Annotated in this window: 62 protein-coding genes, 2 tRNA genes, 1 other RNA gene and 2 pseudogenes (1 of these 67 cut by a window edge); 36 read left to right on the top strand and 31 right to left on the bottom strand. The window is 71.7% G+C overall.

Annotation, left to right across the window (positions count from 1 at the left end; all coding sequences use genetic code 11):
• Positions 1–146 carry the start of a hypothetical protein gene (locus ACGFI1_RS40595; RefSeq protein WP_392792977.1) on the bottom strand. Its footprint begins 775 nt before the window's first position, so the window shows 146 of its 921 coding nt (coding positions 1–146); the start codon lies at positions 144–146; the stop codon falls past the left edge of the window.
• 212 nt (positions 147–358) lie between these two features.
• Positions 359–922 (bottom strand): helix-turn-helix domain-containing protein, encoded by a 564-nt coding sequence (locus ACGFI1_RS40590; protein ID WP_301173844.1) that lies wholly within the window; start codon positions 920–922, stop codon positions 359–361.
• Between the two features lie 139 nt (positions 923–1,061).
• Here ACGFI1_RS40590 and ACGFI1_RS40585 point away from each other — a divergent pair, with 139 nt between their 5' ends.
• The 3 genes from ACGFI1_RS40585 (at position 1,062) to ACGFI1_RS40575 (ending at position 3,121) form a co-directional block, all read left to right on the top strand.
• A complete protein-coding gene (locus tag ACGFI1_RS40585) occupies positions 1,062–1,469 on the top strand; it encodes an HIT family protein (protein ID WP_386874913.1) in 408 nt (135 codons plus the stop codon).
• 108 nt (positions 1,470–1,577) lie between these two features.
• On the top strand, positions 1,578–2,258 hold the full coding sequence (locus ACGFI1_RS40580) for a B3/B4 domain-containing protein (protein WP_392792976.1): 681 nt from the start codon (positions 1,578–1,580) through the stop codon (positions 2,256–2,258).
• The gene (locus ACGFI1_RS40575) at positions 2,258–3,121 is read left to right on the top strand and encodes an EamA family transporter (RefSeq protein ID WP_392792975.1); all 864 of its coding nucleotides are present in this window, start codon (positions 2,258–2,260) and stop codon (positions 3,119–3,121) included. The genes ACGFI1_RS40580 and ACGFI1_RS40575 overlap by 1 nt, the downstream gene beginning before the upstream one ends.
• Positions 3,122–3,180: 59 nt before the next feature.
• On the opposite strand, the gene ACGFI1_RS40570 is transcribed toward ACGFI1_RS40575, so the two are convergent.
• From ACGFI1_RS40570 to ACGFI1_RS40560, 3 genes are all read right to left on the bottom strand, one after another.
• Positions 3,181–3,265: transfer RNA gene (locus ACGFI1_RS40570), tRNA-Ser, on the bottom strand.
• 10 nt (positions 3,266–3,275) lie between these two features.
• A complete protein-coding gene (tadA, locus tag ACGFI1_RS40565; RefSeq protein WP_392793058.1) occupies positions 3,276–3,713 on the bottom strand; it encodes a tRNA adenosine(34) deaminase TadA in 438 nt (145 codons plus the stop codon).
• A gap of 76 nt (positions 3,714–3,789) precedes the next feature.
• Complete coding sequence (locus ACGFI1_RS40560) at positions 3,790–4,227, bottom strand: tRNA adenosine deaminase-associated protein (RefSeq protein ID WP_392792974.1); 438 nt, start codon at positions 4,225–4,227, stop codon at positions 3,790–3,792.
• Positions 4,228–4,413: 186 nt separating this feature from the next.
• On the opposite strand from ACGFI1_RS40560, the gene ACGFI1_RS40555 reads away from it, so the two are divergent.
• Positions 4,414–5,739 carry an alkaline phosphatase family protein gene (locus ACGFI1_RS40555; RefSeq protein WP_386874917.1) on the top strand — a complete coding sequence of 442 codons (1,326 nt, stop codon included), beginning with the start codon at positions 4,414–4,416 and terminating at the stop codon, positions 5,737–5,739.
• 60 nt (positions 5,740–5,799) lie between these two features.
• Here ACGFI1_RS40555 and ACGFI1_RS40550 read toward each other — a convergent pair whose 3' ends face one another.
• Together ACGFI1_RS40550 and ACGFI1_RS40545 are read right to left on the bottom strand one after the other, a co-directional pair.
• On the bottom strand, positions 5,800–6,285 hold the full coding sequence (locus ACGFI1_RS40550; protein ID WP_138641691.1) for a tRNA adenosine deaminase-associated protein: 486 nt from the start codon (positions 6,283–6,285) through the stop codon (positions 5,800–5,802).
• A 155-nt stretch (positions 6,286–6,440) separates the two neighbouring features.
• A complete protein-coding gene (locus ACGFI1_RS40545) occupies positions 6,441–6,653 on the bottom strand; it encodes a hypothetical protein (RefSeq protein WP_387068688.1) in 213 nt (70 codons plus the stop codon).
• A gap of 309 nt (positions 6,654–6,962) precedes the next feature.
• Here ACGFI1_RS40545 and upp point away from each other — a divergent pair, with 309 nt between their 5' ends.
• From upp to ACGFI1_RS40510, 7 genes and pseudogenes are all read left to right on the top strand, one after another.
• Positions 6,963–7,601, top strand: coding sequence for a uracil phosphoribosyltransferase (gene upp / locus ACGFI1_RS40540; protein ID WP_301173848.1), 639 nt, complete (start codon positions 6,963–6,965; stop codon positions 7,599–7,601).
• Positions 7,602–7,791: 190 nt separating this feature from the next.
• Positions 7,792–8,049 carry a hypothetical protein gene (locus tag ACGFI1_RS40535; protein ID WP_138642380.1) on the top strand — a complete coding sequence of 86 codons (258 nt, stop codon included), beginning with the start codon at positions 7,792–7,794 and terminating at the stop codon, positions 8,047–8,049.
• A 138-nt stretch (positions 8,050–8,187) separates the two neighbouring features.
• Complete coding sequence (locus ACGFI1_RS40530) at positions 8,188–8,346, top strand: hypothetical protein (RefSeq protein WP_171069554.1); 159 nt, start codon at positions 8,188–8,190, stop codon at positions 8,344–8,346.
• A 7-nt stretch (positions 8,347–8,353) separates the two neighbouring features.
• A pseudogene (locus ACGFI1_RS40525) lies at positions 8,354–8,863 on the top strand (PH domain-containing protein); the annotation flags it as partial.
• Positions 8,864–9,370: 507 nt separating this feature from the next.
• Positions 9,371–10,852: a helix-turn-helix transcriptional regulator gene (locus ACGFI1_RS40520; RefSeq protein ID WP_301173849.1), complete on the top strand. Its 1,482-nt coding sequence runs from the start codon at positions 9,371–9,373 to the stop codon at positions 10,850–10,852.
• A 154-nt stretch (positions 10,853–11,006) separates the two neighbouring features.
• The gene (locus ACGFI1_RS40515; RefSeq protein WP_392735746.1) at positions 11,007–11,714 is read left to right on the top strand and encodes a FadR/GntR family transcriptional regulator; all 708 of its coding nucleotides are present in this window, start codon (positions 11,007–11,009) and stop codon (positions 11,712–11,714) included.
• A 321-nt stretch (positions 11,715–12,035) separates the two neighbouring features.
• Positions 12,036–13,295: a CynX/NimT family MFS transporter gene (locus ACGFI1_RS40510; protein WP_392792973.1), complete on the top strand. Its 1,260-nt coding sequence runs from the start codon at positions 12,036–12,038 to the stop codon at positions 13,293–13,295.
• Positions 13,296–13,301: 6 nt separating this feature from the next.
• Here ACGFI1_RS40510 and ACGFI1_RS40505 read toward each other — a convergent pair whose 3' ends face one another.
• From ACGFI1_RS40505 to ACGFI1_RS40495, 3 genes are all read right to left on the bottom strand, one after another.
• Positions 13,302–13,610, bottom strand: coding sequence for a type II toxin-antitoxin system VapB family antitoxin (locus ACGFI1_RS40505; protein WP_392792972.1), 309 nt, complete (start codon positions 13,608–13,610; stop codon positions 13,302–13,304).
• A 216-nt stretch (positions 13,611–13,826) separates the two neighbouring features.
• Positions 13,827–13,911, bottom strand: a tRNA-Ser gene (locus ACGFI1_RS40500).
• Between the two features lie 10 nt (positions 13,912–13,921).
• The gene (locus ACGFI1_RS40495; protein ID WP_387068680.1) at positions 13,922–14,266 is read right to left on the bottom strand and encodes a DUF952 domain-containing protein; all 345 of its coding nucleotides are present in this window, start codon (positions 14,264–14,266) and stop codon (positions 13,922–13,924) included.
• Positions 14,267–14,325: 59 nt separating this feature from the next.
• Between ACGFI1_RS40495 and ffs the strand changes: the two genes are divergently transcribed.
• Positions 14,326–14,421, top strand: an RNA gene (ffs, locus tag ACGFI1_RS40490) — signal recognition particle sRNA small type.
• A 38-nt stretch (positions 14,422–14,459) separates the two neighbouring features.
• A complete protein-coding gene (locus ACGFI1_RS40485) occupies positions 14,460–16,619 on the top strand; it encodes a DNA polymerase III subunit gamma and tau (protein WP_392792971.1) in 2,160 nt (719 codons plus the stop codon).
• Between the two features lie 57 nt (positions 16,620–16,676).
• Here ACGFI1_RS40485 and ACGFI1_RS40480 read toward each other — a convergent pair whose 3' ends face one another.
• Together ACGFI1_RS40480 and ACGFI1_RS40475 are read right to left on the bottom strand one after the other, a co-directional pair.
• On the bottom strand, positions 16,677–17,882 hold the full coding sequence (locus ACGFI1_RS40480; RefSeq protein ID WP_392792970.1) for an NAD(P)/FAD-dependent oxidoreductase: 1,206 nt from the start codon (positions 17,880–17,882) through the stop codon (positions 16,677–16,679).
• Positions 17,883–18,029: 147 nt separating this feature from the next.
• A complete protein-coding gene (locus ACGFI1_RS40475; RefSeq protein WP_364549364.1) occupies positions 18,030–18,608 on the bottom strand; it encodes a sugar O-acetyltransferase in 579 nt (192 codons plus the stop codon).
• A 189-nt stretch (positions 18,609–18,797) separates the two neighbouring features.
• On the opposite strand from ACGFI1_RS40475, the gene ACGFI1_RS40470 reads away from it, so the two are divergent.
• Genes ACGFI1_RS40470 through ACGFI1_RS40460 form a run of 3 tightly spaced genes read left to right on the top strand, consistent with a single transcriptional unit; the run spans position 18,798 to position 20,400 of the window.
• Entirely contained in the window at positions 18,798–19,205 is a 408-nt protein-coding gene (locus ACGFI1_RS40470) for a YbaB/EbfC family nucleoid-associated protein (RefSeq protein ID WP_138635548.1), read from the top strand.
• Between the two features lie 45 nt (positions 19,206–19,250).
• A complete protein-coding gene (gene recR, locus ACGFI1_RS40465) occupies positions 19,251–19,850 on the top strand; it encodes a recombination mediator RecR (RefSeq protein ID WP_131936043.1) in 600 nt (199 codons plus the stop codon).
• The gene (locus ACGFI1_RS40460) at positions 19,843–20,400 is read left to right on the top strand and encodes a DUF5063 domain-containing protein (protein ID WP_138635547.1); all 558 of its coding nucleotides are present in this window, start codon (positions 19,843–19,845) and stop codon (positions 20,398–20,400) included. Before recR ends, ACGFI1_RS40460 begins: the two co-directional genes overlap by 8 nt.
• A 31-nt stretch (positions 20,401–20,431) precedes the next feature.
• Here the strand turns inward: ACGFI1_RS40460 and ACGFI1_RS40455 are convergent, their stop codons facing one another.
• A complete protein-coding gene (locus tag ACGFI1_RS40455; protein WP_386871743.1) occupies positions 20,432–20,728 on the bottom strand; it encodes a hypothetical protein in 297 nt (98 codons plus the stop codon).
• A 269-nt stretch (positions 20,729–20,997) separates the two neighbouring features.
• Between ACGFI1_RS40455 and ACGFI1_RS40450 the strand changes: the two genes are divergently transcribed.
• The 3 genes from ACGFI1_RS40450 to ACGFI1_RS40440 all read left to right on the top strand — a co-directional run bounded on the left by ACGFI1_RS40450 (position 20,998) and on the right by ACGFI1_RS40440 (position 24,247).
• Complete coding sequence (locus ACGFI1_RS40450) at positions 20,998–22,272, top strand: aspartate kinase (protein WP_138635545.1); 1,275 nt, start codon at positions 20,998–21,000, stop codon at positions 22,270–22,272.
• Positions 22,273–22,409: 137 nt separating this feature from the next.
• Positions 22,410–23,486, top strand: a complete 1,077-nt coding sequence (locus tag ACGFI1_RS40445) for an aspartate-semialdehyde dehydrogenase (protein ID WP_392792968.1) — start codon at positions 22,410–22,412, stop codon at positions 23,484–23,486.
• 92 nt (positions 23,487–23,578) lie between these two features.
• A complete protein-coding gene (locus tag ACGFI1_RS40440; protein WP_138635543.1) occupies positions 23,579–24,247 on the top strand; it encodes a TetR/AcrR family transcriptional regulator in 669 nt (222 codons plus the stop codon).
• A gap of 22 nt (positions 24,248–24,269) precedes the next feature.
• Here ACGFI1_RS40440 and ACGFI1_RS40435 read toward each other — a convergent pair whose 3' ends face one another.
• From ACGFI1_RS40435 to ACGFI1_RS40425, 3 genes are all read right to left on the bottom strand, one after another.
• Positions 24,270–25,202, bottom strand: a complete 933-nt coding sequence (locus ACGFI1_RS40435; protein ID WP_392735759.1) for a hypothetical protein — start codon at positions 25,200–25,202, stop codon at positions 24,270–24,272.
• 143 nt (positions 25,203–25,345) lie between these two features.
• Positions 25,346–27,109, bottom strand: a complete 1,764-nt coding sequence (locus tag ACGFI1_RS40430; protein WP_392792967.1) for a S9 family peptidase — start codon at positions 27,107–27,109, stop codon at positions 25,346–25,348.
• A gap of 56 nt (positions 27,110–27,165) precedes the next feature.
• Entirely contained in the window at positions 27,166–27,921 is a 756-nt protein-coding gene (locus tag ACGFI1_RS40425) for a MerR family transcriptional regulator (protein ID WP_392792966.1), read from the bottom strand.
• A 116-nt stretch (positions 27,922–28,037) separates the two neighbouring features.
• Between ACGFI1_RS40425 and ACGFI1_RS40420 the strand changes: the two genes are divergently transcribed.
• Positions 28,038–28,259: a hypothetical protein gene (locus ACGFI1_RS40420; protein ID WP_387078611.1), complete on the top strand. Its 222-nt coding sequence runs from the start codon at positions 28,038–28,040 to the stop codon at positions 28,257–28,259.
• Between the two features lie 64 nt (positions 28,260–28,323).
• On the opposite strand, the gene ACGFI1_RS40415 is transcribed toward ACGFI1_RS40420, so the two are convergent.
• From ACGFI1_RS40415 to ACGFI1_RS40405, 3 genes are all read right to left on the bottom strand, one after another.
• Positions 28,324–28,488 (bottom strand): hypothetical protein, encoded by a 165-nt coding sequence (locus ACGFI1_RS40415; RefSeq protein WP_386871755.1) that lies wholly within the window; start codon positions 28,486–28,488, stop codon positions 28,324–28,326.
• A 34-nt stretch (positions 28,489–28,522) separates the two neighbouring features.
• Positions 28,523–28,798 (bottom strand): hypothetical protein, encoded by a 276-nt coding sequence (locus ACGFI1_RS40410; protein WP_138635539.1) that lies wholly within the window; start codon positions 28,796–28,798, stop codon positions 28,523–28,525.
• A gap of 107 nt (positions 28,799–28,905) precedes the next feature.
• Positions 28,906–29,820 carry a LysR substrate-binding domain-containing protein gene (locus tag ACGFI1_RS40405; protein WP_392792965.1) on the bottom strand — a complete coding sequence of 305 codons (915 nt, stop codon included), beginning with the start codon at positions 29,818–29,820 and terminating at the stop codon, positions 28,906–28,908.
• An 88-nt stretch (positions 29,821–29,908) separates the two neighbouring features.
• Here ACGFI1_RS40405 and ACGFI1_RS40400 point away from each other — a divergent pair, with 88 nt between their 5' ends.
• The gene (locus tag ACGFI1_RS40400) at positions 29,909–31,015 is read left to right on the top strand and encodes a pyridoxal-phosphate dependent enzyme (RefSeq protein ID WP_392792964.1); all 1,107 of its coding nucleotides are present in this window, start codon (positions 29,909–29,911) and stop codon (positions 31,013–31,015) included.
• Positions 31,016–31,038: 23 nt separating this feature from the next.
• On the opposite strand, the gene ACGFI1_RS40395 is transcribed toward ACGFI1_RS40400, so the two are convergent.
• Entirely contained in the window at positions 31,039–31,920 is an 882-nt protein-coding gene (locus ACGFI1_RS40395) for a helix-turn-helix domain-containing protein (protein ID WP_392792962.1), read from the bottom strand.
• Between the two features lie 828 nt (positions 31,921–32,748).
• Between ACGFI1_RS40395 and ACGFI1_RS40390 the strand changes: the two genes are divergently transcribed.
• The gene (locus ACGFI1_RS40390; RefSeq protein WP_138635534.1) at positions 32,749–33,516 is read left to right on the top strand and encodes a MerR family transcriptional regulator; all 768 of its coding nucleotides are present in this window, start codon (positions 32,749–32,751) and stop codon (positions 33,514–33,516) included.
• A gap of 88 nt (positions 33,517–33,604) precedes the next feature.
• Positions 33,605–34,075 (top strand): hypothetical protein, encoded by a 471-nt coding sequence (locus ACGFI1_RS40385; protein ID WP_386871763.1) that lies wholly within the window; start codon positions 33,605–33,607, stop codon positions 34,073–34,075.
• Between the two features lie 75 nt (positions 34,076–34,150).
• Here the strand turns inward: ACGFI1_RS40385 and ACGFI1_RS40380 are convergent, their stop codons facing one another.
• Entirely contained in the window at positions 34,151–35,809 is a 1,659-nt protein-coding gene (locus ACGFI1_RS40380) for a catalase (protein WP_392792961.1), read from the bottom strand.
• 174 nt (positions 35,810–35,983) lie between these two features.
• Between ACGFI1_RS40380 and ACGFI1_RS40375 the strand changes: the two genes are divergently transcribed.
• Positions 35,984–36,241 (top strand): hypothetical protein, encoded by a 258-nt coding sequence (locus ACGFI1_RS40375; protein ID WP_138635531.1) that lies wholly within the window; start codon positions 35,984–35,986, stop codon positions 36,239–36,241.
• 9 nt (positions 36,242–36,250) lie between these two features.
• Here the strand turns inward: ACGFI1_RS40375 and ACGFI1_RS40370 are convergent, their stop codons facing one another.
• The gene (locus tag ACGFI1_RS40370; RefSeq protein ID WP_392792959.1) at positions 36,251–38,260 is read right to left on the bottom strand and encodes an AfsR/SARP family transcriptional regulator; all 2,010 of its coding nucleotides are present in this window, start codon (positions 38,258–38,260) and stop codon (positions 36,251–36,253) included.
• A gap of 58 nt (positions 38,261–38,318) precedes the next feature.
• On the opposite strand from ACGFI1_RS40370, the gene ACGFI1_RS40365 reads away from it, so the two are divergent.
• On the top strand, positions 38,319–39,191 hold the full coding sequence (locus ACGFI1_RS40365; protein WP_392792957.1) for an alpha/beta fold hydrolase: 873 nt from the start codon (positions 38,319–38,321) through the stop codon (positions 39,189–39,191).
• A 395-nt stretch (positions 39,192–39,586) separates the two neighbouring features.
• On the opposite strand, the gene ACGFI1_RS40360 is transcribed toward ACGFI1_RS40365, so the two are convergent.
• From ACGFI1_RS40360 to ACGFI1_RS40350, 3 genes are all read right to left on the bottom strand, one after another.
• Complete coding sequence (locus ACGFI1_RS40360; RefSeq protein WP_392792955.1) at positions 39,587–40,453, bottom strand: N-acetylmuramoyl-L-alanine amidase; 867 nt, start codon at positions 40,451–40,453, stop codon at positions 39,587–39,589.
• A 127-nt stretch (positions 40,454–40,580) separates the two neighbouring features.
• Positions 40,581–41,255, bottom strand: a complete 675-nt coding sequence (locus ACGFI1_RS40355; protein WP_138635528.1) for an esterase/lipase family protein — start codon at positions 41,253–41,255, stop codon at positions 40,581–40,583.
• 146 nt (positions 41,256–41,401) lie between these two features.
• On the bottom strand, positions 41,402–42,313 hold the full coding sequence (locus ACGFI1_RS40350) for an N-acetylmuramoyl-L-alanine amidase (RefSeq protein WP_392792953.1): 912 nt from the start codon (positions 42,311–42,313) through the stop codon (positions 41,402–41,404).
• Between the two features lie 369 nt (positions 42,314–42,682).
• On the opposite strand from ACGFI1_RS40350, the gene ACGFI1_RS40345 reads away from it, so the two are divergent.
• The 7 genes from ACGFI1_RS40345 to ACGFI1_RS40315 are packed head-to-tail and all read left to right on the top strand — an operon-like array spanning position 42,683 to position 46,753.
• Entirely contained in the window at positions 42,683–43,042 is a 360-nt protein-coding gene (locus ACGFI1_RS40345; protein WP_392792952.1) for a hypothetical protein, read from the top strand.
• Positions 43,039–43,302 carry a monovalent cation/H+ antiporter complex subunit F gene (locus ACGFI1_RS40340; RefSeq protein ID WP_171068906.1) on the top strand — a complete coding sequence of 88 codons (264 nt, stop codon included), beginning with the start codon at positions 43,039–43,041 and terminating at the stop codon, positions 43,300–43,302. Before ACGFI1_RS40345 ends, ACGFI1_RS40340 begins: the two co-directional genes overlap by 4 nt.
• Positions 43,299–43,607 carry a monovalent cation/H(+) antiporter subunit G gene (locus tag ACGFI1_RS40335; protein ID WP_364549309.1) on the top strand — a complete coding sequence of 103 codons (309 nt, stop codon included), beginning with the start codon at positions 43,299–43,301 and terminating at the stop codon, positions 43,605–43,607. Before ACGFI1_RS40340 ends, ACGFI1_RS40335 begins: the two co-directional genes overlap by 4 nt.
• On the top strand, positions 43,604–43,864 hold the full coding sequence (locus ACGFI1_RS40330) for a Na(+)/H(+) antiporter subunit B (RefSeq protein WP_387078629.1): 261 nt from the start codon (positions 43,604–43,606) through the stop codon (positions 43,862–43,864). The genes ACGFI1_RS40335 and ACGFI1_RS40330 overlap by 4 nt, the downstream gene beginning before the upstream one ends.
• Positions 43,861–44,607 (top strand): MnhB domain-containing protein, encoded by a 747-nt coding sequence (locus ACGFI1_RS40325; protein WP_392792950.1) that lies wholly within the window; start codon positions 43,861–43,863, stop codon positions 44,605–44,607. The genes ACGFI1_RS40330 and ACGFI1_RS40325 overlap by 4 nt, the downstream gene beginning before the upstream one ends.
• Positions 44,604–44,948: a sodium:proton antiporter gene (locus tag ACGFI1_RS40320; protein ID WP_138635522.1), complete on the top strand. Its 345-nt coding sequence runs from the start codon at positions 44,604–44,606 to the stop codon at positions 44,946–44,948. The genes ACGFI1_RS40325 and ACGFI1_RS40320 overlap by 4 nt, the downstream gene beginning before the upstream one ends.
• The gene (locus tag ACGFI1_RS40315; RefSeq protein ID WP_392792948.1) at positions 44,945–46,753 is read left to right on the top strand and encodes a complex I subunit 5 family protein; all 1,809 of its coding nucleotides are present in this window, start codon (positions 44,945–44,947) and stop codon (positions 46,751–46,753) included. The genes ACGFI1_RS40320 and ACGFI1_RS40315 overlap by 4 nt, the downstream gene beginning before the upstream one ends.
• Positions 46,754–46,826: 73 nt before the next feature.
• Here ACGFI1_RS40315 and ACGFI1_RS40310 read toward each other — a convergent pair whose 3' ends face one another.
• Complete coding sequence (locus ACGFI1_RS40310; RefSeq protein WP_392792946.1) at positions 46,827–47,195, bottom strand: nuclear transport factor 2 family protein; 369 nt, start codon at positions 47,193–47,195, stop codon at positions 46,827–46,829.
• Positions 47,196–47,370: 175 nt separating this feature from the next.
• Positions 47,371–47,943, bottom strand: a complete 573-nt coding sequence (locus ACGFI1_RS40305; protein WP_392792945.1) for a CGNR zinc finger domain-containing protein — start codon at positions 47,941–47,943, stop codon at positions 47,371–47,373.
• Positions 47,944–48,065: 122 nt separating this feature from the next.
• Between ACGFI1_RS40305 and ACGFI1_RS40300 the strand changes: the two genes are divergently transcribed.
• Together ACGFI1_RS40300 and ACGFI1_RS40295 are read left to right on the top strand one after the other, a co-directional pair.
• Positions 48,066–48,527, top strand: a complete 462-nt coding sequence (locus ACGFI1_RS40300; RefSeq protein ID WP_392792944.1) for a VOC family protein — start codon at positions 48,066–48,068, stop codon at positions 48,525–48,527.
• A gap of 25 nt (positions 48,528–48,552) precedes the next feature.
• Positions 48,553–49,476: a pyridoxamine 5'-phosphate oxidase family protein gene (locus tag ACGFI1_RS40295; RefSeq protein ID WP_392792943.1), complete on the top strand. Its 924-nt coding sequence runs from the start codon at positions 48,553–48,555 to the stop codon at positions 49,474–49,476.
• 57 nt (positions 49,477–49,533) lie between these two features.
• Here ACGFI1_RS40295 and ACGFI1_RS40290 read toward each other — a convergent pair whose 3' ends face one another.
• The 3 genes and pseudogenes from ACGFI1_RS40290 to ACGFI1_RS40280 all read right to left on the bottom strand — a co-directional run.
• A complete protein-coding gene (locus tag ACGFI1_RS40290) occupies positions 49,534–51,207 on the bottom strand; it encodes a hypothetical protein (RefSeq protein WP_392792942.1) in 1,674 nt (557 codons plus the stop codon).
• Between the two features lie 67 nt (positions 51,208–51,274).
• Positions 51,275–51,508: a WYL domain-containing protein gene (locus ACGFI1_RS40285; protein WP_392792940.1), complete on the bottom strand. Its 234-nt coding sequence runs from the start codon at positions 51,506–51,508 to the stop codon at positions 51,275–51,277.
• A 278-nt stretch (positions 51,509–51,786) separates the two neighbouring features.
• A pseudogene (locus ACGFI1_RS40280) lies at positions 51,787–52,275 on the bottom strand (helix-turn-helix transcriptional regulator); the annotation flags it as partial.
• Between the two features lie 230 nt (positions 52,276–52,505).
• Here ACGFI1_RS40280 and ACGFI1_RS40275 point away from each other — a divergent pair.
• Positions 52,506–53,207 (top strand): nuclear transport factor 2 family protein, encoded by a 702-nt coding sequence (locus ACGFI1_RS40275; protein WP_392792938.1) that lies wholly within the window; start codon positions 52,506–52,508, stop codon positions 53,205–53,207.
• Between the two features lie 187 nt (positions 53,208–53,394).
• On the opposite strand, the gene ACGFI1_RS40270 is transcribed toward ACGFI1_RS40275, so the two are convergent.
• Positions 53,395–53,664 (bottom strand): hypothetical protein, encoded by a 270-nt coding sequence (locus ACGFI1_RS40270; RefSeq protein WP_392792936.1) that lies wholly within the window; start codon positions 53,662–53,664, stop codon positions 53,395–53,397.
• A 255-nt stretch (positions 53,665–53,919) separates the two neighbouring features.
• On the opposite strand from ACGFI1_RS40270, the gene ACGFI1_RS40265 reads away from it, so the two are divergent.
• A complete protein-coding gene (locus ACGFI1_RS40265; protein WP_392792934.1) occupies positions 53,920–54,054 on the top strand; it encodes a hypothetical protein in 135 nt (44 codons plus the stop codon).
• Positions 54,055–54,130 lie beyond the last annotated feature (76 nt).

Genomic DNA, 54,130 nt, shown 5'->3' with positions numbered 1-54,130 from the left:
GCCAGCCCCAGCGCGACCCCGGTCACCGCCATCATCACGGTGACGGAGTTGAGCGCCACCCAGTCGGCGGTGCCGAAGTCGTCCGGACGGTGCCCGAGTAAGGCCGCCGCGACCCACACGACCTTGACGACGAGATACAGCGCCATGCTGAGTGCTGCGCCATATCCGGCGAACCGACCCACGGCGCTCCGCCGCGCGTCCACTGCTGGAAGCCTTGCCGAACCCTCCACCTCGGACTCTCCCTGCTTGAGACCCGACCGACAACGGTGAGCCTCCCGGAGCCGTCCGTCCCGCAGCACCCGCCACGGAAGGAAATGCGGCAGATCCACTCCCCCGTACGGGGGAAGCAAGACGGGACTTAGAGGTCCAGCACGGCGAGGATGAAGCGGACCTCGTCGTCGCCGGCATTCCCGTACGAGTGAGGACGGTCGCCGACGAACACGGCCGCGGCCCCCTCCTCGACGAGATCCGTCCGGCCGTCCACGCCGAGCGTCAGCGTGCCCTGCTCCACGTAGACGATCTCCTTGGTGCCGGGCACATGCGCGTCGCTCTCCCGCGTCTCCCCGGGTTGCAGCACCCAGTTCCACAGCTCCAGCGACGGCCTCGGGTCGCTCCCGGCCAGCAGCGTCCCCGTCCCGCCGCGCTCGCCCTCCCACAGGACGACGTGCCGCTCCGGCCGGAACATCCGCACCGGCGGCTCCTCCTCCACCTGCACGAGCCGCGTCAGCGGCACGCCGAGCGCGTCCGAGATGCGGATGAGCGTGCCCAGGTTCGGGTTGCCGCGCCCCTGCTCCAGCCCGACCAGCACGCCCTTGCTCACCCCGGCGCGTCCGGCCAGCTCGTCCAGGCTCCATCCGTGACCGGCCCGCAGCGCCCGCACGGTCCGCGCGACGGCCTCCCCGATCGCCTCCTGCCCGCTCAAGCGCCCTCCCGGCCCCATCGTCTCCGCACGACCAGTCTCCCGCAGCACCACCCGGCCCCGAACCGGCGGCACACACTCTCCGCCCCGCCGCCCGTGCGCGTTATGGCGGAAGCGAAGGCGCCGGTGAATCATCAGGCGGATGAGCCCCTGCACCTTCTGCGAGATCATCGCCGGTCGGCTGCCGTCCTACCGCGTGGCCGAGGACGAGCACACGGTCGCATTCCTGGACATCGCACCTGCCAACCCAGGACACACCCTGGTCGTACCGCGCGCGCACGCGGCGAACATCTGGGACATCCCCGCAGCCGCCTACGGTCAGGTGGCGCAGATGGTCCACAAGGTCGCTGCCCTGCTGAGCGCGACCCTCGCACCGGACGGCCTCAACATCGTCCAGGCCAATGGTGAGGCGGCCTGGCAGGAGGTGTTCCACCTCCATGTCCACCTCGTTCCCCGTTGGCACGGTGACGACCTACGCCTGATGTGGCACGCGACGGAGGCGGAACCCGACGAACTGGCTCAAGTCCAGCAGCGCTTGACCGCCACCTGACGGGACCCCGCCTAGGCGAGCGCGCCGCGCCGATCCTCACCGGCCGTTGTTCGGACGAGGCCGCGGTCGGTCGGTATAGTGGTATCGGCGTTTCATTAAAGTGACCGTATGGAGGGTTCGAGGATGTTGGAGCAGGTCGTCGTGGACGAGGCCGTGCGGGAGCTGCGTCCCGACTTCGCCGTGCTCGTGATGACCGCGGAGGGGCTGGCGAACGGGCCCGGGGACGCGGAGTCGGAGGCGTGGCTGGCCGAGGCGGCGGCGAAGGCCGATGCCGAGGACCCACACGTCGAGGCGTGGCGCGAGGCGTACCGGGCGTTCGGCGCCAAGCCGCAGCGGACGCGCCCGTCGGTCGACGCGCTGCTCCGGCGCGCGGACGCGCTGCCGACCATCAACAAGGTCGTGGACGCCTACAACGCGGTGAGCGTCGCTTACGCGCTGCCGATCGGCGGCGAGGACCTCGACGCCTACCGAGGGCCCGCGCGCCTGGTCCGGGCCTCGGGGGACGAGCCGTTCGACGTCATCGCGGGCGGGGAGCCCGCCGTCGAGCACCCGAACGCGGGCGAGGTCGTGTGGCGCGACGACGCCGGCGTGACGTGCCGGCGGTGGAACTGGCGCCAGTGCGTCCGGACGCGGCTGACGGAGGACACGAAGAACGGCCTCTTCCTGCTGGAGAGCCTCGCGCCCTACCCGATGGAGCGGCTGACCGAGGCGGGCGACCGCCTGGCGGAGCTGCTGCGCGCGATCTCGCCGGACGTCCGGATCGGAAGTCGGCTGCTCGGCGGACGGTGATGGTCACCGTCCTTGCGCTGAGCGCCGCGCTCGCCTACGGGGTCGCCGACTTCCTCGGCGGCGCCGTGGCGCTCAAGTCCACGGCGTTGAAGGCACTGACCTGGTGCGTCCCGATCGGGCTCGTGGTGGTGCTGGTGGCCGCACTGCTCGGCGGTGGGAGCGCGAGCCCCGGGCCGCTGGCATGGGGGTTCGCGGCGGGGATGAGCGGCGGCGCCGGCCTGATCGCGTTCTACCGGGCGCTCGCGCGGGGGCCGATGAGCGTGGTGGCGCCGGTGTCCGCGCTGGCGGCGGCGGTGCTCCCGGTAGCCGTGGGGATCGCGAAAGGCGAGCGGCTGGACGCGTCCGTGCTCGTCGGAGTGCTGCTGTGCCTTGTCGCGATCGGGCTGGTCAGCATGGAGGCCGGGGACGGCGGCGCGGCCGCCGCAGGCCGCCGGCTGGACTCCGGCCCGATCATGGCCGCCGTCTCCGGCACCTGCTTCGGCGTCTTCTTCGTCCTGCTGGAGGCGGCGGGGGACGGCAGCGGCCTGTGGCCGATCGTCGGCGCCCGCGTCGGCAACCTGCTCGTCGTGGTCGCGGCGGTGCTGTTCCTGGTCGCGCGCGGCCGCGGCCTCGGCCCGCGGGTGTCCGGACGGACGCTGATCGGGCTCGCGCTGCTGTCCGGGAGCCTGGACGCGGGCGCGAACGTCCTGTACTTCCTCGCGGTGCACGACGGCCTGCTGAGCCTGGCCGCCGTCCTCACCTCGCTCTACCCGGCGATCACGGTGCTGTTAGCGCGGATCGCCTACAGCGAGCGCCTGCGCGCCGTCCAACGCGTGGGCCTCCTCGTGGCCGCCGCCGGTGTGGCCTTGGTCACGGTCGGCTGAGACCCAGAGCAAAGGGCACGAGAAAAGGGCCGCGACTCCGTCGCGGCCCTCGGTATGAGCGGTGGTGGTGGGATTCGAACCCACGGAAGGTTGCCCTTCACACGCTTTCGAGGCGTGCGCCCTCGTCCACTAGGCGACACCACCGCGGGAGAGCCTACCCGACTCTGCGGCGCGCGAAGAACTCGATAAGCGGTGCGGCGCACTCGTCGGCCATCAGTTCGGCGATCACCTCGGGCCGGTGGTTGAGGCGCCGGTCCCGGACGACGTCCCACAGCGACCCGATCGCGCCCGCCTTCGGGTCGACCGCCCCGTACACGATCCGGTCGACGCGCGCCTGGACGGACGCCCCCGCGCACATCGTGCAGGGCTCCAGCGTGACGACCAGCGTGCAGCCGGACAGCCGCCACGTGCCGAGGGACGCCGCCGCCTCCCGCAGCGCGACGATCTCCGCGTGCCCGGTCGGGTCGGCGGACGCCTCGCGGTCGTTGCGGCCGGTGCCGATGACCTCGCGGGACGCGTCCAGCACGACCGCCCCGACGGGGATCTCCCCCGCCTGGGCGGCGGCCCGCGCCTCGTCCAGCGCCCGCAGCATCGCCGGGACGTACCGCGCGAGGACGGGATCGGTCGCACCGCCCGCCGGATCGGACGCGTTCGCGGGGCGGCGGGGCTCAGTCACGGAGGCGGTCGAATTCCTCGCCGAAGCCGGCCTGCTCGGCGACCGCGAGGAGCGCGTCGCCGGGCAGCGCGCGCTCGCCGAGGTCGGCGAGCCGCTTGGCCTCGACGCCGAGGTCTTCCAGCAGGGCCGGGTCGCCGCCGGAGTCGCCGTCCGGGATCTCGCCGACGAGCTGCTGGAACAGCGCGCCGAGCCCGTCCTCGCGGATGGTGGACACGAAGGCGCGGGGCTCGTCCTCCCCGTCCAGCCGGACGACCGCGAACCAGTCGTCGTCCTGCTCGATCAGCAGCAGCACCGGGTCGCCGTAGGACTCGACGGCGGCCTCGCGCATCAGGTCGGCGACGTCGTCGACGTGGTCGGCCTCGGCGAGCACGGCCTCGGCGCCGACCCAGCCCTGCGGGGTCCGCGCGAACACGGCGGCGAAGTAGGACACGTGCTCATTGTGACCCACGGGGATGTCGCGGTCACACCCCTCGTGCGCGGTCGAATCCGGACACCGTTCCCCGCCCACGGTTGTGAATAAACTTCAGGTTCTGTCCGGTGGCGGACGGCCGCCGTCCTTCCCCCGCGTCCCGGAAGTCCGGATACTGCACAGCGGTCCCCATCCGGGAGGAACGCCATGAGCGCGGACGAACTGAGCAGGCGCGGGTTTCTGGCGGGGACGGCGGGCGCCGCGGCGATCCTGGCGGCGGGCGCCGCCGGCGGGTCGTCCACCGAGGCCCACGCCGCCCAGCTCGCCGCGACGAAACGGGCACCCGTCGCCGAACTCCCCGATCCGGCGGAGTCCGGCATCGACCACATCGTGGTCGTGATGATGGAGAACCGGTCCTTCGACCACTACCTGGGCTGGCTCCCCGGCGCGGACGGCCGCCAGGCCGGCCTCACCTTCACCGACGCCGACGGCAACGAGCACGGCACCCACCATCTGAAGGTGCCGTGGGGCTGCGGCTTCCAGGACCCCGACCACTCCTACGCGGGCGGGCGCGTCGAGTACAACGACGGCAACTGCGACGGATGGCTGCGCGCCGGGAACAACGACGTCTTCTCCATCGGCTACTACGAGGGCCCCGACCTGGGCTTCCACGGTCACGCCGCGCTCGACTGGACGGTCTGCGACCGCTACTTCCCCGCGATCATGTCGTCCACGTTCCCCAACCGGATCTACCAGCACGCGGCGCAGACCGATCGGATCTCCAACTCGCTGACGATCTCCGAAACCACCACCATCTGGGACCGGCTGAAGGCCAAGGGCGTCTCCTGCCGCTACTACTTCAGCGACGTCCCGTTCACCGCGCTGTGGGGGCTCCGCCACCTCGACATCAGCCGGAGCATCTGGGAGTTCCGCGCCGACGCCCTCGCCGGGCGGCTGCCCGCGGTCAGCTTCGTCGAGCCCGGCTTCCTCGGCGAGATCTTCCTGCCCGGCATGTCCGAGGACGAGCACCCGCTCGCCGACATCCGGTTCGGGCAGGCGTTCCTGAACGAGGTCTACACGGCGCTCGTCACGTCGCCGAACTGGCCGCGCACCCTCTTCGTGATCAACTACGACGAGTGGGGCGGGTTCTTCGACCACGTCCCGCCGCCCACCGGCCCCGACCCGCGCCCCGACCTCGGCACCGGGCTGCGCGGCTTCCGCGTCCCGTGCCTGCTGATCTCGCCGCGGGCGCGGCGCGGCGCCGTCGCGCACGAGGTGTACGACCACACGTCCGTGCTGAAGGCGATCGAGTGGCGCTGGGGCCTGGAGCCGCTGACCGTGCGGGACGCCGCCGCCCGCAACATCGCCGAGGTCCTCGACTTCACCAACCCGCCGGACACGCGCGCGCCCCGCTACGACGCCAGGCGCCCCATCAGCCTCGGCTGCCTGGACCCGGCGCACAGCCACACGGGCGACGACTGGGCCGGCCTGCACGACTACGCCCGAACCCACGGTTTCCCGACATCCGCCTGATCAGGGACTGCCGGACGTGGACTCCGCCGTCAGGCGCGCAGGGGGCGAGAGAACAGGGGATCAGGGGACGGCGTCGAGGGCGCGCTCGAAGGCCGGCGCGAAACCGACGCGGCCGGCGATGCTGAGCAGCATCTCGTCCGGGTACAGCTCCAGGTCGCCGGAGATCGCGCCGAGCTCCATCTCGTCCAGCCCCAGATCGGCGAAGATCGACATGTCGCCGACCGGGAGGACCTGGTCGAGCTCCTCGTCCTCCGGGATCGGGATGTCGAGGTAGTCGAGCACCTGGCCGGCCAGCGGCCAGTCGACCGAGGCCGTGACGTCCGACAGGAACACCATGACGTCGTCGCCGAGGAGCCGGATCGCGACGAAGAAGTCGTCGCCGACCGAGACCAGCCCGACCGTGCCGCCGAGGCTCGGCTGCTGGCGCAGGGCATGGATCAGCCCCGCGAGGTCCTCGGTCAGCGCCACCGGGAGGATCTCGGCCTCCCAGCGCTCGTCTTCCCGGTACACCACGACGGCGAAGTCCGTCGCGTCCACATCCGTCATTTCCACCCCACCGGCGCGTCTCCTGCCAGGGCATGGTCGCAGATGCGGCGCGCAGACGCGTGCCCCACCGTCAAACTCGGCGCCGCACCCGGCGGTCAGACCGGGAGTCGGCACCACGTACTGGTACCTGGCGCCAAGAACCTATCCAATCCCCATCAATTGATGCGGAAGGTGCGGCGCCGCAGGGCCGCGTGGATCCGCGCGCGGCGGGACCGGTGCGGCGTCACCCGGGCGCGCAGCTCGCGGGCCTCCGCCAGCTCGCGCAGGAAGATGGCTCTGCGGCGCAGATGCTCGCGCACCTGCTCGGGGGAGATGTCGCCCTGCGGGCCGGGGCGCGGCGCGGGCTCCTCGCCTGTGACTTCGGTCACCGCGGCGTCCGCCGCGGGGGGAGCGGCCTCGGAGGCGGCGTCGGAGGAGGAGGCGGGAGTGGCGGGTTCGGAGGGTCCAGGAGCGGCGGTCGGCGGGGGCGCGGCCTCCCGCGACGGGCCCGGCGGTCCGGCCGGACGGGGGGAGGCGGGCGGGCCGGGCGCGCCGGACGCGGATTCGCGCGGCCCCGCAGCTCCTCTCGGCTGGTGCTCGCTCTCGCTGTTCATACCGCCATACTGCCCAGCTCAGCGGCGTCCTATCCTAGATCGGCAAGGTCCGGCCGGGCGGCCCGGGTGGGCTACGGTGACCCCATGCAGACCCTCGCCGTCGACCACCCCCTCGTCGCGCACAAGCTCACCACGCTGCGGGACGTCCGCACCGACTCCCCCACCTTCCGGCGCCTGGCGGACGAGCTGGTCACCCTGCTCGCCTACGAGGCCACGCGCGACGTCCGGGTCGCGGAGGCGACCGTCCGGACCCCCCTCGTCGAGACGCACGGCGTCCAGCTGGCGAGCCCGAAGCCGCTCGTCGTGCCGATCCTGCGCGCCGGCCTCGGGATGCTGGACGGGATGACGCGGCTGCTCCCGACCGCCGAGGTCGGCTTCCTCGGCATGATCCGGGACGAGGGCACGCTGCAGGCCCAGACGTACGCGACCCGCCTGCCGGACGACCTGTCCGGGCGGCAGTGCTACGTCCTCGACCCGATGCTCGCCACCGGCGGGACGCTCGCCGCCGCGATCCGGCTGCTGATCGACCGCGGCGCCGACCACGTCACCGCGATCTGCCTGCTCGCCGCCCCCGAGGGGCTGGAGTACCTGGAGCGGGCGTTCGCCGACATCTCGGCGCCGGTCCGGGTGGTCACCGCGGCGATCGACTCGCACCTGGACGAGCAGGGCTTCATCATGCCCGGCCTCGGGGACGCGGGGGACCGCCTGTACGGCGTCGTCTGACCCGGCCCGGCCGCGCCGCCGCCTACCGTCCCCACCCTCCCCAAGACCCGACGTGACCTGCGATGTTCGTTCCCGGGCCCAGGGGGTACCACCCGGCTACGGAACGCCGTGCGCGTTCCCTCCGCCGTCCCGGCACAGGGGACCGTCAACGGACCGGGCGGCGCGAGCGATTTCGAGTCGAGGTCACACGATGGCTCACCAAGGGGACGATCGGCCGCGCTACGCCGCGATCGGCGAGCGGCTCACCGAGGAGTTCGACGGGGTGCACGGCGCCGACACGGTGGAGCGGTGCGTCTCCGCCGCGCGTTACGGTGCCGAAGAGGTGACGGGGTCGGCGCCGCCCGATCTCGTGGAGCGCATCGCGCGCCGCCACCTGGAGGTGCTCGCGACGGTCGCGGCCGAGAAGCGCCGCAAGGCGAGCCGGTCGTCGCTGGACAACGCGCCATAGCCGGCCGCGCACGTGCCACCGGCCGGGCTCCGCGGGGGCCTTCGGTGGCGGCAACGCGCTACATCCCTTGCTTTGCCGGTCGGACACGCTGTGCGAAACTGAACCGGGGTCCGTGAGTCGACGCTCCGGGAGGCAGCCGTGCCCGCAAAGAAGTACATGACATGGGCCGCGGTGGCCTTTGTGGCCTTCTACGTCATCCAGCAGCCGGACGGCGCGGCGCAGACCGTGGAGACGGCGGCCAACGGCCTCGCGTCCGCGGCCGGCTCCCTGGCCACCTTCGTCAACGCGCTCGCCTGAGGCCCGGATGAGACTCGTCACCCCCGGCGACTCGGCGCCCGCGTCGGTCAACAAGTACCTGCTCCCGCACGAGAACCAGGTGATCACGGTGCGGCGCCACCCGGCCGTGCTGATGGTCCCGGTCGGGCTCGTCCTCGGCGGCCTGATCATCGCGGGCGTGCTGAGCAACACCGTCGCCAGCGACGCGGGCAAGGTGATCAGCTGGATCTGGTGGGGCTGGCTGCTCCTGCTCGCCTGGTTCGTCTGGCGCGTCGCGGAATGGTCGGTCGACTACTTCGTCATCACCAACCAGCGGATGCTGCTGACCACGGGCCTGATCACCCGCAAGGTCGCGATGATGCCGCTGGCCAAGGTCACCGACATGAGCTTCAAGCGGACGATCGCGGGCCGCATGCTCGGCTACGGCGAGTTCATCCTGGAGTCCGCCGGCCAGGACCAGGCGCTCACCAACGTGGACTACCTGCCCTACCCCGAGCAGCTGTACCTCGAAGTCTGCGAGATGATCTTCCCGAACAAGAACCCGGAGCCGGTGGAGAAGACCCTCCCCCCGCCCCCGCCGCCGCGCCGGCCGAAGAAGACCGAGGACGTCCCCGCGGCCCCCGGCCCCAAGGACGGCGCCGACCCCGAGGCGTGACCCCGCCGCCGAGGACGGCGGCCCGCGCGCAGCGGCGCGACGGGCCGCGTCGATCGCCCGTGGCCTGGTCGGGGGCGGGCGCGCGGTAGACGCCCCCGGTGACGCGATGGCCGGAAAGCGCGGCGGACTGGTCAATATCGGCGGTGACCGAGATCTTGTCCGCCCGTTCGGATACCGTCGGGGAGGTGACAGACGTCGCGACCGCCGGACGACCGGCCGGTACGAACCGGTGCGCCACCGCGTTCCAGCAGCGTGCGCGCGGGCGCCGGACGGGTCCGCGCCGGCGGGCCTCTTCCATCCCCGCTTCCTTGCTCTCGATGTGCGATAACGCGCAATGTGCAATCATGTCGGCACCCCAGCCGCCTGTTTACTTCCGCTAAGTGAGTCCACATGCCGGGTCCAGGCAATGTCGGCGAACGTGTCCGCAACCTGCGGCTGACCAGACGCTTGTCGCAGGCACAGCTCGCCGGTCACGACCTTTCCGACAGCTACATCTCCCTCATCGAGTCGGGTAAGCGCACACCGACCCCGACGGTGCTGCGCATGCTCGCCGAGCGCCTCGGCTGCACCCCGGAGTACCTCGCGGAGGGGGTGGAGCCGGAGCAGCGCGCGCACCTGGAGGTGCGGGAGCGGCACGCCCACCTCGCGCTGCTGCGCGGCGACGCCGCCACCGCCGAGGCGGGCTTCGACGAGGTGATCGCCCGCAGCGACGACCCGGACCTCACGTCCCGCGCCCGCTGGGGGCGCGCCCGCGCCCTGGAGGAGCTGGGCCGGACGGACGCCGCGATCGCGCTGTTCGAGGAGCTGCGCGAGCAGGCCGAACGCGACCCGGGCCGGGCCAGCTGGCTGCCGCCCGTGATCGCGCTGGCCCGGTGCTACCACACCGTCGGCGACCTGGGGCAGGCCATCGCGCTCGGCGAGCGCGCCGTCGAGCGGCTCGAACAGCTCGGGCTCGGCGTCGGCAACGAGTTCACCGAGGCCGGGCGCATCCTGCTGCTCGCCTACGTGGACCGTTCTGACCCGGCGCGCGCGCACGACCTCGGCAGGCGCCTCCTCCACCCCGACGACTCCGCCGAGGCCGAGCCGGTGAGCGTCCACTACCAGCGGGCGAGCATGCGGGCCCTGGAAGAGGGCACCGTCGGCGACTCCCTCTACTTCGCCGACCAGGCGCTGGCGGCACGTACGGATGCCACGCCTGTGCAGAGCCAGGCCCGTCTGGCCCTTGCTGGCGCCAAAGCACTGCTCAGGGGCGTCCTGCCGTTCTCGGTCGTCGCGGCGCCGGGTGCCATGCCGTCCGGTGAGTTCGGGGTCGAGCGTCCGCGCGCCGAAGGGTCCCGTGAGGCCGCGCAGGAGGCCCTGGCTCTCCTCCAGGCCACGGGAGACCTCGAAGGAGACGAGTTCACCGAGAGCACCATCGCCAAGGCGCGCGCGCTGGTCCTCATGGGCGAGCTGGACGACGCGATCGCCACGCTGGAGCAGTTCCTCAACACCGGCCTGGCCCTCGCTCCTCCGACGAGCACCCACAGCGTGACGCCGCAGCCCGGCAGCGACCTCGCCGTCCGCACGCAGAAGAGCGTGCTGGCCAGGCTCGTCCTAGCGCGGGCACGTGTCGCCCAGGGCGACCACACGGCCGCCCAGGTGGTGCTGCGTGCCGCGTCCGAGCAGCTCGCGATGCTGGCTTCGGGCCGTCCGGCGGCACATCTCTACAGGGAACTGGGCGAGCTCTTCGAACTCGTCCAGGACAGCGAGAGCGCGGCCACCGCCTACCGTCAGGCGCTCCAGGCCGCGGGTCTCTCCGCGTCCCAGCTCATGTCGGCGTCCGGTGCGCGGGCTCCGTCCTTCCACGGCCAGCACGACGACCCCGCCCTCTGACACCGGCACACCGTCCGAGCGCCGCCATCGCTGACGTGTGCACGCCCGCGGCCGCGAGGCCGGTGTGAGGCATCTCCCGTCGAACGGGAACAAATCCAGCCTGATCACGCTTTACCCTTAAACGTAGGATGACTGGTTGACCGGAGGTTGGACGATGACGTTGCGCACGGCTCGGCGGTCCTCCCTGGTCGACCAGGTGATCGCCCAGCTCAGGGACGAGATCGTCGGCGGGAACTGGCCGGTCGGCGCCAAGATCCCGCCGGAGCCCGTGCTGGCGGAGTCGCTGGGCGTCGGCCGCAACACCGTCCGCGAGGCCGTCCGCGCGCTCACCCACGCGGGCCTCCTCGAAAGCAGGCAGGGCGACGGGACGTACGTGCGCGCGACGAGCGAGCTGTCCGGCGCCGTCCGGCGGCGCCTGGAGCGGGCGGAGCTCATCGAGATCCTGGAGGTCCGGCGCGGGCTGGAGGTGGAGGCCGCGCGGCTCGCCGCGACCCGCCGCACCGAGGCCGACATCGCCGCCATCGCGGTCGCCCTCGGCCGCCGCGACGCCGCGCTGGCCGCCGGCGCGCACGAGACGTTCGTCGAAGCGGACCTCGCCTTCCACATGGCCGTGGTCGAGGCCACCCACAACCGCGTCCTGACGGACCTGTACCGCGACTTCAGCGCCGCGCTGCGGGCCAGCATCGGAACCGCCGGCGCCCTCCTCGAACACACCGACGTCCCGCACGGCCCCATCGCCGCCGCCGTCGAGGGCGGCGACGCGGACGCCGCGACCCGCGCCACCCACGCGTGTCTGGACCAGATCCTCGCCACCGCACTCGCCGGCCCCCGGCCGGGACGCGAGACCGTGCATGAGCCCTGACCCCCGCGATCCGGAGCGCCGCGACGGCGACGTGATGCGGCCCCCCTGCCGCGCCGCGACCACCTGACGAGCGCCCGACACCGAGGCCCGTGAGCGGGCCGGACCAACACACCGCGCGTCACCCGGACGCGCGGCCCACCGAAGACTTCTCGCCCTGAGCAGGGGAGAACGCCGCTCCTGCGGCCGTCTCCCGCCCCGACGACGGGATCAGTGCGCATGCCGCGCCCGATCGATCCCGGCCGGGCTGCGAAGGCGAACGACGACGACGAAGAAGACGTGCCCGGCCCCCCGCCGGTGCGGACCGACGATGAGCAAGGTGAGATGAACAGTTCTGCGACGACTCCGGTTTCCCGCGCCACGGCCGTCTGGTCGCTGGTCGGGCTGGTCCTGCTGACGGTCAACCTGCGGGCGGCGATCACCGGCATCGCCCCCGTGCTCGGCGAGCTGCGGGACGTCTTCGGGCTGTCGGGCGCCGAAGTGGGCGTCCTCACCACGCTGCCGGTGCTGTGCCTGGGCGTCTTCGCGGCCGTGGCGCCGCTCGCGGCGCGCCGGTTCGGCGCCGAGACCGCCATCGCCGGCTCCCTCGTGATGATCACCGCGGGGATCGTGCTGCGCGTGGTGCAGTCCCCGGTGTCGCTGTTCGTTGGAACGGTCCTGGCGGGCGCGGGGATCGCGATGGGCAACGTCCTCATGCCGGCCGTCATCAAGCGCGCGTTCCCGACCCGCGTGGGCTCGCTCACCGGCCTCGCCATGATGCTCATGGCGGCCAGCGGCGCGATCGCGGCCGGGCTCGCGGTCCCGCTGGACGAGGCCGGCGGCTGGCGGCTCGCGCTCGCCGTCTGGGCCGTCCCGTCCCTGATCGCCGTGCTGGTCTGGGGGCCGCTCGCGCTCCGCGTCCGCCGGGAGCCGCGCGCCGCGGCACCGGCCGCCGCCGCCCCGCGCGGCGAGGGATCGCTGCTGCGCTCCCCGACCGCCTGGCACGTCGCGGCCTTCATGGGGCTGGCGTCGCTGATGTTCTACGTGCTGATGTCGTGGCTGCCGGAGATCATGCAGGACGCCGGGTTCGCCCCCGCGGCCGCCGGGATGATGGTCTCCGCGATGCTGATCGTCGGGATCCCGCTGGGGTTCGTCGTCCCGGTGTTCGCGGCGCGGCTGCGCGACCAGCGCCCCCTCGTCGTCGCCGTCGCCGCGACCATGGTGGTGGGCGTCGGCGGGCTGATGCTCGCCCCGTCCGCCGGCTGGACCTGGGTGATCGTCCTCGGCCTCGGCACCGGCAGCGCGTTCCCGCTGGCGTACACGCTGCTCAGCCTGCGCTCGCCGAGCCCGCACGTGGCGGCGGCGCTGTCCGGGATGGCGCAGACGGGCGGCTATCTCCTCGCGGGCGCCGGCCCGCTCGCCGTCGGGGTGCTGCACGACGCCACGGGCGGCTGGAACGTCCCGCTCGTGCTGCTGCTCGCGCTGGTCGTGCCGGAGGTCGTGTTCGGGCTGCTGGCGGCGCGCCCCGGGTTCGTCCAGCCGGCGCGTCAGCGCACCAGCCCGCAGCAGGCCCGCGCCCTGGAGCCCGCCGCCCGGACCCGCTGACCGGCGTCAGCCCATGTCGACGGCGTCCAGGTCGAGGACGCGCGCGTGCAGGACCTGCCGCTGGTGCAGTGCGGCCCGCAGTGCCCGGTGCAGGCCGTCCTCCAGGTAGAGCTCACCGTGCCACTGGACGACGTGCGGGAACAGGTCGCCGTAGAACGTGGAGTCCTTGGAGAGCAGCGACTGGAGGTCCATCTCCCGCTTGGTGCTGACGAGCTGGTCGAGGCGGACCTGGCGGGGCGGGATCTTGGCCCAGTCCCGGGACGAGAGCCCGTGGTCCGGGTAGGGCCTGCCATCACCGACCGCCTTGAAGATCACACTTCGAGTCTACGGCGTCGGCCCCACCCGGAGAAGGCAACGCAACAACATGCGTCACTCGACTTACGGACTCAGTAAACCAGTTACCGCCCAGGTCAACCGGCCCGTCACTAAGTTCCCTCCACTCGCCGCCCCGCTGGCCGGGCACAAGCGGAGCCGCCCGGGGCCGGGCACGCGAAAGGCCGGTGCCCGTGTCGGGCACCGGCCTCGGTGCGGCGGAGGATGCGAGATTCGAACTCGCGAGCGCTTGCACGCAACACGCTTTCCAAGCGTGCGCCCTAGGCCACTAGGCGAATCCTCCACGGGGAAGCCTACCGGGTCTCGGGCAGTGACCTGACATCGATTACGGCGGAGACCGGGATCGGTCCGTAGACGTGCGGGAAGACCGCGTCCCCGACGGGCTCGTGGCGGACGGGAGCGTCCAGGCGGGACACGTCGATGACCAGCAGAACCAGATCTTCCCGGTCGATACCGCCATAGAAGCGGGCGAGGACGCCGTCCACCTGGGTCATGTCGGACGAGCAGTGGATGAAACCCTCGTCGTCCAGCGTCCGGCCCAGCGTGGACATGGTGTACGACACACCGGCGGCGCGGGCGGATTCCCAGTGGGTCCGTTCGGCGATGTGCAGGAGGGTGTCCTCGGATGCGGCGGGCATGAGGCGGAGACTACGCGGGAACCGTGGCAATCCACGGCCGGGGATGCCATAGACTCTGGGTAGACCCCTCGCATGGCGTCACCCTGTGAACCTCCCCAGGGCCGGAAGGCAGCAAGGATAAACAGGCTCTGGCGGGTGTGCGGGGGGTCCTTTCGCTTCTGACGCTCTGCTTCTCCAGGAGGGCGGACCCCCGATGAGTCTGGCGCTGTACCGCAAGTACCGGCCAGCGACGTTCGCCGAGCTGAAGGGACAGGAGCACGTCGCGGAGCCGCTGCAGCAGGCCCTGCGCAACGGCCGGATCAACCACGCGTACCTGTTCAGCGGTCCGCGCGGGTGCGGCAAGACCTCCAGCGCCCGGATCCTCGCCCGCTCCCTGAACTGCGAACAGGGGCCGACGCCCGACCCGTGCGGCAAGTGCGACTCGTGCGTCGCGCTCGGCCCGTCCGGGACGGGGCACATCGACGTCATCGAGATCGACGCCGCGTCCCACGGCGGTGTCGACGACGCCCGCGACCTGCGGGAGCGCGCGTTCTTCGCGCCGGTGTCGGCGCGCTTCAAGGTGTACATCATCGACGAGGCGCACATGGTCACCCGCGAGGGCTTCAACGCGCTGCTGAAGCTCGTCGAGGAGCCGCCGCCGCACCTGAAGTTCGTGTTCGCGACGACCGAGCCGGAGAAGGTCATCGGGACGATCCGCTCCCGGACCCACCACTACCCGTTCCGGCTGATCCCGCCCGGCGTGCTGCAGGAGCTCGTCGAGGAGATCCTGAAGGCGGAGGACGTCCCCTACGAGACGTCCGCGCTGCCGCTGGCGGTGCGCGCCGGCGCCGGCTCCGCCCGCGACACGCTGTCGATCCTGGACCAGCTCCTCGCCGGGTCGGACGAGAAGGGCATCACCTACGCGCGGGCCGTCTCGCTGCTCGGCTACACCGACTCCGCCCTGCTGGACGAGGTCATCGCGGCCTTCGCGGCCCGCGACGGCGCCGCCGTCTTCGCCGCGATCGACCGCGTCGTCGAGAGCGGCCAGGACCCGCGTCGCTTCACCGCCGACCTGCTGGAACGCGTCCGCGACCTGGTGATCCTGTCGAACGTCCCCGAGGCGGGCGGGACGGGCCTGCTGAACGTCCCGCCGGACGAGCTGGAGGCGATGCGGCGCCAGGCGTCCTCCATGGGCCCGGGGGAGCTGACCCGCGCCGCCGACCTGCTGCACACCGGCCTCACCGAGATGCGCGGCGCCACGTCCCCGCGGCTGCTGCTGGAACTGATCTGCGCCCGCATCCTGCTGCCCGCCGCCTACGAGGACGAGGCGTCCATGTTCGCCCGCCTCGACCGCCTGGAGCGCCAAGCCTCCCAGGGCGCCCTCGCCGGCGGCGCAGCCGGTTTCGGGGGTGCCGCCGGTTTCAGCGGCGCGCAGGGAACCGACACCCCGCCCCCCCAGGGGGGCGACCCCACTCCCAGTGTCTCCCCCCGTCCCACCGCGGCGCCGCCAGAACACGGTTCTGTGGATAACCGCGGCAACGCGAGCGCGCCCAGCGCCGGCCCTGCCCAGAGTTCTCCGCCGCCGCAGGCCCCTGCGCCCCAACGACCTTCACCCCCCTCGCCCCCGTCCAACGCCGCGCCTGCCGCGCCCAGCCCGCCCGCCGCCCCGGCGGCGCAGCCGAGTCAGGCTCCGGCTGCCGGCGGGGGGATGGACTTCGGGACCGTCCAGCGGCTCTGGCCCGACGTGGTCGAGGCGGTCAAGCAGAAGAGCCGCGCCACCTGGATGACGATCATGTCCGGGGTCCAGCCGGTGTCGCTGGACGGCAAGGTCCTGACCCTGGGCTTCGACGCGGAGGGGCGCCGGCTGGGCTTCGTCAACGGCGGACGCGAGACCGTCCTCCGCGAGGTCTTCAAAGAGCGGATGGGCGTCGACTGGCGCATCGAGACCGTCGTCGGAGGCGGCGGCGGCGGTGGCGGTGGCGGCGGCCGCCCCTCGACCCCGGGCCCCGGCGGCGGCCGGCCGGGCGGGGGCTTCGGCAACGCGCAGTCCTCCGGTTTCGGCGGATCCGCCCCGTCCGGCGGCTTCGGCAACGCGGCGCAGTCGGCACCGCAGTCCACCCCCCAGGCCCGGCCCAACCCCGTCCCCCGCCCGGCGGACGGCGAGAGCGCGGCACGCCAGGCGGACCCGGGCCCCCTGCCCCCGCCGCCGGACGAGCCCCCGCCGCCTCCCGAGCCCGCGCCCATGGACGAGAGCGACGAAGTCGACCCCGAAGGCGACGCCGACGCCGACGGCACCGAGGCCGAGATGAACGGCATGGCCCTCATCCAGCGCGAACTCGGCGGCCAGATCATCCGCGAGATCGACAACTCCTGACCGCCGAGACGGCGCTCATGTCTTGACCATTTCCGCTGCGGGCCGGCCCGATCGGGCCTAGCCGACCCGTTCGGGGACGGCCGGCGTCTCGGTGCCCATGGCCTCCAGGGCCTTGCGGCGTCCAGCGCCTCCCTTGACGCGGTGCAGTTTGTACCCGCCGGGCTTCTGCGCCTCATCGGCCAGGTGCTTCACGATGCCCTTGCACACGGTCTCCTTCACCTTCGCTCCGAGGCGGCCGTCGATGTGGAGCCACACCGCGACGTCGGACCGGTTGCCGAACTGGAAGATGCCGGTGTGCCGGCCGAGGCTGATGCACTGCGCTCCGAACGATTGGTTGAGGGGCTCGGGCCGCTCCCCCGCCAACCGGCTGAGCACCGTGTCGGCGGCCCGCGCGCCCAGCGGCATCGCGGCCTGGCAGCTCATCCGCAGCGGCAGGCCCGACGGCGCCGCCGAGTCCCCGGCCGCGACGATGCGCTCGTCGTCCACGCTGGTCAGTGTCTCGTCCGTGAGCAGCCGTCCCAGGGCATCGGTGCTCAGCCCGCTGCGCGCGGCGAGGTCGGGGATGCCGAAGCCGGCGGCCCAGATGGTCACCGTGCTCGGCAGCTCCCGGCCGTCGGCGAGCCGCACCGCATCGGACGTCACCGCCGTCACCGTGGTGCCGGGGCCTTCCACGACCGTCACTCCCAGTTCCGCCAGCCGCCCGGCCACCGAGCGCCGCCCGCGCGGGTGCAGGTACGGGCCGAGCACCCCGCCGCAGACCAGGGTCACGCCGCGGCCCTGCTCCGCCAGTTCGGCGGCCGTCTCGATGCCCGCCGGACCGGCTCCGACCACCGTCACCGCGGCCGACGCGGGCGCTGCGTCGAGGACCGGCAGCAGCCGCTGCGACTCCTCCAGGCTGGCGATCGGGTACGCGAACTCGGCCGCCCCGGGCACCCGCGAATCGGTGCTGCCGCTGCCCGCCGCGTAGACCAGGTAGTCGTAGCCGACCGCGCCGCCGCTCGCCAGCTCCACGCCGCGTCCGGCCGCGTCGATCCGCGTCACGGTGTCGACCACCAGCCGGACGCCCTCGGCCAGGACCTCCCGGTAGTCGACGACGGCGGAGCCGGTCCCGCCGACCAGCTGGTGCAGGCGGACCCGGTGGACGAAGGACGGGCGCGGGTTGATCAGCGTCACGGTCACGTCGCCGCGCCGCGTCAGACGGTTGGCCGCCATGACACCGGCATATCCGCCGCCGACCACGATCACATCGGTGTTCTCAGTCATGATGCCTCCCTCGCTTCGAGCGGTTCGAGCACAAGACGCCGCCCTGTCGCGCAATGTGACAGTGTGTGATCGAGACCACGTCGCAGGCTGTGTCGCCGTCGAGAGACCGTTGAGTCGGCCGAGAGCGGCGGTGAGGCCGCCGCGACCTCAGAGGGAGCGGATCACGCGGGCAGGGTTGCCCACGGCCACGACGTTCGCGGGGACGTCCTTCGTCACCACGGCGCCCGCGCCGATGACGCTGTTCTCGCCGATGGTCACCCCGGGCAGGACGATGGCGCCGCCGCCCAGCCAGACGTTGTCCTCGATCACGATCGGCTCGGCGGCCTCCAGCTTCGCCCGCCGCCGCTCCGGGTCGAGAGGGTGCGTCGGCGTGAGCAACTGCACGTTCGGGCCGATCTGTACGTCGCTGCCGATCGTGATGGGCGCGACGTCCAGCGCGGTCAGGCCGAAGTTGGCGAACGTGCCGGAACCGACTGTGATGTAGGAGCCGTAGTCGACGTACAGGGGCGGACGGATATGGGCGTCCGGTGCGATTGAGCCGAGGAGGTCCTCCAGGATGGGGCGGGCCGCGTCCGGGTCGGTGGCGTAGACCTCGCCGTACCGGTGGGCCAGGGCGACGGCCCGCCTGGACGCCGCCTCCAGGTCGGGGTCGTCGGCGATGTAGAGGTCACCGGCCAGCATCCGCTCGCGGTTGCTGCGCGGGTCCCCGGCGAAGAAGTCGGTCATCGGCGCGAGCCTAGCCGGGGCCCCGCCCCGGGTTTGGCGCGGATCAAGCGTGGGAGCACTCTGGCCAAGATCGTGACCGGCGTACTTACCGCATCATGGCGCGAAGCCGTAGTCTCGTGGGACGGACGTCCGGCGGCTGGCGGAGCGCCAGAGAGCAGGCCCTCGGGGGCCGGAAGTAGGGAGTGCACCGTGGAACCCGGTGGTCAGTTGAACATGCAGGAGCTTCTGCAGCAGGCGCAGGCCATGCAGCAGCAGCTCTTCACCGCGCAGCGCGAGCTCGCGGAGGCCGAGGTGCAGGGCACCGCGGGCGGCGGGCTCGTCACGGCGACGGTCAACGGGCAGGGCGAGGTCACGGGCCTGGCGATCGATCCGAAGGCGATCGACGCCGACGACCCGGCCGACACGGCGGAGACGATCGCCGATCTCGTCCTGGCCGCGATCCGCGACGCCGGACGCGCGGTGCAGGAACTCCAGCAGGAGAAGATGGGGCCGCTCGCGCAGGGGCTCGGCGGCGGCATGCCCGGCGGCGGTCTCCCCGGAGGCGGTCTGCCCGGCGGCTTCCCGGGCCTCGGCGGCGGTGGCGGCCAGGGCGCCTGAGCGCGAGCGACCAGGAAAGCGGACGACTAGGAAAGGAGGGGTCCGTTGTACGAAGGGGTGGTCCAGAACCTCATCGACGAGCTGGGCAGGCTGCCCGGCGTCGGCCCCAAGAGCGCGCAGCGGATCGCCTTCCACCTGCTCGCCGCCGACCCGGCCGACGTCGAACGGCTCGGGAAGGCGCTCAAGGAGGTCAAGGACAAGGTCCGCTTCTGCAAGACGTGCGGGAACGTCGCGGAGGAGGAGGAGTGCCGGATCTGCCGGGACGCCCGCCGCGATCCGCACGTCATCTGCGTGGTGGAGGAGTCCAAGGACGTCGTCGCGATCGAGAAGACCCGCGAGTTCCGCGGCACCTACCACGTGCTCGGCGGCGCGATCAGCCCGATCGAGGGCGTCGGCCCGGACGACCTGCGCATCCGCGAGCTGATGCAGCGGCTCGCGGACGGGACGGTCACCGAGCTGATCCTCGCCACCGACCCCAACCTGGAGGGCGAGGCGACCGCGACGTACCTCGCCCGGCTCGTCAAGCCCATGGGCCTTACCGTCACCCGTCTGGCCAGCGGCCTGCCGGTGGGTGGCGACCTCGAGTACGCGGACGAGGTGACGCTGGGCCGCGCATTCGAAGGACGGAGGCTGCTCGATGTCTGACACCAACAGCCCGCAGGACTGGAACGCCCTCGCCGAGCGCGTGGCGTGCCATGTCGACAACTACCTGAACGGACTGGAGGCGGTCGCCCGCGGCGACGGCGGGCGGCACACGATCCCGCTCCTCCTCCTCGAGGTGTCGCAGGTCATCCTGGCCGGCGCGCAGCTCGGCGCCAGCGCCGACGTCATCCTCCCGGACAACTGGGAGCCCGAGGTCGGCGACGACCCGGACCTGGACGCCGTCCGGCAGGGCCTGTCGGAGCGCCTCGTCGCGCTGGACGAGTACGCCGAGGTCTTCGACCCGTACAAGGACACCGAGACCACCGCCTACCGCCTGTCGGACGACCTGGTCGACGTCGCCAGCGACCTCGTCCACGGGCTGCGCCACTACAACCAGGACCGTCCCCTGGAGGCCCTGTGGTGGTGGCAGTACTCCTACTTCAACCACTGGGGCAACCACGCCGGCGCCGCGCTGCGGGCCCTGCACGCGTTCGTCGCGAACGCCCGCCTGGACGTCGCTCCGGAGGCCGAGGCGGAGGCCGCGCCCGCCTAGCCGCGCGCGCCTGGCGGGAGGTCGTGCCCGTCTAGCCGGACGCGCCGGGGCTCACCGGCGCGTCCAGCGCCGCCGCGACGACCTCGGCGGCCTTCTCGACGTCGGGTCCGATCCGCCCGCCGTCGGGCTCGTCCCAGGCGAACACGCCGAGGTCGCCGTCCCAGACGACCTGGGCGGTGCGGCCCCGGTAGCCGACGTTCAGGACGCCGCCGTCCGGACGCGCCGCGGACATCTGCGGCGCGCGCCGCCGCAGTGCCGCGTACAGCGCATGCAGCGGCCCCCTGCGCACCCTCGGCAGTTCGTCGAACGCGCCCATCGGCTCTCCCATCAGCTCGGACACCACGGCGCGCGCCCGCGCCCGGCCCGGGGCCGCGGACGCGCCGGATCACCGGCGGGCGGCACGACCCGGGCGCGCCGCCCACACCCCGCCGCTACATAGACGCTTTGCCCTACCTTGTGGTGGTCCGCCGGGAACGTTCGGCCTCGCGCGCGGACCCCCGGCGGACCCCCGGCAGTTACCTGGTCGTGATCCATCGGAGCGGGCTCGGTAGACTCGACGTCCGGTACGCCTGACCCCGATCCGAGGAGCGCCCACTCGTGGCTCTTGTCGTGCAGAAGTACGGTGGCTCCTCCGTCGCCGACGCCGATGGCGTCAAGCGGGTCGCCCAGCGCATCGTCGCGACGAAGAAGGCGGGCAACGACGTGGTCGTCGTCGTCTCCGCCATGGGCGACACGACGGATGATCTCATCGATATGGCCAAGCAGGTCAGCCCCCTGCCGCCGGGCCGTGAGCTGGACATGCTGCTCACCGCCGGCGAGCGGATCTCGATGGCGCTGCTGGCCATGGCCATCGCGAACCTGGGCCACGAGGCCCGCTCGTTCACCGGCTCCCAGGCCGGTGTGATCACCGACGGCTCGCATGGCAAAGCCAAGATCATCGACGTGACGCCGGGCCGGATAAGGACCGCGCTGGACGAGGGCTCGATCTGCATCGTGGCCGGCTTCCAGGGCGTCTCGCAGGGCACCAAGGACATCACCACGCTCGGCCGCGGCGGTTCCGACACCACCGCGGTGGCGCTCGCCGCCGCGCTGGACGGCGACGTCTGCGAGATCTACTCCGACGTCGACGGCGTCTTCACCGCCGACCCGCGCATCGTGCCCGCCGCCCGTAAGATCCCGAAGATCTCCTACGAGGAGATGCTGGAGATGGCGGCGAGCGGTGCGAAGATCCTGCACCTGCGCTGCGTGGAGTACGCGCGCCGCTACAACATCCCGATCCATGTGCGGTCCTCGTTCAGTCAGAAGGAGGGCACGTGGGTCGTCGACAGCAGCGAGATCGAAGGACAGGACATGGAGCAGGCGATCATCTCCGGCGTCGCGCACGACCGGAGCGAAGCCAAGATCACCGTTGTCGGGGTGCCCGACAAGGTGGGTGAGGCCGCCACGATCTTCTCGGTGCTGTCCGAGGCCGAGATCAACATCGACATGATCGTGCAGAACGTGTCGGCGGCGTCCACCGGGCGCACCGACATCTCGTTCACCCTGCCGTCCACCGACGGGCAGAGCGCGCTGACCGCGCTGAACAAGCTGAAGGAGCGGATCGGCTTCGAGTCGCTCCGCTACGACGACCGCATCGGCAAGGTGTCGCTGATCGGCGCCGGGATGCGCTCGCACCCCGGCGTGACCGCGAAGCTGTTCAGCGCGATCGCCGAGGCCGGGGTGAACATCGAGATGATCTCCACCTCGGAGATCCGGATCTCGGTCGTCGTCGCGCAGGACGACATCGACACCGCGGTCGCCGCCGCGCACCACGCCTTCGACCTGGACTCCGACCAGGTCGAGGCCGTCGTCTACGGCGGCACCGGCCGCTGACACCGCGCGGGCCGCGCCGTCCCGTACCGGGGCCGGCGCGGCCTTTCGCATGTCCGCGAGCCGGGCTGTTTCGCCGTGATTCCAGCGGGTGTGGGCCGTTTTGGGAACCGGGGGTGGACGGCGGTAGTTCTGTGGATGTGAGTGCGACGACGGGCTCCGCCTCCGGGCTGCCGACCCTCGCGGTCGCCGGCGCCACCGGGACGGTCGGTGCGGTGCTGCTCGACCTGCTGTCCATCCGCCGTGACGTCTACGGGGAGATCCGCCTGGCCGGGTCGCCGCGGTCCGCCGGGCGCGTGCTCCAGGTGCGCGGCGCGCCGGCCGAGGTGGTGCCGCTCGCGCCCGGGGTCTTCGCGGGCGCCGACGTCGCGATCTTCGCCGTCCCGGACGCGGTGGCCGCCGAATGGGCGCCGGTCGCGGCGGCCCGCGGCGCCGTGGCGGTCGACGCGTCGCGCGCGTTCCGGTCCGCCGCGGACGTCCCGCTCGTCGTCCCGGAGGTGAACCCTGAGCGGGTCAGGGACCGGCCGCGCGGCATCGTCGCGGGCCCCGGCTGCGCGACCCTCACCATGATCGCCGCCGTCGGCGCGCTGCACGCCCGGTACGGGCTCCGGGAGCTGGTCGTCGCGTCCTACCAGGCGGCGTCCGGCGCCGGCCAGGACGGCGTCGACACCCTGTACGCGCAGCTGGAGAAGGTCGGCGGCGACCGCACGCTCGGCCACCGCCCCGGCGCGATGCGCGGCGCGGTCGGCGACCTCGGCCCGTTCCCGGCGCCGCTCGCGCTGAACGTCGTGCCCTGGGCGGGGACGGGGGAGGACGGCGGCTGGACGTCCGACGAGATCGCCCTCCGCGACGAGACCCGCCGCGTCCTCGGGCTGCCCGACCTCAGGGTGTCGGCGACCTGCGTCCGCGTCCCCGTCGTCATCGGGCACTCGATGGCCGTGCACGCCGCGTTCGAGGAGCGCGTCGACCAGCGGGAGGCGCAGGGGATCCTCGCCCGCTCGCCCGGCGTCGTGCTCTGCGACAACCCGGACACGCACGAGTTCCCGACGCCGTCCGACGCCGCCGGCACCGACCCGGTGTGGGCGGGCCGCGTCCGCCGCTCGCTCGACGACCCGCACGCGCTCGACCTGTTCCTGTCCGGGGACAACCTCCGCAAGGGCGCCGCGCTCAACACCGTCCAGACGGCCGAACTGGTCGCCGCCGAACTGACCGCCTGACCCCGGTCCGCCCCGGTGGGCCGCGTCCCGGCCGCGCCGGACGGCGGCCGGGGCATGAGCGGACGCCGCGGCAGGGATTTAAGGTGGCATGCGTGACCGAGACGAAGGCCGTGAAGTCCGAGCAGACGCGGGCCGTGATCGTCCAGACGGCGCTGCGCCTGTTCCGGGAGCGCGGATACGACGCGACGACGATGCGGGCGATCGCCAAGGAGGCGGGCGTCTCGGTCGGCAACGCCTACTACTACTTCGGGTCCAAGGAAGAGCTGATCCAGGCGTACTACGACGAGCTGCAGGACGAGCACGTCGCCGCCTGCCGGGCCGTCCTCGACACCGAGACGGAGTTCGCGGCCCGGCTGCTGGGCGTGCTGCGGGCCCGGGTCGACACGATGGTGCCGTACCACGAGTTCGCCGGGAAGTTCTTCAAGTTCGCCGCCGAGCCGACCAGCCCGCTCAACCCGTTCAGCGCCGAGTCGGGCCCGGCCCGCGAGTCGGCGGTCGCGATCTACCGCGAGGTCGTGGAGGGCTCCGATCTGAAGATCGACAAGGAGTTCCGGGCCGAGCTGCCCGAACTCCTGTGGATCTACTCGATGGGCATCGTCCTGTACTGGGTGCACGACAGCTCCCCCGGCTGCCGCAAGACCTACCTCCTCGTGGAGCGGACGGTCCCGCTCGTCAACCGCATGGTGGCGATGTCCCGGCTGCCGGGGTTCAAGTCGGTGACGCGGGAGCTCGTGGGCATCATCCGCGAGGTCCGCGCCTGACCCGGCGGCACGGGGACGCGGGTCAGCGGAAGGTGATGTCCCAGTGGTCCTTCTCGCGGGCGAAGAGCGTGCCGTCCGGTGACCGGTAGAGGCGGGCGCCGTCGCCCCGCCGGCCGGCGTACGGGTGGCGCTTGATCGCGGCGTCCACGCAGCGGGTGGGGGAGATGTCCAGCTTGTAGCCGTTCGCATGGCTGTAGGTGCCGCTCGCGTGGCCGTGCTCGGTGCCGCCGGTCACGGTGATCTTGCAGCCGCTCGACCTGGCGAAGCGGATCAGGCCCTTGACCGTCCCCCACCGGACGCCCTCGAAGGAGGTGCAGGTGCGGACCGTCCGGTCGGAGCAGCCGCCGGTCGAGCGCCATCTGATGCCGTTGCCGCGCAGCGTGTACTCGGCGAACCGCTGCTCCAGCCGCAGCGAGTCGGGCAGGTCAGGCAGGGCGCTCTCCTGCGGGGCGTCCTGCTTCGGAGCCTTCGGAGCGTCCGCCTGCGAGGCGTCCTGCGCGGACGCCGGTGTCGCGGGCTCCTCCTCCGCCGTGGCGGTCGATGACGGCGAGCTGGGCAGCTGCGGTGCGGTGAGCGGCGGCGGTGCGATGAGCGGCTCCGGTTCGGTGGGCGGCTGGGGCGCGGTGGGTGGCGGCGGTTCGGTGGGCGCGGCCTGCTGGTCCACCGGTTCGGGCGCCCTGCGCGCGTTCGCGGGAGCGCCGCCGGGAACCCGCGATGCCGGCGCGGACAGCAGAATCGCGTGCGGGGGAGCCTCGGCCGGTGCGGCCCGCCGGGCGCGAGGCGGGTCGTCGCTCGCCGACGCGGCGGCGGCGGACGGGACGGGGGTGAGGGCCGTAGCGGCGGCGCCCAAGGCCATGACCAGCGCGGTCAGGCGGAAGGCGGGGCCGTGCGGCCTCGGTATTCGTTCACCGAAGGCGTGCCGGACGAGCGCATGGGCGTGCCGAAGACATGTCACTGGGATCCCCCCGATCGGTGTTCTCCTGTACCGGGGGGCGGGCCGGGGCCTGCCTGGCGGCCGCCGGCCGCTCGGAGGGATGCCCGAGGTTCGATCTTGTAAACCGGGGGCGGGCGGCCCGCGCCGCCCGCCCCCGGGATAGATCACGACATACCGAGATGCTTCCGGGCGAAGCCGATCTCGGCGGCCATCTGGGTGATCCGCTCCTCGACGACGAGGGAGCCGTGCCCCGCGTCGTACCGGTACACCTCGTGCGGGAGGCCCAGCTCGGCGAGGCGGCCCAGGTAGTTGTCGATCTGCCGGATCGGGCAGCGCGGGTCGTTCTCCCCGGCCAGCACCAGCACCGGCGCCTTGACCGCCTCGACGTAGGTGATCGGGGACGACTCGCGGTAGCGGTCCGGGACCTCGTCCGGCGAGCCGCCGAACAGGGAGCGGTCGAACGCCTGGAGGCCCTCCATCTCGTCCTCGTACGCGGCGACGTAGTCGGCGACGGGGACGGCGGCGACGGCGACGCTCCAGTCGTCCGGCTGCGTGCCGATGCCGAGCAGGGTGAGGAAGCCGCCCCACGAGCCGCCCGTCAGGACGAGCCGGGCCGGGTCCGCGAGGCCCGACTCGACCGCCCAGTCGCGGACGGCCTTGACGTCCTCCAGCTCGGTGAGCCCGACGCGGCCCTCGATGGCGTCCCGCCACTGCGAGCCGTACCCGGTGGAGCCCCGGTAGTTGACGCGGACGACCGCGAACCCGTGGTCGACCCAGGCGGCCGCGACCGGCGTGAACGAGTCGTCGTCCTGCGCGGTCGGCCCGCCGTGGACGTCGAACACCGTCGGGTACGGGCGGTCGCCGTCCGGCTTGCTGACCAGCGCGTGGATGCGGCCGCCGGGGCCGTCCACCCACACGTCCTCGACCGGCACGGACGGCGGCGCGGCCGGGCCGGGCGGGGTGAGCACGACCGCGCCGGAGGTGGAGCGGATCACCGGCGGCTCGGCGGCCGACGACCAGGAGAACTCGACCGTCCCGTCCGGCCGGACGGCGGCCCCGCCGATCACGCCGCGCGGGGTGTCGATCCTGGTCAGCGAGCCGCCGTCCAGGTCGTAGCGGTACAGCTCGTCGCGCGCCTCGTGCGAGTGGGAGACCAGCAGCGCGGTGCCGTCGGGGTACCAGTCGGCGCCGATCTCGCCGGGCAGGTCGAGGACGATCTCCCGCTCGGTCCCGGCGACCGGATCCCAGATGAGCACCTCGTCGCGGCCGCGCCGCTCATGGTTGACTAGCAGCCGCGAATCGCCGTCGACCGGGGCGAACCCGGCACCGTAGACGCCCTTGCCGGGGCCGTCCCAGAGGTCGGCGACCACGGTCCCGTCGGGGCGCAGCACGCGCAGCGCCATGTGGCGGCTGTCGCCGTGCTCGCTGTGCCCGATCGCGATGAGGCTCTCGTCGCGGGACAGAGCGGCGATGTGCGCGTCCTCCGCGTGGTGGTAGAGCACCTCGGGCTCCGCGTCGGATCGGCACAGGTGGACGGTGTTGCCGTCCTCGGTCGTCCGTCCGATGACGGCGAGGCCGCTGCGGCCCAGGGACAGCCCGGACGGATACGACGGCTCCAGCCCGGGAACGGCCGGAGCGCTCTCCGCCTCCCCGAACCGTGCGCGGTTCCAGACGCCGAACTCGTCCCCGTCGGTGTCGGCGAACCACCACACCCACTCGCCGGCCGGGTCGATGGTGCCCATCCACGTGCCGTTGGGGCGGTCGGTCACCTGGCGCTGCGCGCCGGTGCCCCGGTCCCAGCTGTAGATCTCCCACGTCCCGGTCACGTTCGACCGGTAGAGGCTCCGGTCCGGGGCGTCACGCGCCCAGCGGGGCAGGCTCATCCGGGCGGCGCGGAACCGCGCCTTCCATCGCTCGTCATCGACCATGCCCACCAGTATCGCCGCCGATCAGCGGCACCGGGCCGGGCCGCGGCACGGGACGGTCAGGAGCTGGACAGGCGGCCGAGCAGCTCGTCGATGGCGGCGCGGACCTGCCGGTCCATCGCGCGCGCGAACCCCGCCTCGACCGACACCTGCGCGCCCGGACGCAGCTGGGCGAGGGTCTCGGTGAGCTCGCCGAGGTCCTGGTCGCCGACGTTCTTGACGACGTGCGCGGCGATCAGCCCGACGAACATGGCGGCGAGGTCGTCCATGCTGCGCTGGAGCTCCTTGGCCACCGACAGCACCGCGTCCAGCGGCACCCCGGCCCGGACGAGCGCGACGGTCGCGTCCAGCTGGCGGCGGCTCCAGTGGGTGACGCGGTCGCCGTCCACCTCGATGTGGCCGAGGGCGACCGCCCGCTCGACGGCGTCGGGGCCGACGGCCTCGCCGGGGAACAGCGCCGCCAGCTCCGCCAGCGTCATCGTGACCGGGACCTCGTTCGACCACGGCGCCGTGACGGCCTTCTCCACGCCGAGGACGGTGCCGATGTCGCGGCCCTGCTCCCACGCCGACAGCAGCTCGCGGATGCCCTCCAGGGTGTGGCCGCGTTCGAGCAGGTTCCCGATCATGCGGAGGCGGGCCAGATGGTCCTCGGAGTAGAGGCCGATGCGCCCCTCCCGGCGGGGCGGCGGCAGCAGCTTGCGCTCCTGGTAGTAGCGCAGCGTCCGCACGGGGACGCCGGCCGCCGCCGCGAGCTCGCCGATGCGGTACTCGCGGGCGCCGTCGCCGGTCTGCTCGTCCGTCGCCTCTTCGTTCACGGGCGTCAGCATAGTTCGCGGCCGGAGACGGACAATCCGGTGCCGCCCGGCGGCGGAACGCGATCCCCGCCGCTCGCGTCTGACCTGCGTTTCACTCCGGCAGAGAAAGGCCGACCATGCCCAAGAGCCGTTCCACCGCACTCGCGCTGACCGTCCTGGTCGCCGCCTTCGGGCTGACCGCGTGCGGCGGCCAGAACCGGTGGTGCGAGCACGACGCGACCGACACCAAGGTCAGCGACAGCTACTGCAAGAGCAACACGCCCGGCTACGAGTGGGAGTCGGGCGGCGGCTCCAAGCACAAGTCCAAGCACAAGAAGACGAGCAAGACCCGTCACTGAGGGCCGGGCAACGGGCACGCGGCGCCTTCTCGCGGGCCGTTTCGCGCGGGCCGTTTCGGGCGGGCTAGGGGGCCCGCCGGGCGGCCCTGACCCTGCGCTGCCGGTGCCGCCGCCTCTCGTCCGCGACCTGGGCGCCCGCCTCGGCGGCGATCAGGTCGCGCAGCGAACGCGGCAGGATGTCCGATCGGGGAAGGGTGTCCCCGCGCCGGTCGATGAGCGGTGAACGCATCGGATTCTCCCTGGTGAGCGGTTGCCGTCCGGGGTCAGGCCGCGGCGGTGCCGAGCCCCCGGTACGCCCGGGACACGGTGCTGAGCGCCCAGCGCATCCGGGCGCGGTAGATCTCGGGGTGGTCGCCCGCCTCCTGCGCGACGAGGGCGACGCAGCCGGAGCTGTCCCCGCCGCAGGCGCCGATCCGGTCGCGGATCGCCGCGCGGACCTGCTCGGCGGTGGGGCGGTCGGACTCCTGCAGCCCGCAGCAGAACAGGACTTCGGCCAGGTCGGAGGTGGTCATCGAGGTGAGGGTCGGCGTGTTCGACATCGTGTGCCTTCTTCCCGGGGAGGAGCCTCGGTCCCCTGCTGCCGGATACGACTCTGCCTCCAGCGCGAAGTAATCGCCATAGGGGAAAACCCCTAACCGCGGTGGGGTCATCCCCCGATCCGGGGGTTCCGGTCCGCGAATCCGCGGCCGAGTGCCGTCCGGAACGCGCGCACGGCCGGGTGGCCGCCGCCGCCCCGCCGGGACGCGGTGAACAGCCGCCGGGTCCGCTGCCGCGCCGGCAGCCGGACGACCGGCACCGTCGGCGGATGCCCCGCCCACACCAGGCCGGGCAGCAGCGCGGCCGCGTGGCCGTGCTCCACCAGCCGCAGGTGGAGCAGCAGGTCGGTCGACTCGAACCGCACGTCCGGCTCGAAACCGGCCTCCCGGCACAGCCGCGTCGCCCAGTGCCGCGACGCCGTCCCGGGCGGCTCCAGGACCCACGGCACCCCCGCCGCCTCCCGCAACCCGCCGTCTCCCGCTCCGGCGCCGTCGGCGGGGAGGGCGAGGCGGATCTCGTCCTCGCCGAGCTCCTCGTACTCGACGCCCGCCGGGCGCGGCCCCGGCTCCCCCGGGTACTCCTCGGTGAGCACGAGGTCGAAGTCCCGTGCGAGCAGGGCGGGGAGCGCGCTCTCCGGCTCCCGCTGGGTGATCTCGATGCGCAGCCGCGGGTGGGCGGCGCGGAGCCGGGTCAGCGCGTCCGGGACGAGCGCGAGCGCCGCGGTCTGGAACGCGGCGACCCGCAGCACGCCCGTGAGGCCCTCCAGCGACGCCGCGAGGTCGGCCTCCGCGCGTTCGAGCCGCTCCAGCACCGCCTCGGTGTGCGCGACGAGGATCTCCGCCTGCGCGGTCAGCCGGACCCGGCGTCCCACCGGCTCCAGCAGCCGCACCCCCGCCTCCCGCTCCAGGACGGAGAGCTGCTGCGAGATCGACGACGGGCTGTACGACAGGGCCTCCGCCACGGCGGCGAGCGTCCCCCGGTGCTTCAGCTCGCGCAGCAGGCGCAGCCGGTGCAGATCCAGCAAGGCAGCCCCATTCATCGACTCGACTGATGAATATCGCTCGAAAACATTCGCTGGACCGACCATAGACCGCTGCGGAAGCGTGGGTCCCATGGTCACCGCTCCCGCCCCGGCCCGCCGGTTCACCCGTCCCGCCGCCCGCGTCTGGACCTGCCCGCCCGCGCCGCACGGCGTAGCCGCCTTCCACCGGACGCTCCCCGGCCATGCCCCGACGCCGCTCGTGGAACTGCCGTCGCTGGCCGTCGACCTGGGCGTCCGCCGGCTCTTCGTGAAGGACGAGTCGTCCCGCCTCGGCCTCCCCGCCTTCAAGATCCTCGGCGCCTCGTGGGGGATCGCGCGGGCGCTCCGCGACAGGCACCGGCTCCCGGACGCCTCGCTGGATCAACTGCGCGCGGGGGGCCCGGTCCGGCTCATCACCGCGACGGACGGCAACCACGGCCGCGCCGTGGCCGAGATGGCGCGCCTCCTCGGCGCACCGGCCGACGTCTACGTCCCGTACGGCGTGCATCCCGCGGCGATGGCCGCGATCAAGGCGGCGGGCGCGGGCCTGACCGAGGTCCCCGGCCCCTACGACGAGGCGGTGCGGGCCGCCGCGAAGGAGGCCGCCGCCGACCCGTCGGCCCTGCTCGTCCAGGACACGGCCTGGCCCGGCTACGAACGCGTGCCCCGGTGGATCGTCGAGGGCTACTCCACCCTCTTCACCGAGATTGACGAGCAACTGGCCGAGGCGGGTGCCGCGCCGGCGGGCCTGGTGGCCGTCCCGGTGGGTGTGGGCTCGCTGGCACAGGCGGCTGTGACCCACTACAGGTCGGGCCCGGCCCGGCCTACCGTCCTTTCTGTGGAGCCCGACGCCGCGCCCTGTGTGCTGGCGAGCCTTCACCACGGTGGGCCGCTGACCGTCGAGACGGGCTCGACCGCCATGGCGGGCCTCAACTGCGCGACGCCGTCCAGCCTGGCCTGGCCCGTCCTGCAGTCCGGCCTGGACGCGGCCGTGACCGTCACCGACCCCGAAACGGCCTGCGCCGCGCAGGACCTCGCTGCTCTCGGCCTGTCTGCGGGCCCGTGCGGCGCAGCTTCCCTAGCAGGAACCCGTATCGCCCTCGCCTCGCCCCACCGCCGCCACCTTGCCCCTGAGCACACCGAGACCGTCGTCCTGCTGAACACCGAGGGCCGAGCCGCAAACCCTTCCCTGCCCTGACCGGGCATGGGAGGTGCGTGGTGTCAGCTTCTTTCCAGTAGGCCGTCTACGAGGGTTCGGCTGTCCTCAGGGGAGAGGGACGCTGCATGGAGGCGGTCCCAGGTGTTCTCGTAGGCGGCGGTCTCCATGGCCCTGGAGAGGTAGAGGGCGGTCGTCAGGAACTCGACGTAGACGACGTCCGGGATCTCCGCCTTCTCGAACAGCAGCATGGTGAAGGGCTGCTGGACGATCGGCGCCGCCGGGCTGCCGAGGGGGATGACCCTCAGCTGGCTCCCCGCCTGCTCGTTCGCGGCCGCCAGGCGTTCCAGCTGGCTGCGGACGGTGCCGCGGTCGCCCGCCAGCCGCCGCAGCGCCGCCTCGTCGACCACGGCCGTGAACGTCCGGTGGACGGCGCGGTCGAACCGGCGGTTCATGAGGCGGACGTAGAGCCTCTCGTCGATCTCGGACGCGCCGGCCTGCTGGCTCCTGCTGCGCAGGCAGGCGCGCGCGTACTCCTCGGTCTGCAGCGCTTCGGGGATGCCGCCGGGGCTGTACGCCCGGACGTGGTCGGCGTCCTCCTCCATGTCCAGGTACCGGTGCCGCCAGGACGGGACCATGTCGCCGTAGCGCCGCCATGACGCGCGCTCGGCGGCCTCCCGGGCGAGCCGGAGGAGGGGTTCGCGCTCGTCCTCGGTGACGCCGTAGAGGGCCAGCAGGTCGGCGACGTCCCGCTCCTTGACCGCCGCGCGCCCGAGCTCCATCCGGCTGATCTTCGAGGCGCTGCCCCGGATGAGGTATCCGGCGTCCTCGCGGGTGACGCCGCTCAGCACGCGCAGCCTGCGCAGTTCGGTGCCGAGGAGCAGGCGGCGCGCCATCGGCCCCCGGACGAGGCCGGTCGGCGGCTCCATGCCCTGCCCTGCGGTCAAAGCGGCTCCAAGCTCTCGGACGGACTGCTGCCAGGGCGGACGTGGGCGCCGCGCACCGAGCATCCTACGCCGGAAACCGGCTCACGCGTGCAGATGCACGTGCATTTGAACAATCGAGCGATGCATGCACGTGCAGAGTGCCTTGCGGATGCACGAACGATGCAGGAGGATTGCGGGCGATTCGATGACCCTGACTGAAGGGTCGTCAAGACAGAAGTGGGCGGCCTCCCGTGGATCAGACAGGAGGCCGCCCTGGCCCGTCCCAGCAGTCGACGCAAGAGAAGGGCGTAGCTCATGAGGCTATCTCGGCGTGCTCGGAAGGAGCACGAACCCCCGGACGAGCCCGCGCGCTCACCCATGCGGTGGGCGCTGGTCCTGGCGCTCGTCCTCGGGCTGGCCGCCGCCGCCGCGTCCCGCCGGCATCGGGGCCGGCGCCACCGCGGGGCACACCGTCACCGGCCCGCCGCGCACGATTACAGACTGGTGTCCAGAAGGGTGCGACGCCTGGCCCGCATCTGACCAGCGCCCGACCAGCGTCCAGCCGGTGTCCGGAGTCGGCCTGGAGAGTCGGCCTGGACCTTTGTGGCGTGCTCTGTCGTTGAGCGGTTGGCGAGCGGGCACGCGTATGCATCCGTACGGTGCTCGGGCGTTTCGAGGACGAAGCACAGTCCATGGGACGCCCGAGGCGACGGATGCGGCGGCATCCGATCGAGATGATCAGATACCGGGTCCCGTGCCGACGAGAGACGTTCTCCCCCGAGCGCCTCACGATGCGGCGATGCTGACAGTGCCGATGGTTACAGTGCGGATTGTTAAGGTGAGCGCGACATGGGCGAGGACGGGCGCGGCCGCGCGGACGGGCGCGGGCGCGAGTACCGGGTCGAGGAGCTGGCGGCCGAGGCGGGCGTGCCGGTCCGGACGCTGCGCTACTACCAGGAGCGGCGGCTGCTGCCCATGCCGCGCAGGCAGGGCCGGATCGCCCTCTACGACGACTCCCACCTGGAGCGGCTGCGCCTGATCGCGGACCTGCTCGACCGCGGGCACCGGCTGAGCGGCATCGGGGAGCTGCTCGCCGCGGCGGACGCGGGGCGCGGCGTCACCGAGCTGCTCGGCTTCGCGTGGGCGGCCGCCACCCCCTGGGCGGACCGGGCGCGGGCCGAGATCGCCATGGACGAGCTGACCGCGGCCTTCGAGGGCCGGCTGGCCCCGGAGCACATCGCGGAGGCGGTCGAGCTGGGGCATCTCACGGTGGCCGGCGACCGGGTCGTGATCAACAGCCCGCGGCTGTTCGACGCCGCCGTCCAGCTCGTGCGCGCCGGGATCCCGCTGCCCGCGATCCTCGCCATGAGCTGGGAGCTGGAGGCGGCGTTCGACCGGATGGCGTTCGGTTTCGTCCAGCTGGTCAGGGGGCATCTCCTGGACCGGCGGGACGGCGATCCGTCCCCGGCGGACCTGGACCGGCTCGCCGAGCTCGTGGCGCGGCTGCGCCCGATCGCCAGGACCGTCGCCGACGAGCATCTCGCCCGCGCGATGGACCGCCGGCTGACCAAGGACATTTCGGAAATCGGGCAGCGAATCCGGCCTACGCGCCGGTAACATACCCCTACCGCAGCCCCGCGGGATTGGTTACTCTCGGCCAACAGTCCCAGTCAGGACTGGGAGCGAGTCGCGAGGGGGTCGCACGGTGCCAGGGACGAACGACGGTCGGGCGGCGCTGCACCGGTTCCTCGCCGACCGGGCCGACGAGATCACCGCCGAGGTGGCCGGCGAGGTCGCCGCCCGCGTCCCCGCCTACACCCGGCTGGGCCCGGACGAGATCGCGAACCTCGTCACGGAGGCCATCGCGGTCTACTCCGGCGCCCGCGAGGCGCGCGCCGTACTCCCGGTGTTCCGCGCGCTCGGCGCCGGCGAGGCGTGCGCCGGGCACGACGTCCGCCACTTCGAGTCGGCGCTGCGCACCGCCGCGCGCGTGCTCGTCCGCCGCACGGCCGGCGCGGCCTCCCGCCTCTACCCGCCGACGGCCGAGTTCATCGCGGTCATGCGGACCGCGTTCACCGCCGAGAGCGCGATCGTCGAGGCCGCGATCGACGGCCACCGCCGCGCGACGCGCCCCGCCGTGGCGCGCCGCCTCTACCCCCTGCTCAGCGATAACTAGCCGCGCGACGACCTCCCTGACCGGGCGTGTGCGCCACGGCCCGGTCCGGGATGTCGTCCGGTCGCGCTTTCGCGGTCAGCGGTGCACGACGGCCCGCTCGTTCGGGACGCAGTGGGTCATCTTCAGGCCGCTGACGTCGCGGGACCCGTTCTTGCCGAGGTTCGCGAGCCGCTGCCCGTCCTCGTCGGTGAGGGTCTGGCCGGGCAGCGGGTCCAGGTGCTCGACGTCCTCCGGCTTGATGCCGAGGCCCTCGCCGACGCGCAGCCCCAGGTCGTCATCGACGAGCAGGAAATGCCACACCATCCGCTCCTGGACCGGACGCGCGCACTGCGAGATGAGATCCACGAAATTGTGGACGAGGTCGTCGCGCTCCCATTCCTCCATGAGGCAGTAGCGCTGGCCGGCCTGCTTGTAGTCGTTCGCCCGCGCGATGCGCATGCGGGTCAGCCGGCCCCGGATCTCCGGGCCCTGCTCGTCATGGGTCGGGTACTGGCCCTCGCGCAGCCCGCCCGTGATGGACGGCTCGTAGTTCACGTGCGGGTTCTCGCCGCCGCCGTCCACGTAGTACGCCATCTCGCCGTCGCGCTGGTTCGTCCGCACGTTCGCGCCCTTGGCCTGGTTGACGGGCAGTTGCAGATAGTTGGGGCCGACGCGGTGGCGCTGGGTGTCGCTGTAGGAGAACGTCCGCCCGACGAGCATCTTGTCGTCGGAGAAGTCGAGGCCGTCCACCAGGACGCCGGTGCCGAAGGAGATCTGCTCGTTCTCGGCGAAGTTGTTGTCGACGTTCCGGTCCAGGACGATCCGGCCGACCGGCTTCGGCGGGAAGTCGTTCTCCGGCCACACCTTGGTGTCGTCGAGCGGGTCGAAGTCGAGTTCCGGATGCTCGTGGTCGTCCATTATCTGCACGACCAGCTCCCATTCCGGGAAGTCGCCGCGGTCGATGGCGTCGTGCAGGTCCTTGGTGGCGTGCCCGAGGTCGCCGGCCTGCACGTTGGCCGCGTCCTCCCCGGTCATGCTCCGCACGCCCTGCTTCGGGATCCAGTGGTACTTGACGAGCTTCGTCTCGCCCGTCGCGTTCACCCACTTGTAGGTGTTCACGCCGAAGCCCTGCATGTGCCGGTAGTCGGCCGGGATGCCGCGCGGGCTGAACAGGTTGACGAGCATGTGCATCGACTCGGGCGTCTGCGACATGAAGTCGAAGATGCGCGCCGGCTCCTGCCGGAACGTCACCGGGTCCGGCTTGAGGGCGTGGATGACGTCGGGGAACTTGATGGCGTCCCGGATGAAGAACACCGCCAGGTTGTTGCCGACGAGGTCCCAGTTGCCGTCCTCCGTGTAGAACTTGATGGCGAATCCGCGCGGGTCGCGGGCCGTTTCCGCGGAGTCCCGGCCGCCGATGACCGTGGAGAAGCGCAGCGCGATGGGGGTGCGCTTCCCGGCGCCCTGGAACAGCTTCGCGCGGGTGTAGGTCTCGATGGGCTCGTCGCCCCATTTCCCGTACGCCTCGAAGAAGCCGTAGGACGTCACGCCGCGCGCGTGGACGACCCTTTCCGGGATCCGCTCCCGGTCGAAGTGGCTGATCTTCTCCAGGAACTGGTAGTTCTCCAGCGTGGCCGGGCCCCGGGATCCGACCGTCCGCTGGTTCTGGTTGTCGTAGACCGGGTGGCCCTGCCGGTTGGTCAGTACCGGACGATCGTCCCCCGGCTGCGGCCCCATGCTCGATACGTCCGTCACGGCGCGCTCTCTCCTCTCCACCACTGCTTCGGGTGCGCACCTACCCGAAAAGGAGCATTTGAACGGCCCGGAACAGGTAAACCCCGGGAGCGCGCCGTCCTCGCTCATCGGCAGGCCAAGGCGGGTCTGGGGCGGGGTTTGCCAAGGCTCAGGGCCGTGGCGAGGATGTGGCCGGTGATCCCCATCTACACGACCGACACGGTTCCCATCGACGGGAGCCCGCCGGTCACGCATGCCTGGCCCGTCTGGACCGTGGCGACGGACATCGGGCAGGGCCTTGAGTCGCTCGCCATGTCGGCGGCCTCGCGAGGTGCGCATGCCGTGGTCGGTCTGCGGTTCGCGACCTTCTCCAGCCACGTGATGGTGGACCGCTACGCGCTGATGGGGACCGCCGTCGTCCTGGGCGGCGACCCGGGGCCGCCGCCCGCGTGAGCCCGCCGGTCAGGCGCGGAGGGCGGCGGTGAGGTCGTCCAGGTAGCGGGAGACCGGGCCGAGGGTGAGGACGCCGCTGCCCGCGCCCGCCAGTTCACCGGCGGCAGGGGCCAGGGCGTCATGGGCGCGCCGCATCGTCTCGCGGTCGTCCACGGCGAGGGCGGCGGTGGCGATCAGGCACCACAGGGCCTCGAACAGCAGGTCGTGCGGCGGCTCCGGGACGTCCCGCAGTGCGGTCGCGGACTCGTCCGGACGGCCGCGCGCCAGCAGCACCAGGGGACGGGCCCACGGCTCGTAAGGCCCCCAGTCGGCCGGGTCGGTCTGGGCGGGCTGCCGGTGCTGGACGCGCAGGCAGAGGAGCGCGAGCGGCAGGAGACCGTCCTCCAGGCCGGGCATGCCGGAGCCCCGCATGCGTTCGGCCGCGTCCCGGTAGGCCGCCTCGGCCTCGGCCATGGGGGCGCCGGACGCGGCGAGCCGCATCGCCCGGTACCAGGTGGTGAACACGCCCACCAGCGGACGTTCATGGTGCTCGGCCAGCCGTTCGGCGGTGGCCGCGTGCTCGTCGGCGCCGGCGAAGTCGGCGAGCGCGCCGCGCGCCTGGAGCCGGATGAGGTGCCCGAGCACCTCGTAGGTCGCGAGGTCGTGCCGGGCGGACAGCTCGACCAGCTCGGCGCCGATCGCGTCCCGCCGGGAAGCGAGGCCGGCGCGCTCGAAGGTCTGCATGTAGACGCCGTTGAGCGCGAAGGCGAGCAGCGCCGGGTCGTCCAGGCCGCGGGCGATCGCCTCCGCCTCCCGGGCCGCCTCGCGCGCCCGCGGCGTGCCGGTGCCGCGCGACTCCAGCGCGATCGTGGCCAGCAGCCGGGCCCGCGCGGCGGCGCGGCCCGGCGGGAGCGCGGCGAGGGTCCGCTCGGCCGCCGCCGCGACCTGGGCGGCCTGCCGCGGGTCGTCCGACCGGGTCCAGTTCGCCGGGACGTCGTACGCGCCGATGACCCGCGCGGTGAGGTCGGCGTCGCCGAGCTCCTCCGCCGCCAGGATCGCCGGCAGCCGCTGCTCGCGCGCCGCCTCCAGGCCCCCGCCGCCGGTCATCGCGAGGTTGCGCAGGATGCCCACGGTCGACTCCAGCCGGGCCCGCGCCCCGGTCGCCACCGTGCGGTCGTACGTCTCGGCCGCCTTCGCCCATACGCGCGTCGCCGCGTCCTGGGCGGGGTCCAGGCGGTCGGCCTGGCGGAGGATGTCCTCCTCTAGGCGACGCAACTCCGGGCCTGGGTCGACCCCCAGTTGCTCTACGAGGAGGCCGCGCGCTCGGCGAAGGACCGCGAGCGCGTCGCCCTGACGGCCGGTGCGGTAGAGGGCGAGGGCCAGCAGGCGCCACGCGTCCTCCCGCCAAGGGTGCTCGGCGACGTGCGCGTCAAGGTCCGGGACGGCGTCGGCGGCGAGGCCCAGGGCCAGCAGCGCCTCCGCCCGCCGCTCGGCCGCGCGCAGCCGCAGCTCCGCCAGCCGGGACCGCTCCGCGCGCGCCCACGGCTCGTCGGCGAACTCGGCGTAGGCGGGGCCGCGCCACCAGCCGAGCGCCTCGTCCAGCGCGGCGAGCAGCTCGGACGCGGAACGGTCGGCCGGGGGACGGCTGTTCTCGGGATGGCCGGTCGCGGATCGGCCGTTCGCGGGATGGCCGGTCTCGGTCACGGCGTCCTCGAAGCGCCAGGCGTCCACCCCGTCCGGGCCGGGGCGCAGCGCGTACCCGGGACCCTCGGTGACCAGCAGCCGGGACGGCGTCCGGGGCGGACGGTCGGGTTCCAGGACGCGCCGCAGCGCCGCCACGAAGGTACGGACCGCCCCGACCCCGTCCGAAGGGGGATCGATCCACAGGTCGTCCACCAGAAGGGACACCGGGACGACGCGCCCGCGCGCGATGATCAGCCGGGCCAGGACGGCGCGGTGCCGCGGCCCCTTCAAGGCGATGGTGTTCCCGTCGCCGTCCCAGGCCGTGACCGGCCCGAGTACCCCGAACAGGACGTCCACCCAAGCCACCGTATAGCGCGCTCATTGGATGCTCATTGGCGGCGGGCAACCTGAGGTCATGGCAAACATCAATGGATTCGAATACAAGCGCGTCCCCGTCGCGGACGGCGTCTCCCTGCACGTGGCCGTCGGCGGGTCGGGCTCGCCGATCGTCCTTCTGCACGGCTTCCCGCAGACCCACCTGATGTGGCGGCACGTCGCCCGCGACCTTGCCGCCGACCACACCGTCATCGTCCCCGACCTCCGTGGATACGGGGAGAGCGACAAGCCGGAAGGCGCCGACGCCGACTACTCCAAGCGGACCATGGCCGCCGACATCGTCGCCTTGGCCCGCGCCCTGGGCCACGAGCGGTTCGCGCTGGCCGGGCACGACCGCGGCGCCCTCGTCGCCTTCCGCGCCGGCCTCGACCACCCCGACACCATCACCCACCTGGCCATCCTGGACGTCCTGCCCACCCTGGACATGTGGGACGTCATGCACGGCACCACCGCCGCCGTCGGCTTCCACCTCTACCTGATGGCCCAGCCGCCCGGCCTGCCCGAGCAGCTGATCGCCGGTGCCCCGGACGCGTTCTTCGGCCACTTCCTCGACCTGTGGGCGAACGACCCGTCCGCGATCCCGCCGGACGTCCGCGCCGCCTACCTGGACGCCTGCCGCGCCGCGATCCCGTCGATCGTCGCCGACTACCGCGCGTCCGCCACGATCGACGTCGACCAGGACACGGCCGACCGCGACGCCGGCAACCAGCTGCGGATGCCCGTCACCGTCCTCCAGCAGGACTGGGGCGCCGCGCTCGGCTACGACGCCGTGGCCCTCTGGCGCGCCTGGGCGTCCGACCTCCACCACGCCACCGTGACCTGCGGTCACTTCATGGCCGAGGAGGACCCGGCGGAGATCGCGAAGTCCCTCCGCGCGCTGATGGCCCGCTAGGACATCCGTGCGGCGCGCAGCGCCCGGACGTCGAGCACGGGCCGCGCCCGGTGCAGGTCTGAACGATCAGCGCCGGGCGCGGCCCGTGCCGGTCGTCGCCGGAGACCCGGCGGCGCCCAGAGCTCCGCGAATAGGGCGGGTCACCAGGGCGGGCCGCCCTGCGTTGCCGCCCACACCCACACATAGAGGATGAATCCGAACGCCGCCAGCCCCAGGAGCATCTCCCAGTTGAGCGGTGCGCTGTGTCCCCGTCTACGGGCCATGGTCATCGTCCGTTCGTCCGGTGGCGTCCCCGTCGACCGCTCGTGTAGCCGGACAATCGGCCCTTTAAGCCCAGTGAACGGCAAACAGCACCCTTCTCGCCGGAAGTACGCGTCTCACCGGAAGTACGCGTCTCACTGGAAGTACCTGTCGAACCCCTGCGCGAGGGAGTCGGCCATGCGCTGCCGGAACGAGGCACTGGACATCTTGGCCGCGTCGCCCGCGTTCGCCATGTTGCCGCACTCGATGAACGCGGCCGGGACCGTGGACAGGTTCAGCCCGCCGAGGTCGTCGCGCCGGTCCAGGCCCTGCTTCCCGACGTAGGTGGCGAAGGGGAGGCCCGTTCCGGCGTGGAAGGCGTCGCGGATGTCCAGGCCCAGCCGGCGGGACGCGTCCACGATGCCCTTGTTCTCGCCGACCGGCGCCGGGACGATCACATGGAATCCGTGCCCGGACGCGGCGGCGCCGTCGGCGTGGATCGACAGCGCCGCGTCCGCGCGCGCCCGGTTGGCGATCGCCGCGCGCTCCGTGATGCACGGCCCGACGCCGGTGTCGTTCTCGCGGGTCAGCGTGACCTTCGCGCCCTCGTCCCGCAGCCTGCGCGCTAGCCGGTTCGCCACGTCCCAGGTGAAGGCGTGCTCGGCGTAGCCGTCGGGCGTGCTCGTCCCGACCGTGTTGCACGGCTTGCGGCCGTTCCCGATGAAGACCTGCTTGTTGATCACCTCCGGATGGGACGCGTTGCCGCCGTTGTGACCGGGGTCGAGCACGATCACCTTCCCGCTCACCGGCGACGCGGCGCGGGTGCCGGGCGCGCTCGTCTTCGGCGTCCCGCCCGTCGGGGTGCCGGTCCCCGGCGTCCCCTTGCCGGACGTCCCGTTGTTCGACCCACCGCCGCATCCGGCCAGCACCAACCCGACGCTCAGCGCCATCCCGGCCACGAGGCCGCTCCCGAACCACCGCACAAGCCCGCCTCCCCTGATGACCTGCTCGCCCAGATGCACTCAGAGTAACCATGCGGGTTCGTTCCGGATTGGGCAGGTCGGTTCGGCGCCGGCCCGCGCGCGCTTGGGACGACGAAGCGGGACGTCCCCCCGAGGACGTCCCGCCACGTGTGCTCGTCGATGCCGGCTAGCTCTTGGTGAACTGGGCGATGGCGCCGAGGACCACCGCGTCGGCGAGGAAGCCGATGTGGGTCTGGCAGGCGACGTAGTGGTTGTTCGCGCCGTCCAGGCGGGTGCTGGTGTAGGGGATGATGATGCCGTCGCACGGCGAGTACCAGGTGGCATACTGCGTGCTGCCAGGCGTCTCGTCCCCCGCGCTGATCTGCTGGATGAAGGACGAGCCGGGGAGCATCTGGCGGCACGTCTCGAAGATGGTGCACGCGGTGGCGTACGTCGTCCCGTGGTTGGCGCCCGCGATCGACGCCAGGTGCGCCACGTTCGGGTTGCCGTTCAGGACCTTCAGGTAGTACTGGCTGACCAGGCCGCCCATGGAGTGGTTGACGATGTCGACCTGCGACGCGCCGGTCCGCGACTTCACCTGGTTCACGTACGACGCCAGCCCGGCGGCGTTCTGCTTGTTGTCGCCGTAGGAGTTGTACTCGTAGGCGAACAGCTGGTCGCTGCTGTAGCCGGCGGCGCGGAACACCGACATGGCCGTGACCCAGTTGGACGCGCTGCCGGTGTAGCCGTGCACGAAGACGACGGGCCGCGGTCCGGCGGCGTTGGCCGGTGCCGCGAGGCCGAGCCCGAACGTCGCCAGCGCCGCGCAGAGCGCGATGAGCGACCCGAGGACCCGTTTCATGAAGCCTCCAGGGGTGGGGGGAACCGAACCCCTGAACTGTGACCCGGCGCGGCGCCGCACGCATCGGCGAAATCACCGGCCTTGACCGATCCGGCCGGGCGGCCGCGCTTCCCCGGGGTGACCTCGGGTGGGCGTCGGGCGAGGTCTCAGATGGACCAGATGAGGCCCTTGGCGGTGCCTCCGGTGACCCGTCCCGTGCCGGTGCCGTGCTGGATGACCTGGAACCGGACCCGGCGGCCGTTGCCCACGACGTCCGCCGCCACGTCGTGATGCAGGAACGTCGCCCCGTCGAAGGCGACGTGCTCGGAGGTCGACCCGACCTCGACGCTGCCGTCGGAGTCGGCGCGCTCGATCACCCGCGCCTGGAGCCGCGTGCCCCGCGCCAGCCCCTCGACGCGGACGTTCGCGACGAGGGCGTACTGGGCGGGCCCTTCGATGAAGGACGGGCCGCCCGCGTTCCGGTGGTGGTGCGCCGAGTCGGAGTACTCGTCGTCCCAGCGGACCGTCACCCACTCGCCGGGCGGCAGGTCCTGCGCCGCGGCCATCCCGACGGACACGTAGTCCGGCGTGTCGCCGTCGCCGGAGCCGCCGCCGGAACCGGAGGCGGGCATCCCCGCCCGCACCCACGCGTACAGCTGGTCGCCGGGGCAGCTCGTGGCGTACACGTCCCGGTGCCCGAGCTTCTTCAGGCCGCCGCCCTTGCGGCGGACCGCCTCGTCGTAGACCGCCCGGATGGACCGCTTGGCCGCCGCGGTCGCGTCGCCGTCCCGTCCGATCATGCAGACGCCGAGGCCGGACGAGTTGTGGCCCGGCGCGTGCGCGCCGACCGTCAGCCAGCCGCGCCCCTCGTAGATCCGGCCCTTGACGTCGACCAGGAAGTTGTAGCCGATGTCGGCCCAGCCGTTGCCGTCCATGTGGAAGTCCTGGATGGACCGCACCGTCTGCGTGGTGGGGCCTTCGGAGTAATGGACGACGAACTCGGTGCGGGCCCCCCACGAGACCGTCGAGCGGGACCGCGGAGCGCGGGCTCCCCACTCCTTCCGGCTGATGATGTCCACGGTCGGCCTCCATACGGATTCAGAACGTGACACGAGAGCCTAGGCCCCTTGTCCCCGGCTTTCATCTGGAACGGCTGGATACGCCCTTGGAGCAGGCGTGACGGTAGGTGTGGGGGCGAGCGGCCTCTTGAGTACGAACAGTGAACAGATGATTACGAAGAGGCTTGGACGGGCAGGTGGGGAAGGACGGCCTGCCTCGGCGACGGGCGGCCGCCGGTTTCGGGGAGGCGCCACATGGCCGGCCAGTCGGAGGGGACGACGCCAAGGGTTCGTGTGCTCCGGCTACTGCTCTGGTGGCCGCCCCTCTTCGCCCTCTGGATGCTGTTCGTCGGTGAGTGGTCCTGGCTGAACGCCGTGTGGGGAGCGGCCATGGCACTCGTAGCCGCGGTGAGCGCTGTGCTGGTCACCGAGGAAGGGCTGCTGGACGCGCGCGGACGCTGGGCCTGGTGCCGCGAGCTCGGCGCGGCCACGGTCGCGATGGTCGTGGACTTCTCGATCGTCGTCCGCGTGCTCGCCGCGTCCGTCGCCGCCGGTCGGCGCGAAGTGGGCACCTTCCGGGAGGACGCGAGCGAGCCCGGCCACGGCCCCGTGCCCTCGGGACGCCGGGCCTGGGTGCAGCTCGTGGCCACCTGGTCACCGAACTGCTACGTCCTCGACATCTCACCCGAAACAGGACGGCGATTGCTCCACGACCTGCGACCGGACCGGCGATCGGAGCGTCCGTCGTGACCGCGACCCGGCCCCTGTTCCTCCTCGCGGCGGCCGTCCTCCTCGCCGGATGGCTGCCGCTGCTGGTCGTCGGCCTCCGCGCCAAGGCGATCGACGGCGTGGCCGCCCTCCAAGCGGTCGGAGCGCAGGCGACGCTGGTGCTGATCTGCCTCACCACCGGGCTGCAGCAGTCGTCCTTCTCCTCCCTCGCGCTGATCACCGCCGTCTGCGTCGTCGTCAGCGGCCTGGTCTTCGCCCGCTTCCTGGACCGGCTGCCGTGAGCGCCGCCGAACTCGCCGCACAGGTGCTGCTCTGGGCCGGAGTGGCCGCCCAACTCGCGTGCTGCGTCGGCGTCTGGTGGATGCGCGACGTCTTCGACCGGCTGCACTACACCGCCGCGTCCGCCACCGTCGGACCGGCGCTCATCGGCACGTCCGTGGTGGTGACCGGCGGCGCGGGATCGGTGTCCAGCACGGTCGAGGTCGTCACCGCCGCCGCCGTGCTCCTGCTCCTCAGCCCCGTGGTCACCCACGCGGTCGGACGCGCGGCGCGGCGCATGCTGCACGACCGCGAGGCCGGCTCATGACCGCCGCGGCGCTCACGACCGTCCTACAGGCGATCGCGCTCACCCTCGCCGGCGTCCTGGCCGTGGGGACGGTGCTGGTCCGCGACCCGCTGCGCCAGGTCGTCGCCTTCAGCCTGTTCGGGCTGTCGCTCGTCATGGTGTTCGCGCTGCTGATGGCGCCGGACGTGGCGATCGCGGAGATCGCGGTGTCGTCGATCGGCGTCCCGATGGTGCTGCTGCCCGTCATCTACAAGACCCATGGCGGGGGAAAGGGATGAAGGCGCCGTGGCGGCGGGTGCTGGTGCTGCCCCCGCTCGCGGCGATCCTCAGCGTCCTCATCTGGGGCTACACCGGCCTTCCGGACTTCGGCGCCCGAATCGGCGAGTACGGCCGTCTCATCAACCAGAACGCCCAGGGGCAGCGCCACATCACCAACTTCGTGACAGCCGTGATGTTCGACTACCGCGGCATGGACACGATGATCGAGGAGTTCATCCTCTTCACGGCCGTGATGGGCCTCGTCCTGCTGCTGCGGTCGAGCCGCGAAGCCGCCACCGGACGTCCGCCCCCTGACAACGTCACCAGCGACGCCGTCCGCACCGTCGGCGGTGTGCTCGCTCCCGTGCTGCTCCTGTTCGGCCTGTGGGTGATCAGCTTCGGATACATCACTCCGGGCGGCGGGTTCCAGGGCGGAGTGCTCGCGTCCGGCGGCGCGCTGCTGCTGTGGCTGGCAGGCGGCCACCGCCAGTTCCGCCGCCTTGCGCCGACCACCGTGCTCGACGCGACCGAGGGGCTGGGTGCCGCCGCCTACGTGGCACTGGGTTTCCTGGGGCTGACCGCAGGCGCCGCCTTCCTGACGAACACCCTCCCCCTGGGGTCGGCGGGGACCCTCGCCTCCGGCGGTACGACCGCCGCTCTGAACTGGGCCGCCGGTGTAGAGGTCACAGCCGCCTTCGTCCTCATCTACCGCGAGTTCATCGAGGAGTACACGCAGCCGTCCGACGCCAGGGCGGACCAGTGATCTATTACCCGTACGTGGTCGCCGGGGTGCTGTTCGTCGCCGGCCTGTACGGGGTGGCGACCAGCCGCAGCTACATCCACCTCGGCGTGTGCCTGAACATCATGCAGTCGTCCACGTACCTGCTGCTGCTGGCGGTCGGCTACCGCAGCGGGGCGTCGCCACCCGTCACCAAGGGGCAGGCACCGGGCACACCGCTCACCGACCCGGTGGTCCAGGCCCTCACCCTCACCGACATCGTGGTGAGCGTCGTCGTCCTCGCGCTCGTCCTGTCTCTGGCCCTGCAGGCGCACCGGCACGCCGGGACGGTGGACCCGGAAGAGATGCGTCCGACCCGCGGATGAACCAGCTCGTTCCCCTCGCCGTCGCGCTGCCGCTGGTCTGCGCCGCGCTACTGGCCGCCGTGGGCCAGCACCTGCCCCGCCTGCTCCCGGACGCGATCGCCATCGCCTGCGCCGCCGCCGTGACCGGCATGAGTCTGGCCCTCACCCTGCACTCGACCGACGGCACGATCGTCTACTGGTTCGGGGGCTGGTCTCCGGTCCAGGGCGGGTTTCCCTGGGGGATCGGCTTCGTCGTCGACCCGCTGGCCGCTGCGGAGGCGACCCTGGCGGCGGCGGCCGTCCTCGGTGCGCTGGTGTTCTCGTGGGGGCATTTCGAGAACATCCGCCATCTCTTCTACTCGCTGATGTTGGCTTTCCTTGCCGGCATGGTGGGGTTCGTTCTGTCCGGGGACCTGTTCAACATCTTCGTGTTCCTGGAGCTGATGAGCGTCGCCGCGTACGCGCTCAGCGGCTACCACGTGAAGCGTCCAGAAGTGCTGCAGGGCGCACTGGACTTCGCCATCCTCAACACCATCGGGACGCTGACCCTGCTGATGGGGATCGGCGTCCTCTACGGGCGGACCGGCAACCTCAACCTAGTCGGCATCGGCACGGCGCTGGAGCAGCATCACCCGTCCGGGCTGTTGGTGCTTGCGCTCACCTTCATCACGGTCGGATTCCTGGTGAAGGCGGGGACCGTCCCCTTCCACTTCTGGCTGACGGACGCCTACAGCGTGGCCACCGCCCCGGCAGCGGCCATCTTCACCGCCGTGATGAGCGACCTGGCGTACGACGTGTACTCCCGCGTCCACGCCACCGTCTTCGCCCCGACGCTCGGCGACGACGACGCCGTACGCCACGCGTTGCTGGGCCTGGCGCTGCTCAGCGCGGTCCTGGGCGCCGTCATGTGCTTCCTGGAAGCGGACCTGAAACGGCAGTTGGCGTTCATGACCGTCAGCAATGGCGGTGTGGTGCTGGCGGGCATTGCGACGCTTACGGCTGAGGGTCTGGCGGGCTCGGTCATGTACATCATCACCGCCGGCTTGTTGCGGGGCGCGCTGATGCTGTGCTTGGGGATGCTGATCGTGCGGCTGGGTTCGTCGGACGAGACGGTTTTGCATGGCCGGGGCCGCGCGGGTCCCTTTGCGCTGGCAGTGCTTCTGACCATTTGTGCTGCGGGTTTGGCGACCCCTCCCGGCTTCGGCCCGTTCCAATCCGCGACTCTTGTTTACGACGCGCTGGCAAGCGCCGGCTATGCGTGGGTGGCGCCTGTTCTGGCCGTCTGCATAGCGATCAGCGCGGCGGCGGTACTGCGTGCGGCGGCCCGCATCTTCCTGGGCTGGGGTCCCGCTGAGGATCCGACCCTGACCAGCCAGGAAACCGAACCCCATCGTGTCGACGGCCACCACCGCCTATGGCCTTTGATCGCGCCCTTGCTCCTGGCGGCCACCGGCTACTTCCTGGCCTTCGCTCCTGACCTGCCTGCTCACGCGATCAAGGCGGCAGCCGACCTGCACGACCACGCGTCCCATGCCCGCCTGGTGACCCAAGGCATCGCACCGCCGCCTCGTCCTCTCCCCGAACACGACATCCCTTTGCGCGACTGGCTCTACGGGGCGCTCTCCTTCGCGGGGGCCTTCCTATGCGCGGCGGTCGGTCTCTGGTGGCAACGCCTTCCGACTCGCCTTCAAAAACCGCTACGGGCATGTAGCAGGCCGCCGATCATCGCGGTGAAGACCGTCCACAGCGGCAGCATCGGCGACTACACGACCTGGCTGATCGCGGCGACCGCAACCCTTGCTCTGGCCTGGGCCGCCACCCTCTGAGCGCCGCGGGTCTGTCGTCCGCCGGGGGTGGGACGGCTCGGTCGCCCTTGTCGTCGACCGAGCCGCCCTCGTGTCAGCGGTAGTGGTTCTCCTTCAGTTCGACGACCCAGGCGCGGCGTTCGGCGATCTTGCCGTCGCGCATGACGAACACCTCCGCCATGGACATGCGCATCTCGCCGCCCGCGGCGCGCTTCACCGTCCCGGTCATCTCCGCCATGACGACGTCGTCCTGCTCGACCATCCGCACGACCTCCAGGTGCGGGGGGTTGACGAACTCCGGCGGCCCGTCGATGGCCTTGTCGTAGGCGTCCTTGCCGGTCAGGTGGAAGCCGCCGAAGACCGTCCACTCGATGTCGTCGGTGAGGCAGGACAGGATCTGCGCGTGATCGTTCTTGCGGAAGCCGTCGATGTACCTGTTGACGGTGTCGGTGTTGCGTGACATGTCGGTCCTTCCCGGTTCGGGTGCGTTGCGGAGGCCGTCGGCCGTTGGCGGACGGCGCCCTCCCGAGTAGGTCGGAGCGCCCGAGGCATCCTCGACATCACTCTGGTGATCAGAAGCCGGTTTTTTGGTCGGTTGAGTGCGGCGTTGTCATTTGTCCGGCCGGGTCAGCGGCCTGTCAGCGGTTGGTCTTCGCGCGTTCGTAGTGGCGGGCGGCTTTGGCGCGGTTGCCGCAGATGGCCATCGAGCACCAGCGGCGGGTGCCGCTCTTGGTCGCGTCGAAGAAGTACAGCACGCAGTCGGGATGCGCGCAGTGCTTGACGCGTGCCGGGGCCTCGGTCGTGAGCCGGAGGTAGTCGGTGGCGGCCAGCCAGGACGGCAGCCATGCGGGGTCGTCGGTCCGCGGATGCTCTTCCCGTCCGTCGGGGCCTAGCCGGTAGTGCAAGGCTCCGTGCTCAAGGACGCGGTTGAGCGCGTCCACCGTTTCCGGGGACGGGTTTTCGGCGAGGAGCGCGTGAAGAATCTCGCGGGTCTCCACTGTGGCGTCGAGCGTCGCCCGGTCGGCCACAGCCCGATCGTCCAGCCCTGCCGAACGCAGCCAGATGGCCAGGCCGTCGGTGGAGTCGAGCAGGTCGCGATGGACGCGATCGTCCACCCACAAGGTGTTGACGAGGTCCAGGCTGAGCGGCTCCCCGACCAGCAGCCGAGGGTCCGCGCTCTCCTGCCGCTGCACACCGCGTTCCTGCTGCACGTTACGGATTCTACCCACCTAACGCGCCTTAGCCGGTTGACGATCATCTTCTAACCGTCTATGTTCCGATAGACAGTTAGCCGAGCCCGGGCGTGGCCGCCCGGGGGTTAGTGAGGTGTGTCATGGAGACAGCCGCCATCAAGGCACTGCAAACGGGACACGTCGGGCTGAACGTGAACGACCTGGACCGGTCGCTGCCCTTCTACCTGCGCGTTTTCGGATTCGAGGTCCAGGCGGAGAGCAAGGACCCGAGCCGCCGCTGGGCCTTCCTCGGACGGGACGGCCGGCTGGTCCTGACCCTGTGGGAGCAGAGCGACACCACGTTCGCGACCCGCTCGGCGGGCCTGCACCACCTGTCGTTCCAGGTCGAAACGATCGACGAGGTGAAGGCCGCCGATCAGGTGCTGCGCGACCTGGGCGCCGAGCTCGTCCACGACGGCGTCGTCCCGCACGGCGAGGGCGTCTCGTCCGGCGGGATCTTCTTCACCGACCCCGACGGGACGCGCCTGGAGATTTACGCGCCCGCTGGCGCCGACACCGCCCCCGCACCCAGCGGGGCCGCCCCGACCTGCGGTTTCTTCTAACCTCTCACCCCGGAAGGAGGCCGCTGTGGCGGTCGACGTCTACCACGAGGGCGAACGGGCCGCCCAGCGGCGCGCCGGTCTGCTCGACCAGGGCGGGTTCTCCGCACGCGCCATCCGTTCAGAGATCCCTGAAGTGGCGCGGAAGTTCCTTCTCCAGCAGCCGATGCTGGTGCTCGGCGCCGCCGACACCGACGGACGGCTATGGGCGACACTGCTCACCGGGCAGCCCGGCTTCCTCCACGCCGAGGACGCCGGCACGCTCACCATCGACGCCCACCCTGGTGTTGGCGACCCGCTCTATGAGCGACTGCGCACGCCTGCGCCGGTCGGGATGCTCGCGATCGAACCGTCCCGGCATCGCCGGATGCGGCTGAACGGGCAGGCCGTACCTACTGAGCACGGCTTGCACGTCAAACTCGACCAGGTGTACTCGAACTGCCCCAAGTACATCCAGAAACGGGAACACCAGTGGGAGCCGGCCACTGCCCCTGGGCGTCCTCAACGTTCTGGAACCCTCACCGGCCACCAGCAGCAGTGGATCGGCGGTGCGGACACGTTCTTCATCGCCACCTCCGACGGCGAGGGCAACGCCGACGCCTCCCACCGCGGCGGCAACCCGGGATTCATCGAGGTGGTGTCGCCGACAGTGTTGCGCTGGCCCGACTACGTCGGCAACGCCATGTTCAACACGCTGGGCAATCTGGAGGTCAATCCGCGGGCCGGGCTCCTGCTTCCCGACTGGCGCACGGGTGCCGTCCTGCACCTGACCGGCACGGCCCGCACCGACTGGGATCCCGAGAACGCCGCCGCCGTGCCGGGCGCTGAACGACTGGTCGAATTCACCGTCACCGACGTCATCGAGATCGCCGGCGCCGTTCCCCTTCGTTGGAGCGACGCCGTTTCTTCCCGCTTCAACCCGCCCGTCCTCCAGCGTCAGGACGGCTCGTAATCCGTTGCGGTAGGGCTCACGAGCCGTCCTGAACCGGAGACTTTTGGCGCGACGTCCCTACCCGTGGACGGCGTAGGCCCGGATCACGGTCTGGTCGACGACACCCGCGACGGCCGTCCGCAGAGAGACGAAGCCCGCCTTCGGATTCGTCAAGGTCGCCGCCCAAGCGTCGCCCTTGCGGGTCACCCCGATGGCCTTCCAGGTCTTGCCGTCATCGGACGAAGCCCACAGCTTCGGCTTGGCGGTGCCTGCATGGTCGGTCGTCATGGTGATCTGCTGGTGAGCCCCTGCCCTGGCCCTCGACTGCGCGTCGAGCGGAGTGCGGAAGCTGAGGGACGGCAAGGCGATGACCTTGTCGTCCCGGACGGTGAAGTGCCAGACGGCGTGCTGGCGTACGGCGAGCGGCGAGAAGGGGGAGGCGCGCTTCTCGTCCACGGTGAGGCTGTACTTGCCCGGCTTCGGCACGGGCCATCCCCAGGCGGCGCCTGGGGCGTCGTAGGAGTAGACGGTCTTCCCGTTGGCGTCCCGCAGGACGGAGGTACCGGACGCCCCGGGGTACGGCGCCATGAAGCTCCTGCCCGCGCCCGTCGAATGCATCCCGATGGTCAGCGCCGGTTCCCCGCCCTCGTACTCGCCCCAAATGACGCGTCCGCTGCGGGGACTGAACGGGGCGGGGGTCAGGCGACGCTGGTACGAGCCCGGCTTAGCGAAGCGCTCACCGCGCGTCCAGATCTCCGTGGTGCCTTCCTCGAAGCCGCAGCCTGGCTCGGTGTTCATCCAGTCGATGTCCCACGCGATGCCGGGCGAGTAGTACTCGGTACGAGTGCCGGGTGCGGCACCCACCCCGGTGAAGAAGCCCATGGTGATGCCGCCGTCCGGCCAGGACGGCAGGGCATGACCGCCGACGCATGCCGGACTTCCCTCGGTGCCGTACGCGGTCTTCACCGCGGCCATGTCCTTGGTGCGTACACTCAGTGTCGGCTTCTGCGGCACCCCGTCCGAGACCCGGCTCGCCACGTTGTAGACGTACGGGCTGCCGCTCTCGGCGCCCTTACGGGTGAAGACGGCTTGGAGATCGAGTGCCAATCCCGGCATGGAACCGGTCGGCGTGATGTAGGCGTTCTTGATCGACATCATCGCCGACGTGACGACGGGCTGGCCCGCGATGTCCTGGACGATCCGCACGTCCCCATCGAGGAGTTCGGCATCGGTGCGATCGACCGTTGCCGTGATGGGCTTTGCGTGGCGCGCGTCGAGCAGGACCTTGGTGGCCTCATTGATCGTCACACTGGGCCGGTAGACGAGGGCCGACGACGTCTCACCATTCGCTTCAACAGTGCTGACACGGGTCAGCACCGCATACTGACCCGCCGGGACCTCCCCTTCGGCGTGGCCGTCCACCAGATCGGCGTAGAACGGCTCGTCTCCGGTGAGCGGGTACAGCAGAACACCCGTCTCGCTGGCCGGCTTGCCATGTCGATCAAGCACATCGAACGTGACCCGGACCCCCGCTTCGGCGTTCAGCCGCCGTGCCTTCGCCGGACGGGGTACTCCCTTGCTCACGGCCTCACCACGCAGCCCGTGCGGATACCGCTCCCGAACGTCCTGCGAAGTCCGCGACGCCACCTGGGAGGTAGTCGCGACCTGCCCCGCGCTCACCCGCTCCGGACCGCTCAGCACCCCCGCGCCCAGCGCCCCCGCCACGACAGCCGTGACCGCCGTAGCGCCCACGACCAGACTCCTCTTCCCCGCCAAGGGATCTCCCTCCATGAGAACAAACCCGCACACCACATGGGCCTCATGGAGGAGATGTCCGGCCCCGGAAGATCATTTCTGGTTCAGCCTCCCCGAGTCCCCCGCCCTCGGGTCGCCCAGCCCAGCCCGACTGCGTTTCCCCCAGGTTGTAGTGACGGCTCATCGTGGCCACAGTTCCGGCCATTCGAGAGCGGAGCTCGGCCGGAGCGAGAACCTGGACGTCCGCGCCCAGGAGCAGGAGTTCCCGGACCGCCTGGTCGTGGGACTCGACCGGCACGGTGACGCGCGTCCAGCCATCCGGATCGATAACCGCGGCTTCTGAGCTTCACTCATAACGGCCGGCTCGGCCAGGTGCGGCAGCCGATGCATGCCATCGGGCGACAGGCGCAGCACTGCCCAGCCTTCGTATCGTCGGGCGTCATAGTCGTCGAGATAGTCCTGCCAGTGGCGGCTCAAGTCGAAGCCGACCGCCCGCTTGAAGCCATGGTCGAGTACGTCCGCAGCGAGAATCCGCGAGATCCGGTAGGTACGGAACCGCCCGGCCCGGCGAGCCACGAGATACCAACTGCCGCCCTTCAGCACCACGCCGTACGGCTCAACCGTCCGCGTGACCTCGTGCGGGGCCTCCCAACGCAGGTAGCGAAGGCGCACACAACGCTGATGCCACACCGCGTCGGCGACCACTGCCAGATGCGGAGCGGCGTCAGCGCCCTGGCACCAGGACCGGGCATCGAGGTGAACCCGCCCTCTCAGCCGAGCCGCCCTGTCGCGTGACTCGGGCGGCAGCGCGGTCATCAACTTCAACTGCGCCTCGCCGAGCCCGAGATCCGCGGCGGCGACGGGCAGCCCGGTCAGGAAGAGCGACTCGGCCTCGGCGGCGGTCAACCCGGTCAGCCGGGTGCGATATCCGCCGACCAGCCGATATCCGCCCTCATGACCGGCCTCGCCGTACACCGGGATGCCGGCCGCGCTCAGCGACTGGACGTCCCGGTAGACGGTCCGCTCGGAGACCTCCAACCACGCGGCCAGTTCCCGCGCGGTCATCCGATCACGGGTCTGCAGGAGCAGCAGGATCGACACCAGCCGGCTCGCGCGCATGCCGGAAAGACCTCCAGAGTCCACTGACAGTCGATGTCAGTGGACCGTCCTTACCGTCCCGGCATGGACTACGACTTCGCATCGACGAGTTCGGCAACCGCTACATCGCCGTGTGGAAAGAGCCGGACCCCGACGTCCGCCACAACCTGATCGCCGCCCTCTGGGACGACGAGGCCGTGGAGTTCACCGACTCCGCCGAATACCGCGGGCTCCCAGCCATCGAGGCCCGGATCGCCGAAGCCCACGAGCACCTGGTGAAGCAGGGCGGCTTCACCTTCCGGGCCGCTGAAGACGCCGTAGGGCACCACGGCACCGTCCGCTTCACCACCTACATGACCCCCGCCGCAGGCGCTGAGGCAGCCTGGACCGGCTTCGTCTTCGCCCGACTCGGCGATGACGGGCGAATCCATAAGGACTACCAGTTCGGAAACCCGCCGCCTCCCGTAGTGCCCGAGCAGCCTCAGCCGACGACGCGAGCCGTCGTCCACAAGTTCCTGCGCAGGAGCCGGCAAGGCGACCCCGACCACATCGCGGACCTCTACGCGCCCGAGGTCTCCTGGCAAGTGAACTGGCCGGTCGAGGAGCACCCGGCAGTGCCGTGGATCCGCCCCCGCTCCACCCGGGCCGACGCCGCCGACCACTTCCGCACATTCGCCGAGCACTGCCTACCCACCGAGGGCCGCGTATCGATCGACGAAGCACTAATCGACGGACCCGACGCCGTACTGATCGGCACAAGAGCACAACGCCTGAAGGACACCGGCAACCGCTTCACCAGGACCTTCGCGCTACGCCTCACCATCGAAGACGTCCGCATCACACGCCACCACATGTACGAGGACAGCCTCGCAGTCGCCAAATCATTCCCAACCAACTGACCAAGTACTCGGTGCCGTCCACCCGCAGACCGTTCGCGTGATCACATACTGCGCCACGAGCACTCCCCAGGACGATCAAACGTTCGCCGACATACGAGTCCTCGAGTCACGTGAGGCAGTAGGGAGAACCGCTCGATCCTGGGACGATGCCGGGAGTCGAGCAAGGGGGGTCGGACGGCGCCGAGAGTCAGACTCCCTCGGCGGGCCACTCAGAGCAGGTTTCCGGGGTGCAGCTGGAAGCGTGCAGGATGAGGTTGCCGAACTCGCCGTACCAGGGCTCGATTGTGGCCCGACGACCTGGGAACGCGCGCTCGGCCGCCTCGGCGTCGGCCTGATTGAACGAGCCGTAGAACAGGGGATGCCCAGAGAGTAGTTCAATCTTCTCCGACCCCATGGGCCAAATGGCCCGGTACATGTCGCCATCAAAGAACTGGTCGGGAGTTGGCCTGTTCGTCACGCCCGCAGTCTATGGCGGACAGTAATCACCTGGCGGCGGAATCGTGAGAAGCATGTAAATCACCTGACAGATTCACCGCCCGCCCACCACGTCCCATGGTCCACCTCATGATGCAAGCGGCGGGTGAAGGAAGGGAATTTGGGGCCAATGACTTCTTCGCCCCAGACCCCAACCAGTCCGGCAGTTCGGATATGGCGAAAACGCCACCTGCGACACGAGACGGCCGCCGCGCGCCCCACGAACTACGCTGCGCGCGTGACCACCCCACCGAGCATCGACATCCTGCAGTTGCACAACGACGCTGATCGCGACGGCATCACTGACCCTTTTTCATCCGGCTGGACAGATGCCGATCACAGCATGATCGCGATGTTGGCGTCCGGCCAGTGAAGCGAAGAAGCCCCTGGTAGACGACTTGATCACCACAATCTCGACGTCCGAACCAGGGGCCCTGCGTGCTGTTCTA

It is taken from the genome of Actinomadura geliboluensis (genome assembly GCF_043197915.1).
Taxonomy (GTDB): Bacteria; Actinomycetota; Actinomycetes; order Streptosporangiales; family Streptosporangiaceae; genus Spirillospora; species Spirillospora geliboluensis.
This window is presented reverse-complemented; position numbering and strand designations above follow the sequence as displayed.

Coding starts and splice junctions, on each gene's coding strand:
- ACGFI1_RS40310 (WP_392792946.1), bottom strand. CDS start 47,195: ATGTCACGCAACACCGACACCGTCAACAGGTACATCGACGGCTTCCGC.
- ACGFI1_RS40555 (WP_386874917.1), top strand. CDS start 4,414: ATGAGCGCGGACGAACTGAGCAGGCGCGGGTTTCTGGCGGGGACGGCG.
- ACGFI1_RS40410 (WP_138635539.1), bottom strand. CDS start 28,798: ATGTCGAACACGCCGACCCTCACCTCGATGACCACCTCCGACCTGGCC.
- ACGFI1_RS40580 (WP_392792976.1), top strand. CDS start 1,578: ATGGAGGGTTCGAGGATGTTGGAGCAGGTCGTCGTGGACGAGGCCGTG.
- ACGFI1_RS40400 (WP_392792964.1), top strand. CDS start 29,909: ATGGTCACCGCTCCCGCCCCGGCCCGCCGGTTCACCCGTCCCGCCGCC.
- ACGFI1_RS40485 (WP_392792971.1), top strand. CDS start 14,460: ATGAGTCTGGCGCTGTACCGCAAGTACCGGCCAGCGACGTTCGCCGAG.
- ACGFI1_RS40510 (WP_392792973.1), top strand. CDS start 12,036: ATGAACAGTTCTGCGACGACTCCGGTTTCCCGCGCCACGGCCGTCTGG.
- ACGFI1_RS40390 (WP_138635534.1), top strand. CDS start 32,749: ATGGGCGAGGACGGGCGCGGCCGCGCGGACGGGCGCGGGCGCGAGTAC.
- ACGFI1_RS40550 (WP_138641691.1), bottom strand. CDS start 6,285: ATGACGGATGTGGACGCGACGGACTTCGCCGTCGTGGTGTACCGGGAA.
- ACGFI1_RS40420 (WP_387078611.1), top strand. CDS start 28,038: ATGCCCAAGAGCCGTTCCACCGCACTCGCGCTGACCGTCCTGGTCGCC.
- ACGFI1_RS40480 (WP_392792970.1), bottom strand. CDS start 17,882: ATGACTGAGAACACCGATGTGATCGTGGTCGGCGGCGGATATGCCGGT.
- ACGFI1_RS40585 (WP_386874913.1), top strand. CDS start 1,062: ATGAGCCCCTGCACCTTCTGCGAGATCATCGCCGGTCGGCTGCCGTCC.
- ACGFI1_RS40345 (WP_392792952.1), top strand. CDS start 42,683: ATGGCACTCGTAGCCGCGGTGAGCGCTGTGCTGGTCACCGAGGAAGGG.
- ACGFI1_RS40365 (WP_392792957.1), top strand. CDS start 38,319: ATGGCAAACATCAATGGATTCGAATACAAGCGCGTCCCCGTCGCGGAC.
- ACGFI1_RS40475 (WP_364549364.1), bottom strand. CDS start 18,608: ATGACCGACTTCTTCGCCGGGGACCCGCGCAGCAACCGCGAGCGGATG.
- ACGFI1_RS40430 (WP_392792967.1), bottom strand. CDS start 27,109: ATGGTCGATGACGAGCGATGGAAGGCGCGGTTCCGCGCCGCCCGGATG.
- ACGFI1_RS40495 (WP_387068680.1), bottom strand. CDS start 14,266: ATGCCCGCCGCATCCGAGGACACCCTCCTGCACATCGCCGAACGGACC.
- ACGFI1_RS40575 (WP_392792975.1), top strand. CDS start 2,258: ATGGTCACCGTCCTTGCGCTGAGCGCCGCGCTCGCCTACGGGGTCGCC.
- upp (WP_301173848.1), top strand. CDS start 6,963: ATGCAGACCCTCGCCGTCGACCACCCCCTCGTCGCGCACAAGCTCACC.
- ACGFI1_RS40515 (WP_392735746.1), top strand. CDS start 11,007: ATGACGTTGCGCACGGCTCGGCGGTCCTCCCTGGTCGACCAGGTGATC.
- ACGFI1_RS40535 (WP_138642380.1), top strand. CDS start 7,792: ATGGCTCACCAAGGGGACGATCGGCCGCGCTACGCCGCGATCGGCGAG.
- ACGFI1_RS40300 (WP_392792944.1), top strand. CDS start 48,066: ATGGAGACAGCCGCCATCAAGGCACTGCAAACGGGACACGTCGGGCTG.
- ACGFI1_RS40355 (WP_138635528.1), bottom strand. CDS start 41,255: ATGAAACGGGTCCTCGGGTCGCTCATCGCGCTCTGCGCGGCGCTGGCG.
- ACGFI1_RS40460 (WP_138635547.1), top strand. CDS start 19,843: ATGTCTGACACCAACAGCCCGCAGGACTGGAACGCCCTCGCCGAGCGC.
- ACGFI1_RS40455 (WP_386871743.1), bottom strand. CDS start 20,728: ATGGGAGAGCCGATGGGCGCGTTCGACGAACTGCCGAGGGTGCGCAGG.
- ACGFI1_RS40415 (WP_386871755.1), bottom strand. CDS start 28,488: ATGCGTTCACCGCTCATCGACCGGCGCGGGGACACCCTTCCCCGATCG.
- ACGFI1_RS40330 (WP_387078629.1), top strand. CDS start 43,604: ATGACCGCCGCGGCGCTCACGACCGTCCTACAGGCGATCGCGCTCACC.
- tadA (WP_392793058.1), bottom strand. CDS start 3,713: ATGCTGCGGGCGCTGGACGAGGCGCGGGCCGCCGCCCAGGCGGGGGAG.
- ACGFI1_RS40315 (WP_392792948.1), top strand. CDS start 44,945: ATGAACCAGCTCGTTCCCCTCGCCGTCGCGCTGCCGCTGGTCTGCGCC.
- ACGFI1_RS40325 (WP_392792950.1), top strand. CDS start 43,861: ATGAAGGCGCCGTGGCGGCGGGTGCTGGTGCTGCCCCCGCTCGCGGCG.
- ACGFI1_RS40520 (WP_301173849.1), top strand. CDS start 9,371: ATGCCGGGTCCAGGCAATGTCGGCGAACGTGTCCGCAACCTGCGGCTG.